General features: G+C 36.8%; 21 protein-coding genes (2 of these 21 running past the window's edge). 7 read left to right on the top strand and 14 right to left on the bottom strand.

Annotation, left to right across the window (positions count from 1 at the left end; genetic code table 11):
- A protein-coding gene (ald, locus tag AC23L6_RS03150; RefSeq protein ID WP_487560845.1) for an alanine dehydrogenase crosses the window boundary here: on the top strand, positions 1–94 show its final stretch. The gene continues 1,019 nt to the left of window position 1, outside the view; the window shows 94 of its 1,113 coding nt (coding positions 1,020–1,113); the start codon falls outside the window, past its left edge; its stop codon occupies positions 92–94.
- A 74-nt stretch (positions 95–168) separates the two neighbouring features.
- On the opposite strand, the gene AC23L6_RS03145 is transcribed toward ald, so the two are convergent.
- Positions 169–1,581 (bottom strand): APC family permease, encoded by a 1,413-nt coding sequence (locus tag AC23L6_RS03145; protein WP_487560844.1) that lies wholly within the window; start codon positions 1,579–1,581, stop codon positions 169–171.
- A gap of 464 nt (positions 1,582–2,045) precedes the next feature.
- Between AC23L6_RS03145 and AC23L6_RS03140 the strand changes: the two genes are divergently transcribed.
- Positions 2,046–11,138 carry a YDG domain-containing protein gene (locus AC23L6_RS03140; protein ID WP_487560843.1) on the top strand — a complete coding sequence of 3,031 codons (9,093 nt, stop codon included), beginning with the start codon at positions 2,046–2,048 and terminating at the stop codon, positions 11,136–11,138.
- Between the two features lie 267 nt (positions 11,139–11,405).
- Positions 11,406–11,789: a hypothetical protein gene (locus AC23L6_RS03135; RefSeq protein ID WP_487560842.1), complete on the top strand. Its 384-nt coding sequence runs from the start codon at positions 11,406–11,408 to the stop codon at positions 11,787–11,789.
- Positions 11,790–11,865: 76 nt separating this feature from the next.
- On the opposite strand, the gene AC23L6_RS03130 is transcribed toward AC23L6_RS03135, so the two are convergent.
- The 4 genes from AC23L6_RS03130 to AC23L6_RS03115 form a co-directional block, all read right to left on the bottom strand.
- Positions 11,866–13,470 carry a DUF4832 domain-containing protein gene (locus AC23L6_RS03130; protein WP_487560841.1) on the bottom strand — a complete coding sequence of 535 codons (1,605 nt, stop codon included), beginning with the start codon at positions 13,468–13,470 and terminating at the stop codon, positions 11,866–11,868.
- A gap of 282 nt (positions 13,471–13,752) precedes the next feature.
- Positions 13,753–16,017 carry an aconitate hydratase gene (locus AC23L6_RS03125; RefSeq protein ID WP_487560840.1) on the bottom strand — a complete coding sequence of 755 codons (2,265 nt, stop codon included), beginning with the start codon at positions 16,015–16,017 and terminating at the stop codon, positions 13,753–13,755.
- Positions 16,018–16,199: 182 nt separating this feature from the next.
- Positions 16,200–17,300: an acyltransferase family protein gene (locus tag AC23L6_RS03120; RefSeq protein WP_487560839.1), complete on the bottom strand. Its 1,101-nt coding sequence runs from the start codon at positions 17,298–17,300 to the stop codon at positions 16,200–16,202.
- A 4-nt stretch (positions 17,301–17,304) separates the two neighbouring features.
- Positions 17,305–18,429, bottom strand: a complete 1,125-nt coding sequence (locus AC23L6_RS03115; RefSeq protein WP_487560838.1) for an acyltransferase family protein — start codon at positions 18,427–18,429, stop codon at positions 17,305–17,307.
- 37 nt (positions 18,430–18,466) lie between these two features.
- On the opposite strand from AC23L6_RS03115, the gene AC23L6_RS03110 reads away from it, so the two are divergent.
- Positions 18,467–19,612: a hypothetical protein gene (locus AC23L6_RS03110; RefSeq protein ID WP_487560837.1), complete on the top strand. Its 1,146-nt coding sequence runs from the start codon at positions 18,467–18,469 to the stop codon at positions 19,610–19,612.
- On the opposite strand, the gene AC23L6_RS03105 is transcribed toward AC23L6_RS03110, so the two are convergent.
- Genes AC23L6_RS03105 through AC23L6_RS03090 form a run of 4 tightly spaced genes read right to left on the bottom strand, consistent with a single transcriptional unit; the run spans position 19,599 to position 24,818 of the window.
- The gene (locus tag AC23L6_RS03105; RefSeq protein ID WP_487560836.1) at positions 19,599–20,552 is read right to left on the bottom strand and encodes an AAA family ATPase; all 954 of its coding nucleotides are present in this window, start codon (positions 20,550–20,552) and stop codon (positions 19,599–19,601) included. The genes AC23L6_RS03110 and AC23L6_RS03105 overlap by 14 nt on opposite strands.
- Positions 20,553–20,612: 60 nt before the next feature.
- Positions 20,613–22,040: a peptidylprolyl isomerase gene (locus AC23L6_RS03100; RefSeq protein WP_487560891.1), complete on the bottom strand. Its 1,428-nt coding sequence runs from the start codon at positions 22,038–22,040 to the stop codon at positions 20,613–20,615.
- On the bottom strand, positions 22,003–22,854 hold the full coding sequence (locus AC23L6_RS03095; RefSeq protein ID WP_487560835.1) for a hypothetical protein: 852 nt from the start codon (positions 22,852–22,854) through the stop codon (positions 22,003–22,005). The genes AC23L6_RS03100 and AC23L6_RS03095 overlap by 38 nt, the downstream gene beginning before the upstream one ends.
- On the bottom strand, positions 22,854–24,818 hold the full coding sequence (locus AC23L6_RS03090) for a peptidylprolyl isomerase (protein ID WP_487560834.1): 1,965 nt from the start codon (positions 24,816–24,818) through the stop codon (positions 22,854–22,856). The genes AC23L6_RS03095 and AC23L6_RS03090 overlap by 1 nt, the downstream gene beginning before the upstream one ends.
- Before the next feature lie 253 nt (positions 24,819–25,071).
- Here AC23L6_RS03090 and AC23L6_RS03085 point away from each other — a divergent pair, with 253 nt between their 5' ends.
- Positions 25,072–26,661: a peptide chain release factor 3 gene (locus AC23L6_RS03085; RefSeq protein WP_487560833.1), complete on the top strand. Its 1,590-nt coding sequence runs from the start codon at positions 25,072–25,074 to the stop codon at positions 26,659–26,661.
- 95 nt (positions 26,662–26,756) lie between these two features.
- Positions 26,757–26,972, top strand: coding sequence for a hypothetical protein (locus tag AC23L6_RS03080; protein ID WP_487560832.1), 216 nt, complete (start codon positions 26,757–26,759; stop codon positions 26,970–26,972).
- Positions 26,973–27,038: 66 nt separating this feature from the next.
- On the opposite strand, the gene AC23L6_RS03075 is transcribed toward AC23L6_RS03080, so the two are convergent.
- The 4 genes from AC23L6_RS03075 to AC23L6_RS03060 all read right to left on the bottom strand — a co-directional run bounded on the left by AC23L6_RS03075 (position 27,039) and on the right by AC23L6_RS03060 (position 48,812).
- On the bottom strand, positions 27,039–31,001 hold the full coding sequence (locus AC23L6_RS03075) for a T9SS type A sorting domain-containing protein (RefSeq protein WP_487560831.1): 3,963 nt from the start codon (positions 30,999–31,001) through the stop codon (positions 27,039–27,041).
- A gap of 248 nt (positions 31,002–31,249) precedes the next feature.
- Positions 31,250–31,630 (bottom strand): hypothetical protein, encoded by a 381-nt coding sequence (locus AC23L6_RS03070; protein WP_487560830.1) that lies wholly within the window; start codon positions 31,628–31,630, stop codon positions 31,250–31,252.
- Positions 31,631–31,922: 292 nt separating this feature from the next.
- Positions 31,923–37,235: a glycine-rich domain-containing protein gene (locus AC23L6_RS03065; RefSeq protein WP_487560829.1), complete on the bottom strand. Its 5,313-nt coding sequence runs from the start codon at positions 37,233–37,235 to the stop codon at positions 31,923–31,925.
- Positions 37,236–37,559: 324 nt separating this feature from the next.
- Positions 37,560–48,812 (bottom strand): T9SS sorting signal type C domain-containing protein, encoded by an 11,253-nt coding sequence (locus tag AC23L6_RS03060; protein ID WP_487560828.1) that lies wholly within the window; start codon positions 48,810–48,812, stop codon positions 37,560–37,562.
- Positions 48,813–49,529: 717 nt separating this feature from the next.
- Between AC23L6_RS03060 and AC23L6_RS03055 the strand changes: the two genes are divergently transcribed.
- A complete protein-coding gene (locus AC23L6_RS03055) occupies positions 49,530–49,955 on the top strand; it encodes a CBS domain-containing protein (RefSeq protein WP_487560827.1) in 426 nt (141 codons plus the stop codon).
- Positions 49,956–50,969: 1,014 nt separating this feature from the next.
- Here AC23L6_RS03055 and AC23L6_RS03050 read toward each other — a convergent pair.
- Positions 50,970–57,671: the 3' portion of a cadherin-like beta sandwich domain-containing protein gene (locus AC23L6_RS03050; RefSeq protein WP_487560826.1), read on the bottom strand. 1,455 nt of this gene lie beyond the right edge of the window; 6,702 of the gene's 8,157 nt are visible here — the last part of the coding sequence; the start codon falls outside the window, past its right edge; it ends in the stop codon at positions 50,970–50,972.

Raw genomic sequence — 57,671 nt, 5'->3', positions numbered from 1 at the left:
AAAAGGACTCAATATTGCCAAGGGAAAAATTGTATATCAAGGCGTAGCAGATGCCTGGGGATTACCTTACAATAAGGTAGAAAGCCTTCTGTAGTTAAAATATTACTGAATAATTTAAATCTCCATCAAATTATACAAATTGTTGGAGCTTTCTGCTATAAAAAATTGCTATTCCTGCTTAGGTTTTGACAAATAATAAATAGGAATTCCTATTACCATTATTAAAACTCCCCAACCGCAAGTACTCGTTTTTGTAAATAATAATGCCAAAGAAATCGCACTTGCTATAACTATATACAATGAAGGTAAATAGGGATAACCAAATGCTTTGTATGGTCTTTCTATTGTTGGCATTGTTTTACGAAGGATAAAAATGCCGTAGATAGTTAATATGTAAAATATCAATACGATAATGATAACAAAGTCTAATAAATCCCCATATTTTCCTGTCAAACACAAAGCAGAAGCCCAAATACATTGCGCCCATAATGCCCAAGCAGGCACACTGAATGAGTTGAGTGTTGCGGCTTTTTTGAAAAACAATCCGTCTTTTGCCATCGTATAATACACCCTAGCGCCAGCCATTATTAATCCATTGTTGCATGCAAAAGTAGATATCATAATCATAATGGCAATTATTAAAGTTCCTATGTTGCCAAATATGTATTCTGAGGCTACTACTGCTACCCTATCAGATTTAGCCGTTGCAATTTCATCAAACGGAATTACTGCTAAATACATCAAATTGGTTAACACATATATAATCGTCACTATAAAAGTGCCTAAAAAAAGACTCAACCCAACATTACGTTTTGGATTTTTAATTTCTCCAGCTATAAAAGTCACTCCAACCCAGGCATCGCTAGAAAATAATGATCCTACAATAGCGGCGGAAATTCCCGAGATTAAAGCAACCCCACTGATGGGCAACCAAGTTCCCGAATCTTTTACATAGGATTTGGTTGACCACATATCTGCCCAATTAGTATTCCAAATTTCAGCCTTTGCAGCCAAAAGAAATCCAAAAATGATTAGCCCAAAAAGGGACAAGATTTTTATAATTGTCAAAACGGTCTGCATCATTTTACTATTCTTAACTCCTCGACTATTTAAGTACGAGAGAAAAACAATAGTAACGATTGAAACAATCTGGGCAGCATTGAGTGTAAAGGCATTGATTTGTAATACAATATGTTCGTCACTCACTACTGGAAATAAATAGGCGGCAAATTTTGAGAATCCCACACCTACTGCTGCTATTGTACCTGTTTGAATAACTGCAAAAAAGCTCCAACCATATAAAAAAGCAACCAATTTCCCATAGGCCTCTCTTAGATACACATATTGTCCTCCCGCCTTTGGAAACATGGCACTCAATTCTCCATAACTAACTGCTGCTATCATGGTTATCAAACCTGATACAACCCAAATCAGTGTGAGCCAACCAGCAGAACCTATCTGTCGTGCAATATCTGAGCTTACAATAAATATTCCCGAGCCAATCATAGAGCCTACCACAAGCATTGTTCCATCCAACAATCCGAGTTCTCTTTTGAAATTTTCTTGCGTATTTTCTTCCATGATTTCTATTTTTTATTTGGTTAAAGATATAAAAAAGTTTATTGACCAACTCTTATTCTATTTTTTTAAAAAAATAATTGACACAAAATAACTTATGAAATTAAAACGATTTCGTAACAAAAAGCTATGCATTTAAGACATTTAATTTCTACTCTTATTCACATCTGATTGAATTTCCTAAAAAATTTACCCGTAATTTTTAGTGTCTTTTTTTTGAAATATAATAATTAAAAAACCAAAAATGCTGATAATTCTCAAAAGTTTTTTGCTTTTTGGTTAAAAATTTTAAATAAAATATATTTTATTTAATTTTGATAAGTCTCTGAAATATTAAGATAATGTTAAGTTTTATCTTGTTTACAAAACCATAACATGCTTTTCAGGAACAAGATTATTAACCAATTTAACTTTGTCTAAATTTATAAAATACTTCATAACACAAATTAAAGAAACGATATATGAAAATGAAAACTATTCTAAAATCAGCACTAAATTATGGTACCAAAACAATTAATGGAATATTGATTTCTTTAAATCTCCCCATCTATAAAAACCCTAAATACAACAGAAAGAAATACAAACATGCTTCAACATTTATTTTATTGCTGTTTTTTTTTGCTGGAGGAAACAGTTGGGGACAGACACTTCTTTTAACAGATGATTTTACGGGATATTCTGGTAATTTAGCTACAAATACTGGAGGAAGCCCAAGTGGAACTTGGACCAAAGGAGGATCTGGCCCTGATCCAATAATAACAAATACTACACCTTTGACCTATTCAGGCTACAATGGCGGTGGAGGAAATTATGTAGTTATGCCAACAGCCTCTTCAACAACAAGTAGAGTATACAAGGGGTTCACGGCTACAACTGCAGTTGGAAATACATTCTATGTTTCTTTTCTTTTAAGAATATCCACTACTCAATCTGCTGGAGATTATTTTATAAGTTTAGGCGATGCTGGTACTGGTAGTGCCTATGGCCCTAGACTTTTTGCTAGAACAAGTGGTGCAGGATTTAATATTGGAATAAGTAAATCTTTAACTAGTGCGAATTGGGGAAGCACTGTCTTTACCTTAAATACAACTTATCTTGTTGTGATGAGATTTTCTGGAGTCTCTGGTACAACAAATGATTTGGCTTATGTATGGGTTAATCCAAGTTTAGCTTCTGAACCTACAACAGGAAGTGCTGAATGTTTTGATACCTCTGGGACTGATACTGGTTACGCTAGTGGTAATGTAGGAAATTTTCATTGGCACAATCGTACAGGTAGTAATCCTACTGGAGCAATTGATGGCGTTCGTGTTGCCTCAGCTTCAACAAGTTCAAGCGCATGGACAACCTTGGCAGCTGCTGCCACAACTCCAACTATAACCCCAAGTCTTACTACTTTAACCACTAACGTCAATACTACCTATGGTAATGGTACTCCGAGTACCAGTTTTACAGTTTCTGGAACCAATATGACTGCAGGAATAGTAGTAAATCCTCCCGCTGGATATCAAGTTTCAACTTTTTCCGATTTTTCGAGTAATACTGGAACAAATGGGTCTGGAATTACAATTGGATCTTCAGGGACTATATCCACAACAACAGTTTATGTTCGCTTACTTCCTACCGCAACAGTATCGGGTTCACCATATTCAGGGAATATTGCTTTGACTAGTTCTGGTGCTACTACAGTAAATATAGCTACTGTTTCGAGCTCTGTATCTGCAAAAACACTTACCATAACAGGGGTTTCGGGAGTAGATAAAGTATACGATCGTACTACGACTGCTACACTATCTGGAACACCATCTTACAATGGTCTAGCTAATAGTGAATCATTTTCTGTGACTGGAACTCCTATCGCCAACTTTGCTACTGCTTTAGTTGGAGCTGCAAAAACAATAACAATTACAGGATATACAGCCCCTTCAACCAATTATTCCGTAACACAACCAAGCACATCTGCTGATATTACTCAAAAAGAATTAACCATTACAGGGATAACAGCAAATAATAAAATTTTCGATGGAAACACGACAGCAACGCTTTCAGGCACAGCTGCATTGTCTGGAGTTGTGTCACCAGATGATGTTACTCTAAGTGGCACTCCTACAGCAACATTTGCTTCAAGTGGCATAGCAACTGGAATTGCTGTAACTGTTTCTGGGTATACTATTAGCGGAACAGATTCTGGAAATTATTCACTAACACAGCCTGCTGGTCTTACAGCAGATATTACCTCTGCCTCTGCTCCAACTATTTCAACAACAGGAACTTTATCAGCTGTAAATACAACTTATGGTTCTCCATCAGCAACTCCTTCAACTTTTTCAGTTTCAGGAACTAATATGACCGCAGGAATTTTAATTACTCCACCCTCTACAAATTTTGAAGTATCACTAACTTCTGGTTCAGGGTATGCTGACAACCTTACTGTTGGAGCAGCTGGAACAATTGCGGCAACGGATGTATACATTCGGCTAAAACCTACAGCCTCTGTTGCAGCTTCGCCATACAGTGGAAATATTGTTTTATCGAGTTCAGGTGCATCTAATGTAAATGTGGCTACGGTATCTAGTTCGGTTACTGCAAAAGTATTAACTATAACAGGTATTTCTGGAACCAACAAAGTCTATGACAAAACAACTACGGCATCTTTAACAGGAACACCATCTTACAATGGTCTAGCTAATAGTGAATCGTTTTCTGTGACAGGAACTCTTTTAGCCAATTTTACAGATTCAAATGTAGGAACAAATATAAGTATCTCAGTTACTGGCTATACAGCACCTTCCACAAATTATACCGTAACTCAGCCAAGTGTGATAGCTGACATAACTCCAAAAATAATTACAGTTTCAGGAGCTTCAGTAACAACTAAAACCTACACTGGAACCAATCCAGCTACTATTACGGGTGCTACATTAGTAGGAGTTATTTCTGGTGATACAGTAACTGTAAGTGGTGGTGGAACTTTTACCACGGTAAGTGTTGGAACAGGAATCAGTGTGACAGCTACATTAACATTAGGTGGTGCCAATGCAGGAAATTATACTTTAACACAACCTACATTAACAGGAAATATTACAACTGCTCCATTGACAATCACAGGGTTAACGGGTTCTAACAAAGTATATGATGGAAATACTCCGGCTTCATTTACTGGAACTCCAACATATTCAGGATTACAAAATTCTGAATCGTTTAGTGTGTCTGGAACTCCAAGTGCTTCATTTGCTACAGCAACAGTAGGCACTGGAAAAAGCATAACTGTAACTGGTTACACTACTCCTTCAGCAAATTATACTGTAACTCAACCTACATTATCAGGAAATATTACTGCTAAAAATTTGACGGTAACTGGCGCTATAGCTAGTGATAAAGTGTATGATAGATTAAATACTGCTACAATTACAGGTTCAACATTGGTAGGTGTAATAGGTGGAGATATTGTAACGATTACAACTTCGGGTACTTTTGCAAGCATTGATGTGGGCTCTGGAATCTCCGTTACTTCTACCCAGACTTTAAGTGGGGCTCAAGCTTCTAATTATACCGTAACATTACCAACAGGATTAACTGCAAATATTAACCAAAAAGCGTTGACAATAACTTCCGCAATTGCCTCAAATAAAGTCTTTGATGGTAATACAACCGCAACAATTACAGGAACATTAACTGGAATCATTTCACCTGATGTTGTTACATTAAATGGTACAGGGACTTTTGCTTCATCTGCTATTGCAAATGGTATAACCGTAACCTCAACTTCGACCCTCGCTGGTCTTCAAGCTGGAAATTACTCTTTAACTCAACCAACTGGGTTAACAGCAAATATTACCCCTAATAATTTGAGTGATGTATCATTTAACAGCGGGTCATCTGCAAGTACCAATTCAAATATAGATTACACACTTTATCAAGGAACCACACTAACAAGCACTGGAACTGGAACAAATGGTAGCGTAGGAGTAATGGGATTTTATGTACGTGATGGCGGTGCTTCTTTATCAGATTTAGATAATGTTGGAACAGAACTAACAGCTATAAGTTTCGCTGTTACGAATGTATCCAACATCCGTTCAGCAAGATTATTTGACGGGACTTCTCCATTAGGCACTCCCGTTACGGTTACTAGCTCACCAATAACATTTACAGGACTAACAGGAGTTATTGCAGCCGACAATTCTCAATTAGCATTAAATTTACGTATTACTTTTAAATCTTCTGTGACAGATAATCAGCAACTACAATTTACTGTTTCATCGGTAACTGCAAATGCTACTGGATCTACTTTTGCTGCAACTAACGGTGGTGCTCCTGCTTCATCTACAACAAGTGATATAAATAGAATTGAAGTAACTGCAACAAAAATTTCAGTAGACACCCCGCCAGTGAACACATCAGTAAATACAAATATGACTGCCTTTACATTTAAGTTTGAAGATGCTAATAATAACTTGGATTTCGACACAAATCGAACAGTAAATTTAACAACAACAGGCACCAATATATCTCCAAGTACACCATCAGTTACAATAACTGCTCCACATACTGGCATAGCTACATTCAATACAGTACAGTTCACATCTGGGCCTCAAACAGGTATTACTTTAACAGCAACAACCACTGGTTTAACCACAAATACAATAACAACTTCACCATTTGATGTTATTTCATTTTTAAATAATGATTTTAGAACCATACTAGGATCAAGCCTTTTATGGTCTACCGTAGCACATTGGGAACGTTTTGATGGGACAAATTGGGTAGCTGCAACTGGAGTACCAGGATCTACAAGAAGAGTTTGGATTAGAGGTACTATGGGTAGCGTTCCCTCAACTACAGTTCGTGAATTGACTATTGAAAATAATGGAACATTAACATCGTCTAATGCTATGTCTGTTTCTGATAAATTGCTTATTCAGAACGGAGGTAAATTTGTAATGAATGCTTTCTTAACAATGGATAATGACTCTAATGGATCATTATTTGAAATTGAAGATAATGGTACATTTGAATATTCAAGCGCAAGTTCATCACCACAGTTATTTCAGGGAGACGAAAATTTTCATCCTAATTCTAATTTCATCATTAATAATTGGGATAACGGAACAGACTTTGTACATCCAACAGCATCACCTAGTAGAGAAATTACAGCAAGAACTTATTTTAACACCAATACAGGAGCCAATTACACTGCATTATTTGGAAATTTATACTATAAAGATAATTCAGGGAGTGATGCCAGACTTGTAACATCAACAGGAACTCCAAGTCTTAATCTTACTCATGGAAATTTAGAAATAGAAAGTACACTTATTGATACTGATGAAATTAGATTAATGGGAGGAGCTCAAACCATTGGCATTGGTGGAGATGTAATAGTAAAAGATGGATATTTTGTTTTTTGTAGTGGTAGTTCTTCCGCACAGGCTGTAAACATTGAAGGAAACCTCAAAATACAAGGGTCAAATAATGCAGCAGTAGTTATTGGAGGTGTTGCTAACTCTTCAACTTCCAATGTAAATCTAAAAGGCAACCTAGACGTAAGTGGCGCTAATAGACTTCTAAGCGTGGATTTAACAAATTGTTTTTTAAATTTCGCTGGTCCATCAACTGTATTAGACTCGCAAACTGTAGATTTTGATTCATATAATAGCGGAACTGGCCCATATAATCAAGGAGTATCTTTCAATATCAGTAGTGGTGCTTACGCTAAAATTATTAATCAAGATTGGGCACTTGGAGACGAATCAGACATAACCGTGAAAACATTAGGAGTATTAGATTTTGGTTTTAGTTCAACCAATGTTGCATTAAATGTTATTGAAGCCGGATTAACTACTCCCATTAATTCAGATTTTGACTTGGAATCTAGAGGAACGCTAAAAATTACATCACCTCAAGGAATCACAGCAAGTTCTAATGCTGGTAACGTCAGAACCAACCTTGATGCCACATCTAGAGTTTATAGCAATACAGGTATTTATCATTACATTGGAAAGGAAAATCAAGTTACAGGAGATGGCTTGCCAACTTCAAATTTTGGAAAAAGAGTAATTGTAGAAATGGACTTAAACACATTGACGCTCACTCCTCCTTCAATAATACCTATTACTAATAATGATGCTATTGGAAACAGCTATCCCGGAGGATTAGAAATTAAAAACGGAATTGTGCAAGGAACAACAACTGCAGACTTTACAGGCACAGGAGTACTAATTATGTCGGGGGGACTATATCAAATAAATGTACCAACCTCTACGAGTATTGTTCCTAGGTTAGATGGCGCATATAGTTTAACGGGGGGTGTTATTGAATTAAATGCCACAGCTGACCAAACATTACGCGGCAACAGAGATTATTTCAATCTAAAAATATCAGGTGCCAACATCACTGGAATAGATGATAAAACTCTTTCTGATGCTATAACTATATCAAATAACTTAGAGATTACAGGAACTCCAATTTTTGATACTGAAAATAAAGGAATGACTGGATCTGCTGGACTTAAGATGGATGGAGGAAGATTAAGAATGGCTAAATTAAACACTACTCTGCCAGAGCTTGATGCGACTACAATTGGTCAGTCATATGCTATCACAGGAGGCACAATAGAATGGTATGGATCAAACGCTAGTCAAACTCATTCTCTTCGTGGTACTTATGGCCTATCGAATATAAATATCAATTATAATAATATTGAATTGAATAGTACTGCTGCCAATGTTGCTGCCTTAAAAGCTAATGTAGTAGCACAAGCAGGTTTTGGTGTTGCTGGAACTATGAATGTAAATAGTCCAACCTGTTTTCAGTTGGCAAGTGGTTTTACAATTACAGATGCTGGAACAAGTACTTTTGAAATAAAATCTGGAGCTACATTTAAATATGGTGGCTCTATTGCTACAACTGGTGCCTCAGGAAATATTAGAACAGATACTAGAACTTTCTCATCTACAGCATCCTATGGCTTTGTAGGCTCTACAACACAAACAACTGGAACTGGATTGCCTTCGTCTATGATTAATCTTTACATGGATAAAGATACTTCGACCAATTTTGTAACTTTAAGTAGTTCAACAACGGTAACAGGAGCATTAACTTTTTATAAAGGCAAACTAGACACAACTACAAACAATCTTACTGTTGACACTACTGGAAGTATCTCTGGTGCTAGTAGTACAGATTATATTGTTACTAGTAGTTCAGGTACATTAACAAGAAATATAGGAGGTTCAGGAACTTTTGATTGCCCAATTGGATCTGCTACAGATTTTAACCCTTCATCGTTCGTATGGTCTGCTGCACCCGGAATATCAGCATTTTCCATACGCTACATTGCCTCCACAGCAACTAATGGCTCTGGGCTGCCAGCACAAGCAGGCTGTGTATCGGCGTCGACTTTATTGAATAATGGATATTGGTTAACAACAAGTACAGGCACAGCAATAAATACTCCTAATATTAGCTTTTCACGAAATGGTCATACCAATGCAGGAGCTAATCTAAATCTTCATGCTATTGTTAGAAGAAATAATTCAGCCTCAGCATGGGGAGTTGCAGGAACGTGGACAGACCCTGGTTCAACTATAATTAGCCCTGCTGGAATAGGACAAATTTCACTAACTCAAACCAACTTAGCGACGACAAATAATTTTGCAGGAGAATTTGCTATTGCAACTGGAGCTAACGATACTTCCTCGTCCGCAGTTCTAACAGCGGCAGCTTCTAAAATTTGCTCTGGGACAAGTCCAAATTTGAGTGTAGCCATTACAGGTAGTGGTTCTTTATACAATCTGGTTTATACCGATGGCACATCTAATTTTTCAGTTACTAATTACAGCTCAGGAACTCCTATTATTGCGTCCGTGACCAGTTCAAACACAACCTATTCATTGGTATCTGTAACTAGCTCAGGAGGTTGTATAGGCACTGGAAATAGTGGTTCGCCAACGGTTAATGTCGGCGGAACAGCTACTTGGAGCGGAAGTTGGATTCCTAGCGCACCTAGTATAACAGATGATGTTATTTTTAATTCTGGAACAGTCTATAATGTACCTGCACACATCACGGCATGTGCTATGACAGTAAAAGGAACTGCTCAAGTTACCATACCCACCAACTATAATGTTACATTGAGCGGTGCATTAATAGTTGAAAACGGAGGTAGTTTTACCCTTGAAAACAATGCTAACTTAATTCAAAGTGGTTCGGGTAATCCTAATACTGGCAACATAAAATCAAGAAGAGACAGTTCTCCATTATATCTTTTAGATTATACCTTATGGTCATCACCCGTTGAAAACCAAAATTTATATAATTTCTCACCTGATACAGCTGCGAATCGTTTTTATATTTATGATGAGCCTACAGACCAATACAATACTATATCCTCAGGAAATAATTTTACAATTGGACGAGGTTATTTGATTCGAGTGCCAAGAACATTCTCTTCTACTACTCAAACAGTATACAATAGCGCTTTCACTGGCAAACCCAACAGTGGCGATATCACTTACAGTATGAGTAAATCCTTGAATGGATTTAATGCTGTAGGAAATCCGTATCCTTCACAAATCAATGTACATAATTTCATTGATGCTAATATTGCTAACATTCAAGGAACACTTTACTTCTGGAGAAAAAGAAACAATCCATTGGCTACCAGTTATGCTACTTTAACTAAATTAGCTTATGCTTCGAATGCTGCTGCAGGAGGTGATACAGGAAGTACTTATTTTAATACCTCCACCACACCTGCTGCCAACTGGGTTATCAATGTAGGACAAGGCTTTTTTGTTCAAGCCAAAAGCGCATCGAATTTAGTCTTTACCAATGCTATGAGAAGAGGAACCAATAATGGCAATCAGTTCTTTAGAACCAGCACCAATTTAGTAGACGAACCAAATACTTTTAAACTGAATTTGACCAGTACCAATGGTGTGTTTAGTCAAATGGTTTTGGGCTATTCATCAGAATATACCCTTGGGGTTGATGATGGAATCGACGGATTCAATATCAACAACACAAATTATTTGTGTAGTAGTATTGAAGGCGCTGCTTATGTAATTCAAGGCCGTCCAGAGTTTTCCTCTACCGATGTGGTTCCATTACAATACAAAATTGACAATGCAGACCAATACAGTATTGCTATTGAGCAATTAAGTGGCGTTTTTGTAACCCAAGATGTGTTCTTGAAAGACAAGTTGACCAATACCATTCACGATTTGAAATCGGGACCGTATGACTTTGGTTCTGAATCGGGTAATTTCAAGGAACGTTTTGAAGTGGTTTATGAAAATCCATTAGCGGTAAATCAAAACACCTTCAATGAAAACAATGTGGTAGTGTACAAGCAGAATCAAGAATTAGTCATCAATACGGGTAAAATACCAATGTCAAATGTCAAAGTATATGATATTAGAGGAAGACTTCTCATTGCTAAAGACCATATTGATGCAAACCAAGTGCGATTGTTTACAGGAAGTACTCAGGAAGTACTTTTGGTTAAAATCACTTCAGATACTTATGGTACGATAACTAAAAAAGTAGTCAACTAAAATATCCTATTTTTATACCTAAAAAGCCCTTTCAGCAGCGAAAGGGCTTTTTTTATGCAAAACAGCTAAAGAACAGCATGTGTTTTATCGAGGAAGTGCCTAAATACGGTCGTTAAACTGCATCTTTTTTAGCCCAAATGCTTCAAATTTGTCTTTTTTGTAGCTTCAACGAGTTTTGTAGTACTTCAACGAAAATAATTGTTACGGCTATACTGCTACCCTATCTTTGACATGTATTAGAAACACAACCACTAACACATACTAAAGATGAAAACAACAACTCAAAATAAAACAACTCAAAATTCTTTCTCAAGAACGGGATTAGTTGTTGTATTTGTTTTGTTTTTATTATCAAGTGTTGGAATGGTAGGGCAAAATGTTCAATCTACTGTTGCAACTTCTACTACTACTTTTACAGTTGCTTCTTCAGATGAGATTGTTGCTACTGCTCAAACAACTACTACAACAAACACTACAATGAATTTTGTTTCTTGGTTTATGGGAACGAAACAAACTCCTTCTAACAATCAATCAGGTGAGTTTTCAACTAACAGCAAAAAACAAATGATTCAATCAGGAATTGCTCCAAACCGTTTGTTAATCAAAGCTTTCTTGAAAAAAGCTACTAACTACAACAGTACTATAGCATAATTTTATACTATTAGTTTTAATAAAAAAAGAAGCCGTCCAAATTGGACGGCTTTCTATTTATTAAATTCTATCTGAACTATTTCTTGTAAATTTTTTGTGTGTATACAACTCCATTTGCATAAATCTTAACGATATAATATCCTTTTCGCAAATCTGAAATATCAAGTGATTTAGACCTTAATCTACCTGTTAAATTATAGACTTCTACTGTAAAACTTCTTGTAGGCAAATTATAAACGGTAATAATGGAATTATTAACCAAAACAATTTGTACCGCTGGAGCTGTAGTTGTAGGTGTAGTTGTTGTTGGAGTAGTGGTAGTTGTTGGAGTTGTTGTGGTAGTAGTTGTTGTTGTTGGCTCTGTTGGAGTTACTGCCACAACTGATGAAACAGTATACGTTTGATTTAATTTATTGTATCCTTTTACAGAATCCCAAGTTCCTACATTGGCCAATTGAATTGAAAATAATGAACTTTTTACTTTTGGATCAGGTAGATTTAGAAATAATTCATAGGTTCCTACAGGTACATCAACATTTAAATTTTGTTTGATTTGAACTGGTGAACCACTGTGCCATAATCTAACATCTGTATTCAATTGAAAAGAATATTCAGAACCTGTTGAAGTATTTTTCATTACTAAGTAAGCTTTTCTATCATTGAACACATTACCAAAACCTATATTTTGTAAATTAATAGTTAGAGCTCCATTAGAAATCGTTGAGTTTAACATTTCAAATCGATACCCTAATCTTCTTTGAATTTCATCATAACAACCGCTAGTTTTCCATAAATCTAATGTTGCTCCATAGTATCCAATGTTTAGATAGTTATAATGAAATTTATTTAACATACTTACAGCATTCGTACAATTTTGATAAGTAGTGTTTAGTTGATTGGATTCTCCTCCGCAAAAAGTATATTTAGATTGACTTTCTAAATAAGGATATTCTTTTGTAGTATTGCTAAAGGTTCCAACATCGGAAGAACTCGATAAAAATGCATCATTGTGTAAAGCTACCCTTGAATTTACTGTTCCTTTGTAGGCCTCAGTAGATGAAATTGGAGTCGCTCCGCCAACAAGAGTCTGAAAAGTTGGTGTTCTAAAAGCTACCATTCTATCTGGTGCTAACTCTAATATTTTCAATCCAATCTCTTTTCTGTCAGCTATATTTTGAGACGTCAAAGAGCTAGTTCCATAATTTTTTGAATAATACCATTCTCCATACTGACCTATGAATCCCGCCTCGACACAAGATATAACATCTTGATTAGGAATAGTAATTGCTTTTAACTGGTCAATGTGAGAAAGCAATAACGCTTTTGGAGCTTCAATATCATCTGTTTCACTGTATCTGAATCTAAGTACACATTTAACCCCAGAAGCTCGTAAAGTGTTAAAATCCGTTTGGATATTATCTAAAAATGTTTGAGATATTGGTGTCGTTTTAAAAGCACCTAAATCATAAATTCTTAGCATCAGAGTTATTTTTTCATTTACTCTCATACTTGTTAATGAAGATTGAGATAGAAATGAAAATGTTCCAGTGCTTGACGGTGATTTTGAATATTTATACCAACCACGTTCTGGATTGGAAAAAATTTCAGAGCTAGAAGTATAGCTTTGAGTTTGTGATTGCGAGGCTACGCTGAAAAGTAGCATTAGTAATAATTTTTTCATAATAGCTAGGTTAAGAATTATACATTTTTTTGGTAGCTTGGGAGCTGATACATTCAAATTGCTTGGGGTCAATAAGAATGCATTACAAATTAATATTATAAAAGATATATGAATTTTAAAAAATCGATGAAAATATATTTTTAATCGATTAAATACGTTAAAATATTTTTTTTGTAAGTTTTTACATATAATATACAACTTGCAAAATGACATGAAAAATAGTTGTAAAAACAAAAAAACCTCGAATATAATTCGAGGTTTGAAAGAAAATTTTTATTGATATTAAGCTTTACCAGCAGCAATTAAATTTAGTGCTGAACCAGCTACAAACCATCCAATCTGACTATCGTTATAGGTATGATTTGCTAAAATTATATCCTTAGTTCCATCAGCATGAACAAATTCTAATGATAATGGTTTTCCTGGTGCAAATTCAGTCAAGTCTAAAAAGTTGATAGTATCGTCTTCTTGTATTTTATCATAATCCGCTTCGTTAGCAAAAGTTAATGCTAACATACCTTGCTTTTTCAAGTTAGTCTCGTGTATACGAGCGAACGATTTTACTAAAACCGCTTTCACACCCAAGAAACGTGGTTCCATTGCAGCGTGCTCACGAGAAGAACCTTCGCCGTAATTATGGTCTCCCACAACTATCGAAGGTATTCCAGCAGCTTTATAGGCTCTTTGAACAGCAGGTACAGCATCATAAGTACCTGTCAATTGATTTTTAACAGAATTTGTTTTTTTATTAAAAGCATTCTCGGCACCAATCAACATATTATTTGAAATATTATCCAAATGACCACGAAAACGCAACCAAGGACCTGCCATAGAAATGTGGTCAGTAGTACATTTACCAAAAGCCTTAATTAACAATTTAGCTCCAGTATAATTTTTTCCATCCCATGCTTCAAATGGAGCTAGCAACTGTAAACGATCTGATGTTTTAGAAACAGCTACCTCAACATTAGAACCATCTGCTGCTGGTGCTTGAAAACCAGCATCTTCTACATCAAAACCTCTACTTGGCAATTCATCACCAAATGGAGCATTCAATTTTACGGCTTCTCCTTTATCATTCAATAAAGTATCCGTTAATGGATTAAAATCCAAACGTCCTGAAATTGCCAAAGCAGCAACCATTTCTGGAGAAGTAACGAAAGCGTGTGTATTAGGGTTACCGTCGGCCCTTTTGGAAAAATTACGATTGAATGAATGTACAATGGTATTTTTTTCTCCTTTATCAGCTCCTTCTCTATCCCATTGTCCAATACAAGGACCACAAGCATTGGTAAACACTTTAGTTCCCATTTTTTCAAAATCAGCAATGATTCCGTCTCTTTCAATAGTATAGCGAATTTGCTCTGAACCTGGATTAATTCCAAACTCTGCTTTTGGTGTAATTCCATGTGCTACAGCTTGTCTTACAATTGAAGCCGCTCGAGACATATCTTCGTAAGAAGAGTTGGTACAAGAACCTATCAATCCCCACTCTACTTTTAAAGGCCAACCATTTGCAGCTGCCTCTTCTTTCATTTTAGAAACTGGCGTACCTCTATCTGGTGTAAACGGTCCATTAATATGTGGTTCTAATTCTGATAAATTGATTTCGATTAATTGGTCAAAATAGTTTGCTGGATTAGCATATACTTCAGCATCAGCTGTTAAATAAGAGGCTACTTTGTCTGCTGCATCAACTACATCCTGACGACCTGTTGCTGACAAATATCTTCTCATGGAATCATCATAACCAAAAGTAGAAGTAGTTGCTCCTATTTCAGCGCCCATGTTACAAATGGTTCCCTTACCAGTACATGACATCGCTTCTGCACCTTCTCCAAAATATTCAACTATAGCTCCTGTTCCTCCTTTTACAGTTAAGATATCAGCAACCTTCAAAATAACATCTTTCGGAGCCGTCCATCCGGATAGTTTACCCGTTAATTTTACTCCTATCAATTTTGGAAATTTTAATTCCCATGACATTCCAGACATTACATCCACAGCATCAGCTCCACCTACACCAATGGCTAGCATGCCTAAACCACCCGCATTTACAGTGTGTGAATCCGTTCCAATCATCATTCCTCCTGGGAAAGCATAATTTTCTAAAACGATTTGGTGAATAATTCCTGAACCTGGTTTCCAAAATCCAATTCCATATTTATTTGAAACAGACGAAAGGAAATCAAAAACTTCTTTGGATTGCGAGTTCGCTACTTGTAAATCTGTTTTAGCGCCAACTTTTGCTTGAATCAAGTGATCACAATGAACGGTTGTTGGAACCGCTACTTTACTTTTTCCAGCATGCATAAATTGCAACAATGCCATCTGTGCGGTAGCATCTTGACAAGCTACTCTATCTGGTGCAAAGTCAACATAATCAACACCTCTACCAAATGCTTTTGATGGCTGACCATCCCAAAGGTGACTGTATAAAATTTTCTCAGTTAAAGTAAGTGGACGTCCAACTATTTCGCGTGCTTTATCAACACGAGTCGCCATGTTGTCATACACTTTTTTAATCATTTCAATATCAAAAGCCATAATAATATAGGTGTTTTTTATTTTAGTAGCGCAAATTTATGAATTAAAGATGACAATTAAAAGAAATTTAATGATAGTCCTTATCCCAAATAGTATTATTCAAAAAATTGTATTTTTTAGACTAAATAATTAGTAAAAGTCTAAGATTAATCCTTAAAATTAAACTATCAACACCAGTAAAATCAATTTGTTAGAAAAAATATCTTTTTTAATGTTAGAGACAAAATAAAACCAAGAAAGAAGGTTATGAAAAGATAGAAAAAGAAAAAAAGAAAAATTCCAAAAGTACTCAAAGAACCTATTGGATAAAAATTGCACATCGCGTGTAGCACAATACTAAAATGCAATAGATAAATAGGATAAAATAAAGAGCTTATTGAAGTTACTTGCTTAAAAAAAGCACTTCCTATTTTCAATTCTGAGAAAAAAGGAATGAAAAAAGCGATAGACAATGAGACTACAGGTAGGTAAAAAACATTCCAAAAAAACGAATATGTATCTATAAGTATCCTAAAATAACCAATCCCAAAGAAAATAAAGAAAATACCAAGTACTCCCAGAATCAGTAAAAGCTTTTTGAACTTCAACCATAAAGAATTAAAAGTCCGATTTAAACCATAAAAAAGAGCTCCAATACAAACCGAATCAAGCCTATAAATCACCACGGATTTTAATCCTCTATCCCACTGATTGATAGTGGTCGTATCGACAGAAAAATGGTAGTTCCATTTTAAAAATAAGCCGACAAAAATTCCCAAAATACCAACTGCTAAAAAACTCTTCTTTGTGTCTTTTTTAAAAAGTTTATAATAAAAATATAGCGAAAAAGACAAAAATAGGCTAGCAAAAACAACTATGGGAATTATCCAAGACTCAGAAAAAAAAGCTGGCATTGGACTCTGAAAATTTTGAGCAAAAAACAAGTATTTCCAACTGTATTCAGTTGGATAATTAAATGCTCGAGCTAGTAAATAATTCAACACTAAAGCAAAAAAGTAAAATGGAATAATCTGTAAAAAACTACTTTTCAAAAACTGTAAAATCGATGAAAAATCAGCCTCTCTCTTTTCAGAAACATTCAGCAAAGTTCTACCAATCGTGAAGCCACTCAAAACTAAAAAAGTTTCAATACTTAAAAAATGAAGCATACTTACTATTTGAGAGAACATAGTATTCCCTTGTGGAAAAATCCAATAAAATTGGGTAAACACGATGGTAACAATAGCTGCAGCCATCATCAAATCAACACCTGTACCCCCTTTTGATAAAACCTTTGTATTCATCGTTTTATATTCTTTTATCTCTTAGTTTAGTCATTGGTCTCTCAAAGTACTGATACAAAAGATAACTTAGAAATAATGTTATGCTTATATACATCAAGGTAAACAGATGCAATTGTGTAAGACTAAATGCAGAAGTATCTATAAAATGTTTCATCAAATAAAGTACGATACTATAATGCAGTAAATATATCGAATAGGAGATTTCACTAATCAATTCTACTGGCTTTCTCCATAACTTTGGACCTAATTCCCATTCTGAAAAAAAAGGTAAAAAACAAACCAAAGCTACTGAATTTAAGGGCAAGCATACAACATTCCAAAAAAAGGGATACTCCCCAATTTTCAACTTTAGATAGCCCAAACAAAATAGTAATACAGCCAATAACACAAAACCAATTCCTAAAAATTTAAATCTAAATCTACACCAAAAATCGGGAAACCTACAATGTACATAACCAAACAAAACACCCATCAAAACAGTATCAATTCTGTAAACAACCACTGAACGAAGGGACAAATCCCACTGAGCCATAGTCGTATTAGGAGTATAGAAATAGTAATGAATTTTTAAAACGAAAAAAAAGAAAATCATCCCTAAAATCACTCCCAAAAAGAGCTTCTCTCTGGGAACTTTTCTAAAAAGTTGCGATGCCAATAACAACAAAAAAACGGTTATCAAATAGCCATACTCTTTTATAGGCATACTCCAAGATTCAGGAAAAAAAGGAAGCAATGGAGAAGCAAAATTCTGGAAAAAGAAGAAATACTTCCACGATTCTGTTATTGGATAACCAATGAAATAGCCAATACCTACATTAACCAAAATGATTAAATAATAATTAGGCAATATCCGAATCATCCTTCGATTCAAAAAATTCATCATGGTTTTAAAACCATAATCGTCTCTCAAAAACTGCTTGTAAATAATGCTCCCAATCAGGAAACCACTCAAAACAAAAAACAATTCCACTCCAAAAAAACCACACATATCAACAGCTTTAGCAAGCCAACTCGAACTCGGTGGATAAATCCAAGACGTATGAGAACACAAAACCAAAGCAATCGAAATGACCCTTAACAAATCTAAGCCAAAAATACGTTTAGTCGTTTTTCGTTCTGATTCAATCATTTAAAATTGTATTTTTGGTTTTAGTTATCTGCTATACATGACAAAATCAAAGATATATAAATTTTTAAGAGTTTTTATCCTCATTTGCATCATTGGAGCTGGAATTGGGTATTGGCAACTGCCGAATCGTCACAAAGCCATTATAAAAACCGTTTTCCTTCAAAAAACTGGAATCGTTGATAATGATTGGATTATCGATAATTCCAATTTGGAATACAAAATGATATCGCCAACCTTTTATATTGATGGTATTTATAAATCCATGGAAGGCCCAAAATCATCCAGCTATATTCAACTCTCTAAAGATTCTACTCTACTTTGGCTTACAGGTTTTCACGTAAAAGCATTGGATTCAAAAACTAAAAATAGGATTTCAAACGACTTCATTTGCCATACCAATATTGATTTTAATGACACTAAATATTTCTCCAATTTCCATTTGGAAAAACGAATCGGTATCTATTATCCTCGATTAACCTCACTTTCTCATGGCTTAGAAAATTTTTCATTCCCAAAAGGATATGGAATTCCCATGAAAGGAAACGATTTATTGTATGTAACTACCGAGTCGTTAAATCACAATATCACCAATGCGAACTTCTGTATCAAACACGAGGTTACTGTCGATTATTCAAAAAATAAGGCGAGTATCAAACCCTTACTAAACCGGACTGTTTTTATCATGTTGCCCTATGATAAATCTGACCCTTATAAAAGCCCTACCGACCCTGGAAAAGACTATTGTATCCCTGTCGAAACCAAAAATCACAGTTATGATTATGGTGATGGTAATGTATTATCTGGACATTGGGTAATTCCAACTGGAAAGAAAACGTACCGAAGCAGCATTGATGGTCAATTGCAAATTAAAGACAGTATGCGTTTGCATGCCGCAGCGACACATGTACATCCGTTTGCCACCTCGCTGACTTTATGGGATAAAACGACTCAAAAAGCTATTTTTACCAGTAAAATAACCAATCATAAAGACAAAATAGGGCTTTCAAATATAACTTCATTCAGCTCTGAATCTGGAATTTGGATGTATCAAAACCATGAATACGAATTGGTATTAGAAGTAAACAATACCACTAAGATAAATCAAGATATGATGGGAAGCATGTTTCTATTCTTCTATGATGCAGAATTAGATTCGATTTTGAAAACTACTAATATAAGGTAGCTATTATCTTTTCTATAGTTATTCCTTCGGCATCAGCTTTATAGTTCTTTACCACACGGTGTCTCAAAATTCCAACTGCAACCGTTTTGACATCTTCTATATCTGGAGAAAATTTACCATTGAAAGCAGCATGGGCTTTGGCAGCTAATATTAAATTTTGTGAAGCTCTTGGTCCTGCACCCCAATCGATATAATTTTTTATATAATCGTTAGACAAAGAATTGTCTGGGCGTGTTTTACTCACCAAGGTTACTGCATATTCTATAACATTATCAGCCACAGGAATACGTCGAATTAAGTGTTGAAAATTGATAATCTCTTCTGCAGTGAACAAGGAATTAATAGTAACTTTAGCATCCGAAGTAGTGCTTTTTACAACCTGAACTTCTTCAGAAAATGAAGGATAATCCAGTTTGATAGAAAACATAAAACGATCCAATTGTGCTTCAGGAAGCGGATAAGTACCCTCTTGCTCTATTGGGTTTTGTGTAGCCAAAACAAAATAAGGCAACGAGAGTTTATAATTGTGTCCCGCAATAGTAACCGCCCGTTCTTGCATGGCTTCTAATAAAGCCGCTTGGGTCTTTGGCGGTGTTCTGTTGATTTCGTCTGCCAGAATAATATTAGAAAAAATGGGTCCTTTTATAAATTTAAAATGACGATTTTCATCTAGAATTTCACTTCCTAAAATATCTGATGGCATCAAATCGGGGGTGAACTGAATTCGTTTGAAATCTAATCCCAATGCTTGAGATATAGTGTTGACTATCAACGTCTTTGCAAGACCAGGGACACCAACTAGCAAGGCATGGCCTCCAGAAAAAATACTTAATAAAATCTGGTCAACAACCTCATCTTGACCCACAATAATCTTAGCTATCTCTTTTTTTAATTCGGCTCTTTTTTCTACTAAACTCTGTATTGCTGCTACGTCAGACATATATTTTAGATTTATGATTTTAGATTTACGATTTTAGACAAAACGAAAAATCTGAAATCTCTATTTTTTTAACCAATTATTTGTAAACTCACAATCTCTGTATTCACCATTAATTTTGATGTAGGTATCTTTAATTTTTTCATCAAACCACTTAGCAATAGCATTGATTTGTTTTTCCTTCAAAGCCAATTCCTTAATTTTGATATAATCCTTTGCATAATCGGCGGTGTGTTCGTCAATTCTGTTAGTAACTGTAACTAGTTTGTATTTTTTCTTTCCGTTTTGATCGGTATCAATTACCGGAAGCGATACTTCACCTTCTTTTAAATTCGAAACCTGACTGTAGAGAGTTGGATCCATTTTTGTCAATTCAAAATGGGTATCTTGTGTTTTAGGATTTACTAATTGTCCGCCATTGGCTTTGGTTTCTTTTTCATCAGATTCCGTTCGTGCTGCCTCCGCAAAAGTAATTTCCTTATCGATAATCTTTTTTCTTATGATATTAATTTTTTCTTTGGCCTCCTTCATCGATTCATTCGAAATGGATGGAACTAATAGTATGTGTCGTAATTCAATTTCTTGACCCTTTATTTTTTCAACATAAATAATGTGGTATCCAAAATCGGTTTCGAAGGGTTCTGAAATTTCACCTTGAGCAAGACTAAAAGCAACATCTTTAAATTCCTTTACAAAAGGTGTTTTCCTATTCATTTTGTAATACCCTCCATTGGAACTAGAACCTGGATCTTGTGAATACAATACCGCTTTGGTAGAAAAACTGGAACCCTCTAGTACATCGGCTCTAATGGATTTTAGTCTGTCGATAACTTTTTGTTTTTCCGCCTCTGTAACTTTAGGTTTGATGACAATTTGCGCAACTTCCATTTCTGCCCCAAAAACGGGTAACTCATTCTGTGGAATTTTTTTAAAAAAGCTTCTCACCTCCTCTGGAGTTATCTCTACCTTGTCAATAATTTTCTTCATCATTTCAGAAGACAACTTATTGGTCTTGATTATTTCAAACAAGTCTGCTCTAAAGTCAGCTTCACTTGGTTTTTTGAAATACTTTACCACCTTATCCATCGAACCCAATTGCTCCACCATGTAGCCTAATTGCTCCTCTAGTTTAGATTTTATCTCATCATCAGTAACTTTTATACTATCCTGAATCGCTTGATGAGCATAGAGTTTGTCCTCCAACAGTTTGCCTAACATTTGACATCTTGAAATATCTTTAACAGAACCACCTTGGCTGGTAATTTCTAAAAAAGACTTGTCAATATCTGAATCTAAAATGAGATAATCCCCAACAGTGGCGATAATACCATCAATTTTTTGGCGTTGACTTATAGATTGAGGTTTTGCTGTTTTAACACTGTCCTTGATAATTTCTTGAGCAAACAAGGTGGAACTTAGTAAAGAAAAACAACAAATGGCGAATAGCAACTTTCTATTTATAAATCTCATATTTTTTATCTTTAATGGCATCATTTGTGATTTCACTTTCAAATTTTTTAATTAATTCTAACTTTCTCTTGTTTAAAATCACCTCTTTTAATGTGGGTTTCAAATAGTCAAATGGTCCTATCTGATTTTTATCCATTACATCCCTAATCTTAACTAGATACATATCTAATGAATCGGCATGTTGAATAGTTTTACCCGGTGAAATATATTGATCCCTATTGTCGGGGTTTATGAATGGCAATTTAGTATATATTTGGCTCATTTCTACCCAAACTGAATCATTGAATGCAAAACTTTTTAATTGTAGCGCATAGGTGCTCCAAAACTTCTTATCTGATTTTCTGTAATCAAAAAATTTACTCTTGATGGTTTCGTATTTTGGATTGTCTTTTTCAAGATGAATGTATCGCAATCGCACCAATGTGCCGTTGGTTCTAAAATTTTCTTTATTTTGGTCGTAGTACGATTTTAATTCCGAATCCGTAACGACGGTATCTACAGTTCTTTTTACAATTTCTTCAATATATGCCTTGGTGTACAAATCAATTTTATATTGTTTTATCAATTCATCAAATGCCAATTTGGTATCCTTACTCAAATTAACCTCAGCTGCATTTATCAATAATTTTTGGGAAGCCCATCTATTGATATAATTGCGAACAATAACAATACTATCTTCTTTTGAGGTGCCTACGGGAACTAAATCTTTAATTTCGTCTCTGTACAAATAACTGCTCTCTACTCTAGCAATAGCCTGAGGTTTACCCTCTGGTTTAAAATAAGTACAGGAAGAAAATAAGAATAATCCTAGAAGTATGACATACCCTCTATACATTATTTTTGAAGCTGTTTTTTAATTTTTTCAAAAACATCTTGATGTACAGAAACTGAAAATTCCTTTTTCAAGTCATCCACCCAATTCTGTTCTAAATATTGTTGATAGTCGTTAATCAATTTTCCTTTACATTCCTCAAGTGTCTTCTCGGCCACCGGTAGTACTTTATTTACCTGAGCGACAAAATAGTATTCTTTTTCGTTTAAAATATCCGAAACACCCGTTACAAACTTCAAATTCTTTGGCAAAGCTTCGCTACCTTCCTCAAAAACACCTGTATTGGTCATAATTTGGACCTTATCATTGGTATTTAATTTTTCTTTTATTTGCTCTGGAGTATTTTTTTGTTTGAATAATTTCTGTGCTTTCTTTATAACTTCACTATTTGTAGATGATGCAATAGTAGCATCCAATCTATTTTTCCACATATAATCTGTTTTTCTGGAATTATAAAAAGATTGCAAACCTAGAGTATCAGTTTTTGATTTCTCCCAAATTTCTTTTTCCATTAAATCAAAAAGCAATAATCCATCACGATATTCCTCAATGATATTTGCAAAATCAGGAAACTCAGATTCCAAATGATCACTATAATAAGTATTCAATTTTTCGTCAACAAATTTCTCATATAGATTATCAACTAATTTGTTAATGGGTTTCAACTTATAACCCTTGGTTTGTTGGTCTTCTATATAATTCAATAAATCTGTTCCAGAAACATTTTTTTCTTGAATGGTAAATAATTTTCCATCATAGGGTTTAGTGTCTGTGGGCAGTTCCCATTTAGAATCATAAAACGCATCTGTAACTGCCTTAACCGTTGTTTTATAGACCTTATTATCTCTTTTAATCTGGTATTTATTTCTCAATTTTTCGTTGAGAGAATTAGTAATCAAACGGGAACGATCGTCTCTTCCTACCTTATTTTCAAATTCTGCTTTTACTTCTTCAAAAGGTTTTAGAGGATGTTTTTCTATCAACTTAACGATATGCCAACCAAATTTACTTTGAAAAGGTGCTGAAATAGGATTTTCTTTTGTCAATGAAAAAGCGGCATTTTCAAACTCTTCTGAGCTAAGTTGACCAGAACCAAAACGATTCAGCAAGCCTCCCTTCGAAGACGATGAAGTATCTTCTGAAAATTGCTTCGCTAAATCTTCAAAACTTTCACCTTGAAGAATTTTTTTATGTATGTCTTTAATTTTACTTTCTTTTGCTGCAATTTCCTCTGGTTTATCGGTGTCGCCATTTAATAGCATAATATGCTCCACAGTAACTTCTCCTCTGTTGTCTCTTACATCTTCTACCTTAACAATATGATAGCCAAAACGAGTGCGGAATGGATTGGATATTTTGCCTTTTGGAGTAGTAAAAGCTGCCGACTCAAATGGATAAACCATTCTAAAAACAGAGAAATAACCTAACTCTCCTTTATTTTCTTTTGCTGATGGGTCTTGAGAATATTCTGCAGCCAAAGTTCCAAAATCTTGACCACTAATGGCTTTCTGACGAATCTCGGAAATCTTTTTATATGCAATTAAAGTATCAGCTGGAGACGCATTTTCATCTACCGTAATCAAAATGTGAGCAGCTTTGACTTCTTTCAAAGAACGGTCATAGGCTTCTTGAACTAATTCTGTGGTGACCTTAGAATCGGTAAGATAATTTTTTGATAATTGTGCTCTGTAGGAACTGAGCTCGTTTTTATAGGATTCTCCGTTTTGTAATCCTAGTTTATTTGCCTTATTGATTTTTAACTTATAGCCAATGAACAACTGTAAATATTGGGTCAAGTCTTTCTGTGATTCGTCTTTAACTAAATCTAAATTCTTGTTATAAACCCTTATAAATTCATCTGTGTAATAGGGTTTATCATCAATTGTAAATAAAACTTCCTTCTTACTATCTTGTGCATAACCAATTACATGTAAAGAAAGTAGTACTCCAAAAAACAATTGTTTCATTTTCATTATTTTAAATTTTCTATTTAGTAAAAATTAGTATTGAATCAGGAACTCCATATTCCGAGCAAAATCTAGTGAACAAAAATAACAATTCAATTGCATTATACAACTATAGCCAATACTATTAACAAAAAATTATAAACGCCTTGAACTTCATTTATTTGAATTAAAATCATCGAAAAAAAGTCGTTTGCTACAAAGCATGATTTATTTGTATAATAAATACTATTTTTGCAATCCATTAATAACAAATATGAGCTTTTTAAAAGAAATTGAACGTCGAAGAACCTTTGGAATTATCTCGCATCCCGATGCTGGAAAAACCACTCTAACAGAAAAATTACTACTTTTTGGAGGTGCAATTCAAGAGGCGGGTGCCGTAAAAAACAACAAAATAAAAAAAGGAGCTACTTCCGATTTTATGGAAATTGAACGCCAAAGAGGAATTTCAGTATCCACCTCGGTATTGGCTTTCAATTATAAAGATAAAAAAATAAATATTCTAGATACGCCTGGTCACAAGGATTTTGCTGAAGATACCTTTAGAACATTAACCGCAGTCGATAGTGTAATTGTAGTCATTGACGTGGCAAAAGGAGTCGAAGAACAAACTGAGAAGTTGGTAGCAGTGTGTAGAATGCGAAACATCCCAATTATTGTTTTTATCAATAAATTAGACCGAGAAGGTAATGATGCTTTCGATTTAATGGACGAGGTTGAACAAAAATTAGGTTTAACAGTTACGCCTTTGAGCTTCCCTATTGGTATGGGCTACGATTTTCAAGGAATTTACAATCTCTGGGAACAAAACATCAACCTATTTAGTGGAGATAGCAGAAAGAACATTGAAGAAACGATTGCTTTTTCAGATGTTAAAAGTCCTGAATTAGATAAAATCATAGGGTCAAAACCTGCCGAAAAATTAAGAGATGAATTGGAATTAATTGATGAAGTGTATCCAAAATTTGACCGCCAAGCCTATTTAGAAGGTAAAATGCAACCTGTATTTTTTGGCTCTGCCCTAAACAACTTTGGAGTTAGAGAATTGTTGGATTGTTTTGTAACTATTGCTCCTTCACCAAGGCCTAAAGAATCTGAAACGCGTTTAGTGAATCCAGAGGAAGAGAAAATGTCTGGTTTTGTATTCAAAATACATGCAAACATGGATCCAAAACACAGAGACCGATTGGCTTTTATAAAAATTGTATCGGGAACTTTTGAACGCAATAAACCTTATTATCATGTGCGCCAAAAAAAGCAATTAAAATTCTCTAGTCCTAATGCCTTTTTTGCAGAAAAAAAAGAAATTGTAGACATATCCTATCCAGGAGACATTGTCGGATTGCACGATACTGGAAACTTCAAAATTGGAGATACGCTTACCGAGGGGGAAATAATGAGTTTTAAAGGAATTCCAAGTTTTTCACCTGAACATTTTCGTTATATTAACAATGCCGACCCTATGAAGGCAAAGCAACTTGACAAAGGTGTGGACCAGTTAATGGACGAGGGTGTCGCCCAATTATTTACTTTGGAAATGAACAATAGAAAAATTATTGGAACCGTTGGAGCACTTCAATATGAGGTAATACAGTACCGATTGGAACATGAATACGGGGCCAAGTGCACGTATGAAAACTTCCCTGTTCATAAAGCCTGTTGGGTAAAACCAAACGACCCCAAGAGTGAAGAGTTTAAAGAATTTAGAAGAATCAAGCAAAAATTCCTCGCTTACGACAAGTACAAGCAACTGGTATTTCTTGCTGACTCTGATTTTACCATTCAAATGACTCAAAGTAAATTTCCAAACGTAAAATTATTTTTCACTTCAGAATTTGATTAAACCCTGCATTTAGAATTAAAAAAATGATATATTTATGTTTCATTAATTAGTTTTTGAAGATTTGATTTGTAACTTTGTGCAAAATTAAAAACAGTATGAAAAATAACATATTTAAACTTTACATACTTGCTTTCTTCCTATTGGCTGATTTCATATCATTTGCTCAACCTGGTCAAGACCAACCGGGAGGTGGACTTGAAGGTGATGACCCACCTCCAGCACCAATAAACGGGAAATTAATACTATTAGCTATAGCAGCAATTCTATTTGCCTTTTACACTATAAAAAATAGACACAAAGAAGCAGTATAATAGATACCAAAATAAAAAAAACCAGTTTCAAATGAAACTGGTTTTTTTTATTAATAAAGCTGAGATTTAATCCTCATCAGCTAAAACACTTTTCTCTTTTGGAAGTTCTTTGTCTATTTTTTTAGGTGTAAGGGTCAACTTTGTATTTTTTACAAGTATCTTTTTAGTAGCGTCTCCTTTAGTGGTTTTTACTTTAACTAAGTAAGTACCAATTGACAAATCTCTGACTTGTACTTGCATTTTTTGTTGATTTTCATTTTGTACATCCCAAGTATTAATTACCTGACCTACTAAATTGTATAAGCTTACAGTTAATACTCTTGAATCCAAATCATCATTCTGAATAGTTATCATATTGTCATTATTGGTGAAAACAATTCCTATGTTAGAATTAGAAGCAAAGTTGTCAACCGCCAAACTCTGGTTTTTAAACACTAATGTAAAACGACTATTAAAACTACCTGCATCAGAACTAAAAGTGTAAGACCCTACTTTTAGATTATGTAGAGTATTGGTCAAATTATCTTTCAAGAAAATATCTTGATTCCCACTAAACAAACCTATTACATGATCAATAGCTATGGTGTAGTCCCCAGCAGTTTTTGCCCTGAAACCTAAAGGCACTTCGTCAGAATCATCAAATGGCAAGGCTCGACCTTGAATTACATAATTAGTATCCTCCAAAATGGAACTTAAGGCTATTGGTCCTCCTCCAAAAGATTTTCCGTCAAATAAATCGACTCCTTGTGTAGCTCCACTTATATAACCCACAGCCATTTGAGAAAAAGCCCCTGAAGCACTTTTCGCATTCAACCAAATGGTATTTCTCTCTTCAGTATTCCCAGCCATTCTGAAAAACTGATTGGAAGTATTTGCCTCTCGCTGTGAATTTTTAAATACTAATGGTGCTGCTGATTTTGCCTCAACAAAAAAGCCTTGACCAGTCTGAATAATACCATTTGGATCAACAACCTGTGATTCATAATTCGAAATAAAAGTTCCGCCAGACCATGCACAATAAGAGTTATTATTGGTGTTGCCATTAGTTTCCCTCCAAAAATACAAGGTTCCCGTAATTACGTTGCTATTATCTGCCACGAATCGAGACATATTAATTGGCGATGGATAAGGATTCCCAACCAAGTTATAAATAAGACTTTGTGAGGGTTTTGAAACTACATCATAGTGTAGATTATAGGTGTACTCACCGTTATTAGGCACTCCGGTAAACTTACCAGTCCAAACTGTTGGTGTGGTAGGATGCGTATTGGGAACTCTAATCAACAATCCTTTCCCAGGGGTAAAGACAGTTGTTGAAGGCACTATTGGCGTATAAAAATTTGTTGTGGAATCATACCCATAAAATCGATTTGTGAGTGTATTGGGAGAAAAAGCCAAAACATTCTGATTAGCCACTGGAGAAGACCATAACGTATAATCCTGACGCATCAATTGAGAGCTATTTCGCTTAACAATAATCGCTCCCGAATTGGTGTTTGTTGTTCCTCCTTGAATTAAATTAGCATTATTCTCTAATGTAAAACTACATCCATTTTCAACAGTCAAAGCGTTATTCAGAGTAATGGTATAACCCGATGGGATAATCACAATCGCATTATTGTTTACCGTTAATGAGCAAGCACTGATATTAGTTGCCTCACTGTAATTGCCCGAAATAGTGGCTATACTTAAACTTGTTGGTACACCATTACTCCATGAAGTTCCGTTCCAAATAGTATTACTACCAACAGTTATTGTTACTGTTCCTGCTGTTCCTGTATTACTCTGCCCTCTAGTTACAATACATTTAAAATAAGTGGTTCTTGTAAGTGCACCAATTGTTGCTCCAGTTAAGATTGCTGAATTGGCTCCAACGATATTCGTAAATGTGTTATTATCTATGGAAGACTGCCATTGAATAGAACCTACGCTCCCCACAACGCTAATATCACTAGGTTGTGTTCCATAACAAATAGATTGATTGGTCGATACTGTTCCCACTTGAAAGTCAGACTGAACCGTTACTGTAACAGTTCCTGATGTAACAGTTGTACAAACTCCACTGGAAACTAAAGCTCTGAAATAAGTAGTTGCCGATAATGGACCAATACTTGTACCTAATAATGTTGCCGAGGTCGCTCCATTGATATTTGTGAAATTCACATTATTAGTTGATGACTGCCATTGAATTGCTCCTACACTTCCTGTCAAAACGATAGAAGAAGGTGTTGAACCCGATGTAATAGTTTGGTTTGAAGAAACAGTACCTGCAACAGAAATTGGACTAACCGTTGTTACAATTGTATTAGAAGTAGCAGGAGAGCTTAGAACACAAACTGCGGTTGAAGTCATAACAACTGCTATTTGAGCATTATTACCCAAACCAGTAGTGGTATAAGTAGCACTATTGGTTCCTACATTGGTTCCATTCCATTTCCATTGATAACTCGGTGTTCCTCCGTTTGTTGGTGTAGCTGTAAAAGTGACACTAGTTCCTGAGCAAATAGTATTATCTGCATCATTAGAAACAATACTTACACTAGCAGTTACGTTTGGATTCACCACAATGGTTCCTGTAGCATTTAGGCTACCACAGCCTCCAGTTAATGGAATTGTATAATTAAAAGTTCCAGATACTGTTGGAGTCCCATTAATGGTTATTCTATCAGCTGACCATGATGCTGATACTCCTGTAGGCAGACCTATTGGAGTTCCTATTCCGGTTGCCCCTGTTGTTGAATGGGTAATTGCTGTTAATAGAGCATTAATACACAATGTTGGAGTTGTTGATGCTGCTCCTACTGTGTTTGTGGCCGCAATAGTAACGGTAGTCGCTGATGATGTAGCGGTGGAGCAAACTCCATTTTGAACAACTGCTCGAAATTGTGTTGTTTGATTCAAAGCTCCTGAAGTATAAGTAGTAGAAGTATTGGCAATTGTGGTCCATGAGCTAAACGGACTTACTGAACTTTCCCAACGCAATACTGTTCCTGTAGAACCAGACAATGTCAGCAGAGCACTAGTAGAGCCCGAACAAATTGTAGAACCTCCTGTTACTGAACCCGTCGTGGAAGTTGTTGTTGCAGAAACTGTTAACACTCCATAGTTGCTATACTTCGAACAACCTCCAGATGTTACCGTTACCCTATATTTATAATTATTCATGGCTACACTTACATTGGTCACTGTAAGATTTACTGCAGTTACTCCAGAATAGGTTGTATTGTTGGTTAAATTGTTCCATCCCGCTCCATCATTCTTATTAACCTGCCATTGATAAGAAGGTGAACTTGCAGTAGTAGTAACTGAAAATACAGAATTTGTTCCTGAACAAGCAGAGACATTATTAGCACTACATGAAAAAGAACAAGAAGTGCCATAAATAACAGAGTTAACTAAATCTATTAAGGTTTGAGTCTCAGGACTGGTTACTTGAACTCCTGGGACAACATTTGCATCTATAGAACTAGGTGTAATGGTAACTGTTGCATTAGGGTTAACCGCATAAATCTGACCCGTTCCATTACCACCAGTGGTATCAAAAACTCCAATAATATTTCCACCTACAACAACATTACCTTGTTTCTGTAAAGTTGAAGTAGCAGGGCTTAATAAATTTCCTGCAATTACGACATTACTTTTCCAAAAATCAGTTGATCCGTTGTTGATATAATCACCATATACAACTAATGTTGCTAATGATGAGCCTCCAGGCATAATAAAACTTCCTCCTGAGTTTACAGTAAAATTAGTGTATACCGTAAGCTGTATTGCGTTATTGATAGTTAAAGTTCCTGAAACACTTATACTCTTTGCAAAAGAATCAGACGAAATAGTAACCGTCTTGCCAGAAGGTATGATGATATCATTCGTTGAAGTTGGGATTCCACTTGGACTCCAATTTGCAGAAGTATTCCAATTGCCTGAGTTTGAACCAACATAAGTTTTAGTTTGTCCGAATACGATATTTAAGGAAAAGATAAATAATATAACACATCCCGTATTAAAGCTTAGCAGTACTTTTTTCATGTCGATTGGGGTTAATTCTTCTTGATGTAAACAGTTCTCTTTTTAGTCTTTATCTTACAATAAAGGTGATTTTAAAACAAAACTATCAAACTTTTTTAAAAAATCAGATTAAATACCATTTTTATCGATTAAATACATATTATTTTATTTTTTATTTCTTTTTTCTTACAAATTAAGCACAAAACATAAAAAAAGCCTCTCATAAAATGAAAGGCCTCTCGTCTTAACCTAAACTAATATTAAAATAATTATGCTATAGTACTGTTGTAGTTAGTAGCTTTTTTCAAAAAAGCTTTGATTAACAAACGGTTTGGAGCAATACCAGATTGAATCATTTGTTTTTTGCTGTTAGTTGAAAACTCACCTGATTGGTTGTTAGAAGGAGTTTGTTTCGTTCCCATAAACCAAGAAACAAAATTCATTGTAGTGTTTGTTGTAGTAGTTGTTTGAGCAGTAGCAACAACTTCATCTGAAGAAGCAACTGTAAAAGTAGTAGTTGAAGTTGCAACAGTTGGTTGAACATTTTGCCCTACCATTCCAACACTTGATAATAAAAACAAAACCAATACAACAAATCCAATTCTTGAGAAAGAATTTTGAGTTGTTTTATTTTGAGTATTTGTTTTCATCTTTAGTATGTGTTAGTGATTGTGTTTCTAATACATGTCAAAGATAGGGTAGCAGTATAGCCGTAACAATTATTTTCGTTGAAGTACTACAAAACTCGTTGAAGCTACAAAAAAGACAAATTTGAAGCATTTGGGCTAAAAAAGATGCAGTTTAACGACCGTATTTAGGCACTTCCTCGATAAAATACATACTGTTCTTTAGCCGTTTTGCATAAAAAAAGCCCTTTCACTTCTGAAAGGGCTTTTTTGGGGAAGATTTGGGGAAGATTTGGGGAGAGATTTGGGGAAGTTTTTAGTTAATGATTTTTTTAATTACACTTCCATGTGCTTCAGAAGTGATTTTAACCAAGAGTACTTCTTTTGTAGTACCCGTATATATTTTTATTTGTGAATCATTAATAGCATGTTTAGATAGTAAGATTCGACCCGTTACATCAAATATTTGAACATTAGACATCTTAATTGTGCCAGTGTTAATCACTAATTCTTCATTCTGCTTGTAAACTACAATTGTATTTTCTGAAAAAGTAGTTTGATGGGTAGCTAATGAATTTTGATAAACAACTTCAAAACGTTCATTAAAAGTACCTGCTTCTGAAGCAAATACATAAGGTGCTAATTTCAAGTCTTGAATCGTGTTAGTCAGTTTATCTTTCAAATATACAGCTTGTCCGTTAGTAAACAGTCCATCAAAATTGCTCAATGTAATGGTATAAGTATCTGCTGCTTTAGCTTTAAAACCAAGACGAACAACATCACTCTGATCAAATGGTAATGCTCTACCTTGTATTGCAAATTCTTCATTATCAATTAGCGAGGTCAAAGCAGTTTGAGTATCTTTTAGAAAACGTCCGTCAATGGTTGCATCAATAGCTGCGGTTGCATTTGGCATATAGGCAACCATGGTTTGATAGAAAGCACCTGAAGCACTTGATAGATTCAACCAAATTCGATTCCTATTCTCAGCTACTCTCAAGAAAGGCGCGTTGGAATTAGCGACACGCATTGCATTGGTAAAAGATAGATTGGTAGATGTTGATTTTACAATAAAACCTTGTCCAACTGCAATGACACCACTAGGAGTCAAACCTAAAGTATCTCCTCCTGAATTAGAAACACCTCCTGCAGTAGTATACGTTGCATAGGATGAGTTATTAGAATTATTGGTCTTTCTCCAAAAATATAACGCTTCTGTTATACCATTTGCCGCAATAAATGCATCTGCATCAATCGTAGAAGGATAGGGATTACCTATTGCATTATAGGTAGCATTGGCAACCGTAAGATTAACTGTACCGTTACTAGGCACACCTGTAAACTTTCCTCCCCAAATTGTTGGAGTGGTAGGATGTGTATTAGGTACACGTATCAAATAGCCCGTGCCCAATGCAAAATTAGTTGTAGATGGAAATGATACGTTTATATATTTGTCTGTTGCTGCATCATAAGTATAAAAACGATTGGTCAAAGTTGCAGGTGAAAATGCCAACAATTGTTGTGCAGCTACTGGTGAAGACCACAACACATAATCTTGACGAATCAATGGTGAAGTGTTTCTTTTTACAATAATATTCCCAGAATTTACAACATCATTTGATTGAATTAAATTAGCATTGTTTTCAAGAGTAAAACTACTACCATCTTCTACAATCAATACATTATTCAAAATAACATTAAAACCTGATTGAATAGTAACAATAGCATTATTCTTTACAGTCAATGTACACGCATTGATTGTTGCGGCTTCACTGTAATTACCTGAAATAACAGCCGAACTAGTCGATGTCGGAACACCATTGCTCCATGAACTTCCATTCCAAGTTGTTGTTCCTCCAAGACTAACGGTTGTTGGTGCTGAATTTACTATTGCACATGAGCCACTTTGAATCACAGCTCTAAATTGAGTAGTTTGAGTCAACACTCCTGATGTATAAGTAGTACTAGTATTGGCTATTGGTGTCCAAGTGCTAAACGGACTTACTGAACTCTCCCAACGAATTACCGAACCTGTATGACCTGACAAAGTCAATAAACCACTTGAAGTACCAGAACAAATACTTGATCCACCACTTACGGTTCCTCCTACTGTCCCTGTTCCTACAGTTATAGTAGCATTAGCCGTTGAAGCAGTACATGGTGAATTGCTTACTGTCCATCTCACTACATAACTTCCTGCTCCTCCTGCTGGTGTGAATACCGCAGTTGGGCTGGTTAAACTACTGAACTGACTTGATATGGTACTTGGACCACTCACCACACTCCAAGATCCTGTGCCTACTGTTGGCACATTTCCTGATAAAGTAGCTGTTCCTGTTGAGCATATCGTTTGTGTGGAACTATTGGTCGCTGTTGTTGGAGCGCCTGTTACGGTAATCGTAGCATTGGCTGTTGATGCTGTACAAGGTGAATTGCTAATTGTCCATCGCACTACATAACTTCCTGCGCCTCCTGCTGGTGTGAATACCGCAGTTGGGCTTGTCAAACTACTGAATTGACTTGATAAGGTACTTGGACCACTCACCACACTCCAAGAACCCGTACCTACTGTTGGCACATTTCCTGATAAGGTAGCTGTTCCTGTTGAGCATATCGTTTGTGTAGAAGTATTGGTCGCTGTTGTTGGAGCTCCTGTTACGGTAATTGTCGCATTAGCCGTTGATGCTGTACAAGGTGAATTGCTAATCGTCCATCGCACTACATAACTTCCTGAGCCTCCTGCTGGTGTGAATACCGCAGTTGGGCTTGTCAAACTACTGAATTGACTTGATAAGGTACTTGGACCACTCACCACACTCCAAGAACCCGTACCTACTGTAGGTGCATTTCCTGATAAAGTAGCTGTTGAAGTAGAACATATCGTTTGTGTAGAAGTATTGGTTGCTGTTGTTGGAGCGCCTGTTACGGTAATTGTCGCATTAGCCGTTGATGCTGTACAAGGTGAATTGCTAATTGTCCATCGCACTACATAACTTCCTGCGCCTCCTGCTGGTGTGAATACCGCAGTTGGGCTTGTCAAACTACTGAATTGACTTGATAAGGTACTTGGACCACTCACCACACTCCAAGAACCCGTACCTACTGTTGGCACATTTCCTGATAAGGTAGCTGTTCCTGTTGAGCATATCGTTTGTGTAGAAGTATTGGTCGCTGTTGTTGGAGCTCCTGTTACGGTAATTGTCGCATTAGCCGTTGATGCTGTACAAGGTGAATTGCTAATCGTCCATCGCACTACATAACTTCCTGAGCCTCCTGCTGGTGTGAATACCGCAGTTGGGCTGGTTAAACTACTGAATTGACTTGCTAGCGTACTTGGGCCACTCACTACACTCCATGAACCTGTTCCTACTGTTGGCGCATTTCCTGATAAGGTTGCTGTTCCTGTGGAACATATCGTTTGTGTAGAAGTATTGGTTGCTGTTGTTGGAGCTCCTGTTACGGTAATTGTCGCATTAGCCGTTGATGCTGTACAAGGTGAATTGCTAATCGTCCATCGCACTACATAACTTCCTGCGCCTCCTGCTGGTGTGAATACCGCAGTTGGGCTGGTTAAACTACTGAATTGACTTGCTAGCGTACTTGGGCCACTCACTACACTCCATGAACCTGTTCCTACTGTTGGCGCATTTCCTGATAAGGTTGCTGTTCCTGTGGAACATATCGTTTGTGTAGAAGTATTGGTCGCTGTTGTTGGAGCAGTTGATACTGCTATCGGAGTTGATGATACACTAACCGTTTTACAAGAGGGAGCGGTTGCTGTTGCTGTAATTAGGTCACCCGAGTCTAATGCCAATAAACCTGTTTTATTCCATGTTCCAGAGGTTACTGTCGTTGTACCAAGAGAAACTCCTGATTTAAACAATTCTATAATTGTTCCATTGGCTTCCGAACTAGTTCCACTTATTGAGGTAGAACCAGAACAAATAGGCGAAGTTACTACGGGAACTGCAGTTGGAATTAGATTGGTATATGTGATGATAATTTGACCTATTGCTCCATCTCCTCCCTTATTATTTTTTTTATCATTACCGCCACCTCCACCTCCACCGGGTGTAGTTCCGTTGGAACCATCAGTAGAAGTAGATCCTGCTCCTCCTGCTCCTCCTCCAGGACTTGCACCTGCTCCTCCATTACGACCACCCGCTGTGGTACCTCCAAGACCTGCATTTCCTGAAGCTGTAGTTACATTTCCTATAGAAGATGAAGCCAATCCTGCATTTGAAGGGGTTGTAATACTATTATTCACACCCGGTCCTCCACCTACAGCTAATGTTCCATTTGCATTTGATGTTGGTGCAGAATTAGTAGAAGCAATAGCATTAAACCATGAACTGCCTCCAGCTGTTGGCGCTGTAGTACTGTTAGCAGGTCCTCCTGAACCTTTTGTTCCTGCCATGTAATAATATGAATTTCCGGGAACTACTGTATGGCTTCCTTTAGCATAGGCACCTCCACCTCCACCGCTACCACCATTGGTATTGGTATTATTACTACTTCCTCCTCCTCCTCCTGCACCCCAGGTTTCTATTGTCACCGAGCTTACACAGGCAGGTGCTGTCCATGTACTATTACCAGATGTAATCACTACTTGAACAGCTGTAGTTTGTGAACCAGTAACAGGAGGAGAACTCAAAGCTCCCTCTGAGACAGCATAAACTTTAAAATAGTAGGTAGTGTTCATTGTAAGCCCAGTTATATCTGCATTGGTAGCATTTGCCGCTACCTGTTGATTAAAAACATAAGTAACAGCATCTGTTGATGTATAAATCACATAACCTTGCTCGTTAGAGGCATTGTCTGTCCAATTTAAGCTCATTGAAGTTGAACCAACATTGAAAAATGATAAATTACTGGGTGCATTACTAAGTTGTGGTGTAAAAACATAAGATTCTCCAGCTACTATAGAAGTTGTTTGATTGGTATTAGGATCACTACCATAAGTAGGAGAATCAGAGGCACTAGAAACACTTACCATATTCGTTGATGATGTGCTAAAGCCTATGGAATAACCTCCAGTATTTGTAGCAATAGTTCCTCCGTAAATAAATTGTATTACCCCTGTTGACTCCGAAAGTATCGCTTGAAAAATCATAGGGGCTGCCGCAGTAACCGTAGCATTATTCACATAAACATTAGTTTTCCATTCTACAACTAACTTTCTGTTAGGAGCAGAACCTAAAAGCCCATACTTTACGTATCCGTCAGAACCTGTTGTTAAATCATCCCAATAAGGTGCTATTTTTGGATTTTCTGTTCCTCCTGATAAATTATTAATGTAATTAATACTTGTAAGTACCGAGCCTAATTTTAAATGCCCATTACTATTTACCCCAAACTGAGTATAGCGTGCCCCATTAAACCAAAAATCAAAACCAATATTGGTTAGTGCTGAATTGGCATCGTCATTACCTGATGAAATAAGTGTTCCTGAACTAGTGTAAGAAGTTAAACTTACACCGCTCGATGAAGCTAATGGATAAGTGGTAGAACTTATGGTCTGACTCATCGCCTTCCCGCTGAGTAAGAGAAAAAGAATCAAAATATAAAATAGGAGTATAAAATCCTTCTCTAAATACTTACTTCTTAAATAGTCTAAAAACTGTTTCATGGGTATTCTTTTTTATTTATAAAATCTCTTTTATAACTTTTTAACAGTCCAAACGTAGAAATATATTTTGAAATAAAAAAATAAAATATCGATTAAATGCGTTATTTTAACGATTAAATGCATTATTTAAGAATTTTTGTAAGTTTTTACTTTATTATAAGATATTATATTGTTATTCTATATTAACAAATGAGAAAATTTCTAGAGGATAAATACAAACCAAACGATTCGTCGATAATTCACTTTTCATCAAAAAATCTAAAAACAATAAAAAAAGCCCTTTCAGCAGTGAAAGGGCTTTTTTAGGTATAAAAATGGGATATTTTAATTGACTACTTTTTTAGTTACTGTTCCGTAAGAATCGGAAGTGATTTTAACTAAGAGTACTTCTTGAGTAGTTCCTGTAAAGAGTCTGAGTTGAGTAGCATCAATGCGGTCTTTGCTAATGAGAAGTCTTCCTCTGATGTCATATACTTTGACATTTGACATTGGTATTTTACCCGTATTGATGACTAATTCTTGATTCTGCTTGTACACCACCACATTGTTTTCATTGAAGGTGTTTTGATTTACCGCTAATGGATTTTCATAAACCACTTCAAAACGTTCCTTGAAATTACCCGATTCAGAACCAAAGTCATATGGCCCCGATTTCAAGTCGTGAATCGTATTGGTCAACTTGTCTTTCAAGAATACATCTTGGGTTGCAAATACACCGCTCAATTGTTCAATAGCAATACTGTATTGATCTGCATTCTCAATTTTGTATTGTAATGGAACCACATCGGTAGATGAAAACTCTGGACGTCCTTGAATTACATAAGCAGCGCCTTCAATACTACTGCATAAATAATTTGTGCTGTTGATATTGAATCCGTCGATTCCATCATCTACCCCAAGGGTGTACTCTGGTGAATAGCCCAAAACCATTTGACTAAACACTCCATTGGTACTGGTCAAATTCAGTTTAAAAGTATTGGGTTCGTCTACTAACTTGGTACTGGTTCTAAAGAACTGATTGCCATTATTGGTTCCTCGTCTCATAGCATTGGTAAAAACTAAATTCGAAGCGCTTTTGGCTTGAACAAAAAAGCCTTGTCCTACATTGATAACCCAATTGGCAGCAGGTGTGGTAGAAGTATTAAAATAGGTACTTCCGGTATCGCCTCCTGCAGCACTGTTAGCGGCATAGGCCAACTTGGTTAACGTAGCATAGCTGGTCGCCAATGGATTGTTTCTTTTTCTCCAGAAATAAAGCGTGCCTTGAATGTTAGCAATATTAGCATCAATGAAATTATGTACATTGATTTGTGAAGGATACGGATTTCCTACAGCATTAAATCCATTTAAGGATTTACTCATACCATAAGTGATATCGCCACTGTTGGGTTTGCCAGTGAAAATCCCTGTAAAAATAGATGGTGTTGTTGAAGAAAATGTTTTAGGCACTCGAATTAAATAACCTCGTCCAATTGTAAAATTATTTCCTGAGGATATAGTGTTGTATTGGTCTGTAGGCTCATCATAAATGTAAAAACGATTTCCCAAAGTATTAGGAGAAAAATCGTATAAATTTTGATTGGCAACTGAAGATGACCACAAGGTATAATCTAAAAGATACAAGGACGAACTGTTGCGTTTCACTCGGATACTTCCCGTATTAGGATTTGTTGTTCCTCCTGTTTGTACCAAATTAGTATCGTTTTCTAAAGTAAAGCTACTACCCGTCTCAACAGTCAGAGCACCACTCAAAGTTACCTTGTAAGTAGACGGAATGGTAACAACAGCATTATTTTTTACCTCTAAACTACATGCGTTTATGTCTGCTGCTACATTATAAGTTCCTCCATCAATAATTGCTGTGGAAGTACTTAAAGGCGCACTTGGCGTCCATGAACCTGAGGCATAGGTAGAAGTACCTCCTATAGTTACGGTTTTGGTATCACTAGCAGTAGAATAACACGCTTTAGAACTTGTAACAGATTGTAATGTATAGGTGGTAGAAGCAGTTGGCGAAACTGGAATATTAGCACCATTAGTATAGTTATTAACAGTAACATTTGTTGCCAATACACTGTCATAATAAACTACAGTAAATGGACCAACAGTATAAGGACTATCTCCTCCTCCTATTGCTACTTGCAAATTAGTACTTGTATTAGCACAAATAGTTGCAGCTGAAGAAGTAAGCGTTGAAGTCATAACTGGTGGATTATAAACCGTAAAATCACCAAAAGCACTTAAACCAGTTTTTGAAATAATTCTACTCGTATCGTCTACATCATCCATACAATACCAATCTGGTGATAAGTAACGTCCTCCAAAATAATTCGATGGAGTTCCATTCTCATCAGCGGCAAGATAGGTAAACGATGCTGAACAGTTAGGACTACTTATTGTAGTGGTAACAGGCCAGTAACGAGTAATGTAATCAGCGATTCCAACATTGATGTTAGGATGTTTAGCATTTTGTACACGTACACCTGCGTAACCTGAGGGAGTTCCCGAGAAAGTCAAAGTAGCTGGACTGTACTCAGCAGTGCCAACATTATCCCCAATAGGATAGGTAAATGATCCTGCTGCCGTAAACGTTTTTCTCAACTCTCCTGTTCCACTTGCTATAATCATCTTAGTCGCATCTGGTGAACTAACCGCTATAGAAGCAGAGGCTCCAATAGTCATATTCGCTGAACCTAGATTAATAGTTCCTGCCGTTAAAGTTGCGATGTTCGAAATAGTAACATCACTACCTAGAGTAAATCCAGCTGTTGGATAAGTTGGAGATGATATAGTTCTATTGAGTGTTAGGTTTTTTAAATTATTGGTTACTCCCGGAGTGGTAGTGTCAAAATTTAAAGTTCCTATTTCTCCAATACCCAAAATGGATAATTCAGAATCGTTGTTTCCTCCTTTAAACTTACCATCACCTGTAACAGTAGAGTAAACTCCTGAAGTACCTACGGTCAGTTTAAAACCATTTAGATCAATAATATCTGTTGCGGCATAAAAAACAACAGCACTTCCTCCTTGTGGTCCTCCTATTAAAAGTTCTTTATTCAAAAGAACAGGATTGGTACTGCCACTTTTAGCAACCACTACATAATCGATATTAAGTACCCCAGCAGCAGACCCACGAACATCTTGTATCCCTGAACCTGTAAAGAAAACAGCTCTTTGGTTACTTGTAAAAACAGCATCATCTTGGAAATCAGCGGTAACCTCTAAATCACCTCCATAATTTCCATAAAAAGGTGGAGTCGCATTTAAATCTCCTGATAATACAGTAATTGATTTTTTACCCTCTGTTGAAGTATCTCCATTATAGAAATTAGTACATTTCAATCGGGCGTTAGTATCACCTTTTAATTCTATTCTTCCTTTGTTAAAAATATCTCCACCAACTTCAACACCCACACCAGTCGTTCCAGAAACTGCTGCTGGACTTGCAGTATACAAATCAGTAATACGCAATTTACTACAGTTAGTACAGCCTATTGTAGCAGAACTTGCCGCACCCAAAATAGTTAAATCACCTGCTATTTTTCTGTAGGTATCACTTCCGTTAGCTACCTCAAGTGTAGTCTGATTCTGTATAATAACATCGTTTGGATAACCTGCTCCACTAGTAGCATTCCACTCTAAATCCCTGTTACGAGTTCCTCCACTATTGTATATCAATGTTGAAGTAGTACTGTATATCGGTGGATTTGTATTTACAAAACAACTGGTATTACTATTTATAGATAAAATACCATTTACTGTTGTGATAGCACTTCCGCCTGAGAAACCAAAATCAAGATTTCCGTTTGCATTCAAATTGACTGTTACTGTAGGACCCAAATTCAAAGTCCCTGTACCACTATTGTTCTCAATAAACTTATATTGATTGATTTCAATAGTTCCGTTAGGTGATGAAGGAGTAGAAATAATACTTCTGGCTCCATTCACATAAATAGAACCTCCAGAATTATTTAGAGTCAACGACCTTCCATTCAAATCTAATCCTCCAACATTTTTCAATTGCAATACACGTCCAGTAGCAGTGTTTATGGTAATATTTGTTGTGCTTTCAATCACAACATTACCACTTGTAGCTTTATCAATTATTAGATAATCAAAGAGCACCGTTCCTCCTCCTGTTTTAGTTACGGTTTGGTCACCTGTTGCAGCAGTAAAGAATACGGCTTTGCTATTGTTAGTTTGAGTTCCACTAGCACCAACAATCCAATTGCCTCTGGTATACACATCGCCTGCCAAACTCATAGTTCCGTTAATTGTTACATTACCCAATACCGTCAAAGTACTAGAAGTCGTGTTCAATGTATTTCCAGAATCAACGGTCAAATTACCTGAACATTGAGCGCTAGTAGTCAACATATTCAAAGTAGTATTGGTACTATTGGTTGATATTTGAACATTCACTGGATAACCTGCTCCGCTAGTAGCAGTAGTCCATTCTAAACTTCTATTATAAGAGGCGCCAACAAAATACTGTAATAAACTACCACTTCCATACGTTGGCGAATTAGTAGTTACTGCACCTCCTGTAGCAATTCTCAATCTGTTATTTACCGTAACTGCATTACTAAAAGCAACTAAGCCACTCAAATTAACATTATAAAAAGCGATGGTTCCTGTTATAGTTCCACTTCCTAAGAAATTAACTGTTCCGTCACCAGCAGTAAATGTTCCTGAACTATTTGTTGTAATAGAACCTCCCGAGGTTATAGATAACGAATAACCATTAGACATGGATAGAGTTGCTCCATTATTAATATTTACGCTATTTGCCACTGCATTAGCGGTTTGATAGATACTTGGGCTAAATGTTGTACCAGATGGTATAACAACATTAGAAGCTGATGTTGGTACACCACCACACCAGTTAGCTGGAGTATTCCAATCCGTACTAGTACCTCCAATCCAAGTATTGGTAGATGAATTAGTTACTATAATATCGTCTTGAGTAGGACTACATGGCGAATTTGTAATGGTCCATCTCAAAGTAGCAGAGGTTCCAAGAGGTACACCAGTGATAGTACTTGTAGCAGAATTTGCACTTGTGATAGAAGCCGTTCCTGAAACAACTGTCCATGTCCCTGTTCCAGGACTAGCTGCATTGGCAGCCATAGTAAAGGTTCCATTGTTACACTGACTGATATCCGGTCCTGCTGCTGCATTTGGTGCGGTAGCTGACACATTTGCTGAACCGTTAACATAGGTAGTTCCATTCCAAGCACCCAGCGATCCGTCTGATTTATATCCTCCATACTGCCAAGCACATCCATTTAATCGATATCTAAAAGTAAAATAATACGTTCCCGTACTTGGTGGGGTAAAATTGTATTGATACTCATCATTGGATGGTTTATCACTTCCAAAAGTAGCAGCAGCCCAAGTTGACCATCCACTTGGATTAGTATCTGATGTATTATAACCAAATTGAGCTTCAATTCCTGTTCCGCTTCCAGAGGTCGTATTAGTTAACCCTGCTTTATAAACCTGACCATAAACAGTAAAAGAACTTCCGCTGCACACCTGTTGTGCCCCTGGTGCAGCAGGCCAATATTGTAAATTAAAGCCATCCAAGGAACCAGAGGTTACCGTTATTGTAGCATTTGCAGTAGAACTACAACTTCCATTAGTTATGGTCCATCGCACCACATACGAACCACTTCCTCCTGCTGGTGTAAAAATAGCTCCTGGAGTCGCGGTATTACTAAACTGCCCCGATGAAGTACTTGGTCCACTCACCACACTCCAAGCTCCTGTTCCCACCGAAGGTGTATTTCCAGACAAAGTAGCTGTGCCTGTAGAGCAAATCGTTTGCGTTGATCCATTGGTTGCTGTTGTTGGCTGAGCACTAACCGTTGTTGCTGTCGAAGAGGTAGCACTTGCTGCAGTACAGCCACTAGTAGTATAATTTATCGTAACGGTTTTGCTCCCTGTGGTCAACCATTTCAAGGTTACCGTATTACTTCCTGTTCCTATGCCACCTGAGGTGATGGAATAATCCGTATTCAACACTCCTGGAACCGTCCAAATATAATTGGATTGTCCTGATTGTGTCGTATAAGTAACATCCGTATTAGCACAAGCGGTTGCTCCTGGTTGAGCAGTGAAAGTTGGTGTAGGTAAAGCTGTTACTGTTGTTGCTGTCGATGATGTAGCGCTACCTGCGGTACAACCACCACTAGTATAATTAATCGTAACGGTTTTGCTTCCTGTGGTCAACCATTTCAAGGTTACCGTATTACTTCCTGTTCCAGTACCTCCTGAGGTGATGGAATAATCCGTATTCAATACGCCCGGAACAGTCCAAATATAATTAGATTGCCCCGATTGTGTTGTATAAGTAACATCCGTATTTGCACAAGCTGATGCTCCTGGTTGAGACGTAAACGTTGGTGTTGGAGCGGCCGACACTGTTGTTGCCGTAGAAGATGTAGCACTTGCAGCTGTACAGCCACTGGTAGTATAATTAATAGTAACTGTTTTGCTTCCTGTGGTTAACCATTTTAAGGTTACTGTATTGCTTCCTGTTCCTATACCACCTGAAGTGATGGAATAATCCGTATTCAAAACTCCTGGAACAGTCCAAATATAATTAGATTGTCCTGATTGTGTCGTGTAAGTAACATCATTAGTAGCACAAGCTGTTGCTCCCGGTTGTGCAGTAAATGTAGGAGTGGGTAGCGGATTCACCGTAATTGCACCCGAAACATTGCTGGTAACAGCCGTAGAACTACATCCACCAGTAACAACACAATAATAATAACGCGTATTGGCTGTAGAATTCTGCGGAGTATATGTATTTGTTTGTGCACCGTTTCCACTACCTAGATTAGTCCCTCCTGTATTCGATGCAGTAGTGTTGCTAAACCATTGGTAAGAAAGACCTGATCCACTTGCTGCAACAGTAAGATTAGTTGGAGTAGCTCCAATACAAAACGATTGCGTTCCAGCCGAAGGCTGAGTTGTAATCACTGGGTTATTAATAGAAAGGCTATTGAAAAATAAATCATAAGAACTTCCTGAACCAGCCCCTACATTAAAAAAGCGTATCTGAGCAGGTAGCTGTCCGCCTCCTTGAGTCGAAAAAGTTCTACCAGTATAAGTTACCGTACTTGCTCCTTTACCTGTAATAGTAACTGAGTAAGTATTAGCTGCAGTATAACTAACGGTAATATCTAAACCACCAGTTGTATATCCTACTGATGTAGCAGTTGTTCCTGCATTATCGCTTAGAGTATAATTAGTATCTCCACCTGTAAAGTACAACTCCATCAAATTTTGACCTGATGCATTTTGCAATCCAAACCCGATGGTTTTTCCTGAAGTAACATTCCCATTATCCATAGAAAAAGCAATCTTATTGCCAATACCCATCGAAACGGTTCGTGTGGCACTAGCTGTATTGCCTGTACCATTAGAATACATACCCCATGAACGAGTATTTGCATTGTTAACATCTGAACTTCCTACAAAGAATCCTGCTCCTCCAGCGGCACTTAAAGTCCATGCTCCAAATCCTGTAGTAGAATCATTTTGTGCATTGCTCCAACCAGAATTATAGGTAGCATTTCCTGCGTTACTCTGATTGGCTTCTGAAATGCTCACTGTTGCAGTTGATGAATTGGCAGAAGCACATGATCCATTTGTTACTACAGCTCTATAAGAAGTAGCCACATTCAAACTTGGTGTGGTATACGTACTAGAAGTAGCTCCTGATATCGATGTCCAACTACTACCTCCATTCTCAGAGCGCTGCCATTGTATTGTACCTGAATTTCCAGTTAATGTTATAGTAGTACTGTCACCCAAACATACTGAAGAAGAAGTTGCTGTTGCCGTTCCTCCTACTGAAGTATTTACTGTAATAGTAGCATCAGCTGTTGATGGGGAACATGGGGAATTACTAATAGTCCAACGAACTACATAACTACCTGCTCCTCCTGCTGGTGTGAATACTGTATTGAATACCGTTGTATTTGCAAATTGTGCACTTGAAGTACTTGGACCTGAAACTACTGTCCACGCCCCTGTGCCAACACTTGGACTGTTTCCAGATAAGGTAGCAGTGCCTGTTGTACATATCGTTTGTGTAGAAGTATTAGTTGCTGTTGTTGGAGGTGCATTTACGGTTATGGTAGCATCAGCTGTTGATGGGGAACATGGGGAATTGCTAATAGTCCAACGAACTACATAACTTCCTGCTCCTCCTGCTGGTGTGAATACCGTATTGAATACCGTTGTATTTGCAAATTGTGCACTTGAAGTACTTGGACCTGAAACTACCGTCCACGCCCCTGTGCCAACACTTGGACTGTTTCCAGATAAGGTAGCAGTACCTGTTGTACATATCGTTTGTGTAGAAGTATTAGTTGCTGTTGTTGGAGGTGCATTTACGGTTATGGTAGCGTCAGCTGTTGATGGGGAACATGGGGAATTGCTAATAGTCCAACGAACTACATAACTTCCTGCTCCTCCTGCTGGTGTGAATACTGTATTGAATACCGTTGTATTTGCAAATTGTGCACTTGAAGTACTTGGACCTGAAACTACTGTCCACGCCCCTGTGCCAACACTTGGACTGTTTCCAGATAAGGTAGCAGTGCCTGTTGTACATATAGTTTGTGTAGAAGTATTAGTTGCTGTTGTTGGTGTAGCACTAATAGTCAAATTCGCTCCATTATCAGTTCCGTCAACTGCTGGTGAATTACTCACTACTCTAATTCTATATCCAGAACCTGTTGAAGTTCCTGAAGGTATTGTAACCGAAATACTTTGACTACCGCTAGCATCTGAAACTACGGTTTGTAAATCCGTTGGCGAAGCAAAAGACCCTGAAGCATCTGAAAGTTGTGTCTTAAACACACAACTTCCTCCACTTGGAAAATTTGCTGCTACAGAATACGTAAAAGGAACCGAAACGCTTGTAGCTCCTGCACAAAAAGGAGATCCAGAAACAGTACCAGTTGTAATCGTAGAAGACGAACCTCTAGGCACTATCTCACCCGAAGCAAGTTGAGTAGCACCAGCAGCAAATCCTGTAAATTGTATTTTATTCAATTGAGCGGCAGTTAGTGTAGCACCTGACCCAATAAAAATTCTACGTGCTCCAACACCAGTGCCTGCTGTAGCTCCTGCTGTTCCCACCCAGTTCCCTATAGTAATTGTGGTAGCGCTCCATGTCTGAGCACTACTATCTTTAAAGTAATAAGAATAAGCACTTCCATTGGCAGCACCTAAATTAACTGTAGTATTGACATCAAAATCCAAAAGACCAGCTGAATTAGCAGTAGCTGTTGATGTACCTAGGTTAAACTGTCCTAAATTTAAAGTTGGTGAACCACCAGTAAAACGGATGTCTCCCGCAGAAGCTGTAATAGGCAATGCGTTAGTAGCCCCTAAAGTTAAAGTACCAGCATTGACAATAGTTGTTCCTGTGTAGGTATTAGCACCGCTTAGAGTTGCAACTCCAGAACTAGCGCTATTCACAGTCACTCCAGACGTTCCAGACAAAATACCACTTAGAGTAAGTGCCGTAGTATTACTACAATTCAACGTCAATGTTCCTGCCAAACTAGCGTTACTTGAAAAAATCAAAGCAGCTGATGTAGAAGCATTTGTTATAGAACCACCTCCTGCAGCAGTACTATATACGTTAGCTAAAGTAGCTCCAGCTCCAGTATAAGTATAGTTTCCTGAAGTACTAGCTGCACCCAATACAATCGCATTTGAAGTACTCCCTAAGCTACCCCCACCAGAACTCACAGTTCCATTTTCAATAGTCAAAGTTTTACCAACACCTCCAAAAGTATTAGTACCAGACATAAACAAAGTTCCAGAACCTACCTTATTCAAATTGAAAGCCCCGGATACAACACAAGGCAAAGTCAAATTACCACTACCACCAATACTCGAATCAGAGGCTAAAGCCACTGAACCACTCGTACTCCAAGAGGAAGCAGTACCTGAATTATTCACCAAAGCACCTCCACTTGAAATTCCTGTACCGTTTAAAGTCAATGCCTCTGTAGCAGTAGCTGATAATGAAAATCCATTCATATCTAAAACACCTCCTGAATTCACTGTGGTTCCAGCCGTAGGTGTTCCTAATGGTCCTGAAGCACTAGTATTTGAAGATGCCCCTAATCGTAATGTGGTACCGCTATTTACTGTTGTGGTTCCTGTATACGTGTTAGCTGCACTCAAAACTACTGTTCCCGTGTTGGCTATTACACCACCTGTATTAATCATGGCTCCACTAATGGTTGTTGTTCCTGACCCTCCTGTAATCGTTAGATTACCATCCAAATAAATCTCTTTGTCAAAAGTAGCCGAACCTGAACCATTCAAACCTATTGTACGAGTTGCACTGCTGGTATTGGGTGCTACATAAATTGAATTCCCTACTGTAAATCCATTGTTAGCTAATAGGGACACATTGTTTGCTTGAGGAACATCACCTACATTCAACCCTAAATCCACACCTCTATTGGCAGTGGTAGTATTGGTACTAATAGCCGTGTTGTTGTCAGCAATTACAGTTCCATCACCTATTTGCAGCTGACCATTATATGTTGCAGTTCCTGAAAGTGTCAAAGTACCTGAGCCAGATTTACCAATCTTAGTAGTATTAGTAGCACCTCCAGAAAGCACCCCACTCATGGTGAAAGTCTTACCTGAGGCAACATCAATAACTGCTGCAGAAGAAGTGTTATTGATAACTATACCCTGAGTTCGAGTAGTAGTATCTGTAACAGCTAAGGTGTTGGTAACTGAACCATTACCCATGGTAAGCGAGCCTGAACCCAAAGCTGAGTTGGCAGGAATACTCAAAGTCCCAGCATATAGTGTTGTTACACCCGAATAGGAACTGTTATTACCGTTAAAAAACACTCTAGTATTGGTTTGATCAGTGCCTGAATCATCTTTACCAATATCGATAGGTCGTGAACCAGAAATAGTTCCATTGAAAGTGATTGCCGGTAAAGCAGCATTGGTTCCAGCTATTCGTAACGCTATAATATTGGAACCAGTAATCCCAACATTAAAACCGCTTCCAAATGTCAAAGTCCCTGTACTTCTGTTGGTTATAAACGAATAACGACTCCCTGAATCATTAAAATCTATGGGCAAATTTAAAATTTGATTGGCAGTAGCATCACTAAGAATCCAACTAAACGCCCCACCATTATCATACAACTCTACCCTGTTTCCCGTAAGCGTGTAAGCCTTAGAACCGCTGAAATAAAACCTCCAACTACTGTAGGGATTACTCACGTTATTATTACTGGTAGCATTACCATTTCCTTTCCACTCTAACTGTCCATAGGTAATCCCTGAAGGATTCCAGTTACTGGATGTATTCCAATCTGTACCTGTGCTAGTCCATTCTCTATAACTCTGAGCATAGGAATTAGAAACCGCCATAACCAAAAGGAAAAAGAACAACTTCCAACCAGCAGCAAAAGAAAAATCATTTTTCTTTGGTGCGAGTGTCGCAAATGAATCTAAAGTACAATTCTTTGCTATTATTTTTGTACTATTTTTTAAAGTAAAATTTTCCATATGCGGTACAATTTATGTTGTAAAACGGTATTTATATTTTTAATGTATGTTGTATTATCAATAGGGCTTAAATAGAAAAATACCTCATGAGAATGACCCACAAGGACACTATTTCCAGATCGCTCTTTTTTCTTCACAAAGCCCTTTTAATGATTTTTATGAACCTAAAGCGCTTTTTTGTTATTAATTCTTTATCAAAATCAAGCAAAAACCACTAAATCGTTATAGTCGTTAGCTGAAATTAATAATCGCTAACTATCTAAACTTCACAATTATACGAATAAATCACCACAAATAAACCGCTTTAATATACTACAACGTTTTCTTGTTGATAAATTAATGATTTAAAGACGTATAATTGCGATATAAATAATTATCAAAGTTAGCGCTTTTTTTAAAAAATGTTGGGAATTCTATTAAAAATTATACCTCTTTTTAATCGCTAGTGGAAACTATCACTTCAAATAAGATAAGACATAATTTGACCCAAAAAATCAGAGTCAATTGTAGTTATCCCTATTCAAGAAATAAATGTATTATATACCCTATAAAACCTCTTTTACTATGATAAGTAAATACATAAAAACGACGGCTTACAGCATACAAATCCTCATAATTTACTGATTGTGACGCAGATACCTTCCCATTGTTAATAAATTATTTACTGTAGTATAAAAATTTTGAGTAACTTTAGCTTTCACCAAAACAACTAAAACGATGACAGTAAACCAAATTCTAAACCAAAAAGAGAAGCACATCTTCTCTGTGCCTTCAACACTGACCGTGTATGAAGCTATCAAAGTAATGGGCGAAAAAAATATCGGTGCCCTACTTATCATTGAAAATGAAACCCTAAAAGGGATTTTATCTGAAAGAGACTATGCTCGAAAAGTAGTACTAAAAGGACGTTCCTCATTAGACACCTTTGTCCATGAAATTATGGAAGACGAGTTAATCACAGTCAAACCATCAGACAACATCGATTACTGTATGGAGCTCATGAGTAGCAAAAGAATAAGACACTTACCTGTGGTCGAAAACAACACCGTTTTGGGTATCATTTCTATTGGAGACGTTGTAAAAGGCATCATCGAAATGCAAAAAGAAACCATCGATTATTTACACACTTACATTTCGCAGTAGCATCAAATTTGCTTTCTGCCAACCTAACTAATTAAAATAAACTAAAAAAAGGAGGAATAGCAATACTGCTATTCCTCCTTTTTTTGCTTCAATCTGACAGAAAGAGTGCTCAGGATAAAGTTAGAGGTACGAGGTTAGAAGTGGGATGTGAGCATTGGCACACAGATAAAACGAATGCAACAGATAAAACGGATTTTTTAACGGTAAGATAGTTAAGGTTAATGAAGAATTATAAACTTAATTTCCTTACTGCCTTAATGGTTTAAATAAAATAACAAAATCCTTTTCCCACAAACTTGTCATGCTGACGAAGGAAGCATCTCATAAAGTTAGAGGTACGAGGTTAGAAGTTAGAAGTACATAACAATAAACCATAAACAACTTTAAACCTTAAACCCTCTCTCTCCCCGTCTCTTCGAGTTGAACCTTTATATGCGATTAGCTTATAAAGGGGAAGTATCGAGAAGCATCTCATAAAGTTAGAGGTACGAGGTTAGAAATTAGAAGTAAGCAGTGGTCAGTTCATTACAACAAACCTTAAACTACCTTAAACTTTAAACCTTAAACAACTTTAAACCCTCTCTCTCCCCGTCTCTTCGAGTTGAACCTTTATATGCGATTAGCTTATAAAGGGGAAGTATCGAGAAGCATCTCATAAAGTTAGAGGTACGAGATTAGAAATTAGAAGTTAGAAGTGTTCAGCACATAACTATAAACCCTAAACTTTAAACCTTAAACAACTCTAAACCACATAGAAAAAAATAAACACATAGCACAAAAAGAACAGAATAGAAAAACTAGTTTTTATCTCATAGCTATGTGCCCTATGGCTAAGCGGAGCGTCTTATTATACACCAATAAAATCTATGTCTCTATGTGGTTAAGAAAATATAGAAGTGGGAAGTTAGAAGTGTTCAGTACATAACTATAAACTACAAACTCTAATCCCTAAACTCTAATCCAAAAAAAAGCCTCTTCGTTTCCGAAGAGGCTTTTTACTATAGATAATTACAATTATCGTTTAATCATACGAACAGATCTCACTTTATCTCCTTGGCTTACAACAACGTTGTACACTCCAGAAGGATAGTTCGTTCCAATCTCTTTAGTACTCAATTCAGATACAGTAGCTTTTTGAACCTCAAGCTCTCTTCCTATCATATCATAAACACGTACTTGAACCAAATCATCACTTGAACTTTGAATATCTAAACTAAAGTGTCTTGCAAATGGATTTGGGAACGCTTTTACCTCGAATACATCGGTGTTAATGTCTTGAGCAGCCATTCTTGTAATTGGTGCCGGTGTACTCACATTACAAGCAGGACCATAAGCTTGCCAAATACCATTGTTGATTGCTACTCTTATTGAGTAAGTAGTGCTAGCTTGTCCTCCTCCTGGTGACAATTGTGACAAGGTGAAATATCGATTTGGAGTATCAAAAGTTCGCAATCCAAATGAACCACCAGTAACCTCAAAACGATATTGAGTAGCACCTACTACTGCAGTAGCATATATAGTACTATTTAAGGTCGACAAAGTTGTACCACATTGATTTAACATGATCTGAGTTGTATTAACAGTAACGTTAGCTGGAGTTGTAATATTACAAACCCTACCAAATGCCTGCCAAGACCCCCCAATAAATGCACTAACGCTAACCCCATATGTAGTACTATAAGAAGCTACTCCTGGTATTTGACTTAAAACAAAAGCTCTTATATTTTTCAAATCGTTATCGAAAATATAATCAGTACCTGCTTTAGTTACTTTGAAACGATAATCAGTAGCTCCAGCAATACCGTAACAGTAAATAGTTGTATTGATATCTGGCAAAGTGCTTCCGCATTGAGCTGGCATAATGAAAGAACATACTGTGCATTCCCCAAAAGAAACATCATTTGAAACATCAGTAGTTGTATAAGAAGTCAAATTCGTATAATTAGGGGTAGTCACTTCATTGGAAGTAGATGCTCCAGTACCTTCTCTTCTAATCATTACAACTGTACCTGATGTTGTAACAGTACCTGCATCTAAAGTAACTTTATAAGATGCTCCAGTACTTGACTGTATGATGTTCCAGTAGCGAGCACCTAACTGTGACGCTGTACTAGGCAAGGCCCCTGGGAAACCAGTTTCAAATTGTTCAAGTAATACAGTTCTTGAACCTGGATTACTATCATAAGTAAAAGTAACTGGTCGGTATACTGCTCCTTTTCCTATTGGGAATGTTCTAGCTACATTAGTACCTGTAGCAGGATAAGTGATTCTCAATTTTCCGCTAACATACGCAGTAGCACTACCTCCGCTAATAGGGGTGGTATCATTTGTTACTGCTATAGTATTAACTCCCGTGGTTACAATACCTTTTGTTAAAGTTAACGTACCACTAACTGTAACATCTCCGGTCGTAGTTAGAGCTCCACTAGTGTTATTAATTATTAAGTTACCATAATCTAATCTTCCTGTTAAGCTCTGAGCAACACCATTGTATATTATTGTTGACAAACTTGGTGTATTTTCTATAGTAACTGTTGGACTATTAGTATTGCTAACAGCTGAATTTACAAAACCGTTTAAACCACCTGGTTGTCTAAAAGTAAATGTAGCACCTTGCTTAACAGTAAAACTACCTCCTGACTTAAACAAAATACCCGTAGTGGTAGAAGTACTTGAAACATTAGTTCCTGTTACTTCAATCTTACCATAACTAATTGGTGATAATCCTAGACGAATAATTCCAGCTCCACTAGAGTTTGCAAACTCAACAGTTGAAGTTGCAGCAAGGTCATACGTACCCTCGGCGTCAGGTTTAACTCCTCCACCATCGGTAATATATCTACTAGTACCAAGTAGAGTCAAGTTAGTTCCTACTCCACCAAAAGTATCATTGCTTACATTCAGAATAACACCACTTTGAACTGTTGCAGTACCCGTAACTGAATCAGGCGCTGAACTAAGAGTTTTAGTGCCACTTGTAGAGAATGTCAAATTTCTGTAGGCTCTAGCTCCTTTTAAGGTCTGATTTCCTGCTGCATTCAAATCGATAGTACCTCCAGTAAGGTTAAATGTTCCTGATAATTGAGGTACAAAATTTGGACTTACTCCTGCAACTGCAGTTCTGTAGGTTCCACCACTCATTCTTAATTCTCCTGAACCAGAAATATTGGCAGCAGCAGTTTCTACAAACGTTCCTTCAATAATTTCTAAACGATCGGTTGTACCAGTACTCTGTGTAAGATTAACCACATCGGTAGCATTGGTTTTTTCAATAATGATTCGTTTCCCTGAAGAACCGCCTGTAATTGCAGTACCCGTAGCCTGTGGCGTTACGTTTCCTATATAATGGAAAATACCACTTTGGCTTACTGTACGTGATCCTGTATTTTGTAAGTTACCCGTATTATTACCCGTAGCATTAATACCTGAAGCAGAGGTAATTTTAAGAGTTCCTCCTGCATTTAAATCAAAAATACCAGCACCCGTAACATCTCTTAAATTAAAATCTAGAGTTGATTTATCTCTAACAGTTAAATTGTTTGTTGCATTAGCTAAACTAAGATTTTGATTAATCAATTGAACCACAGAAGCTGGAGTAGTTGATACATCACCAACTTCAAAATCAACTCTTGCACCCAAAGTTCCTGCAATACTTATTGTTTGAGGACCTGTTGTTCCCGTGAATAATATATTACCAACATCAGAAGTACAATTTAAACTAGTTAATGAAGGAATACTCAAATTCCCTTTTAAAAATACATTTGAAGTGAAATTTCCTGATTGAGTAGATAAATTAATAACACCAGCCGTAGCACTTAAATTACCATTTACTGTAACAGTTGCACTTGCTCCTGATGGTGTTGTTACACTACTAAAAGCAAAAGATGTACCTGTAGAGCTCGCTATAAGGTTTCCTCCAATAATAGCACTAGCCCCATTGGCATTTACTAATGATACTACCTGAGCAGTATTGCTAGCGGTGAAATTGTTTTGACATATTTTCACATTGGTTTGAGCACCTTCAACAACACTAAACAAAGCACTTGGAGCTCCACTAATGGTTAAGTTTCCAAAGTAATACCCATCTGTATTTGGTGAAATAATACTTGGATTTTGAATCAATCTATTATCACCACTACCTGCACCATAGTTCCAGTTTTGGATATTTACAGTAGAACCATCTTGAAAATCTTCAGTACCATTCCATAAAGAACTTACTCCACTAGTTGTAGCATTATTAATGTTAACCGTACCTCCAGATTCAACTGTAAAAGTACCATTTACAGTTAAAGCAGCATTAATTTGTAAAGTTGCGCCACTTTGTACCAACATCGAAACAGCATTGGTTGTGGATGCAGTATATGTTAAAGTTCCTGCCTCAACCACTATTCTTTGTGGGGTAAAAGCACCTATACTAACATTGTGACGAATATAGACAGTGTTAGATTCATTATTTCCTGGTGCTCCACTAGAACCCCAAGCATTTGCGACAAATTGTTCCCAAGTTATTCCACCAGTTGATGGATAAGTACCTCCTGTAACTGTACGATAACTATTAGCTGGCCAAGTAACCAAAAGAATATCAAAAGGATCCGATACGCCTTGAGTTAATCCGGGAGCATCCGCTGTTAAGTTGATATCTGTTTGACCATCAGCAAAAGCAACATTGCTTATAGTAATAGAACCTCCTGTTAAAGCATAGGTAGGCTGTGTTCTTGTGAAATTTGCGCTAGGGAAAGCTGATGTTGACCCAAGGGTTACAGCAGCACTTCTGTCTAAATCCACATTTCCTAAACCATCTGTTGTAGATATCGTAAATGAAGGTAAAGGCACACCAAAAGAAGAACCTACAACCGTACCAAAACTCAAACGATTAGCTGTTACCACAATTCTATTATCATTTCCTATAATAGAGGTAGAACCACCTACACTAGTAAATCCTGAACCGGCAGCACCCGCAGTCGCTCCAGTAACCGTAAATTGATATTGTTGGTTGTCTGTAACCGATGCATTAAATGTTACTCTGATGCTAAACGTTTTGCTTCCTCCATCAGTAGTAAACAAGTTGGTAGCCAATGCTGGAGCATTAAAAGTATTAGTAGCTCCCGCAGCAATTTCTTGTAATTCAGTACCGCCATCATAAATAGCCACACGTTTAATGTTAGCTGGGTTAGTCAAACTTAACGTCACTGTATTCAAAATAGTACCAAAATTATCATTGTCAGACGCACTATCTTGAATGGTAAAACGACCTACTTCTAATGAATTCACATTGGTGATATCATTAGCCTGATAACTTGCATAAGGGATATTCGTTGGTGCAGTAAAAGTTGCAGCAGCAATAGTCGACAATTGACTGGTTGTACTCGTTCCTGTTAAATTAATAATATAAGGATTTTCACCACCCGTTGAATCATCATTAGCAATGCTCAACTGCGCTGTTTTTGCACCTGCAGATCCTGGCGTAAAAGTTACCGTAAAGGTTGTTGTACCCGAAGTAGCTGCTACAGTAGCAGTAGTACTGGTTTCATTTATAGTAAACTCAGCAGCATCAGTTCCTGATTTAACAATTTTACTAGGAGATCCCGTTAAATTCAACACAGCATTCCCTAAGTTTTCAATAGTAAAAGTAATTGGACCACTATTGGTGCCATTTTCCTGATTACCAAATGCATAAGTACCACCTGTAGCAATAGAAGTAGCTTGTTTTACATTGATTTCTGGTGATGGAGTTGCTACACTCACTGAACCGTTAAATTCGAAATCATTGATACTAAAGGCATTTCCTGTTGCCGCTACATTATAAAGATACACTCTAAATGTGATAGGTACTTGAACGTTTTGGAAAGATGCTCCACTTAAATCAACTGTTACAGTTGTTGGAATTCCATTAACACCTATGGTTGGAGTCGCAATATTTGCAGCATAACTATCTACATTAGAACGAACTGCTAAAACAGCTGATCCAAGTGTTGCTGGTGAATATTGGTTGGTAAATTTAAAATTAGTAAAATCTATTTTGTATGTAACCGCTGGAGTCAATGTAAACTCAAAATATTTATTTGTATCAATACCTGCCGGATTTACTGACCAGTTACTTGAATTAGCTCTACTGTTAGCAGTAGCAGCAGTAGCGCCAACGACACCAATACCTGAAACCGTTAGATTAGAATCTACTGTTTGACCTGTTGTAAATGGATTACCAAAGCCCCAAACATTAGAAGCTGTTGTAATATCGTTTATCCAAATAGGCGGAGCAGCACGCGTTACATTTATAGTATAAGTGTCAGTTGTTGTACCATCCTGTGCAGTTACTAAAACCTCAATAGGGTTTACACCTACATTTAAAGATAATGCAGCAGATGCAGCAGCACTGGCTACTGTAGCATAACTACCACCGTTTACTCTAACTTGTATGGTTGCATTAGCTTGAGTTACCGTAGAGGTTACGGTTACCGATGAAGTGGTTCCTATTACTGAAGCAGCATAGGTTTTAGTTCCTGTTGCAAAGCTTGGTGTCAACGCACCCGCTGTAGTGGTCAATGCCGATAGAGTGGCTACTGATGACGGAGCCGATCTTGTTACTGTAATAGAATAAGTAGAAGTACTACCATCTTGAGCCGTTACCAATACATCGATAGTATTAGCACCTACACTTAATGAAACAGCTGTTGGTGTAGCATGAGGCAATGTAGAATACGACCCTCCGTTTACTCGAATTTGCATAGTGGCATTTGCCTGATTACGTGAAGCACTTACTGTTACTGCAGTAGCAAAAGGAACTGCAGCAGCTATACTATAACTGAAAGTTCCCCCAGCAAAAGATGGAGACAAAGTACCTGCTGTTGTAGAAAGTGCCGACAAGGAAGAATCACTTGACTGAAGACGAGTGATTGTTACAGTATACGTGAGTATTGTAGTGCCATCCTGTGCGGTAACCCGAACATCAAGCGTATTAACCCCTACTACCAACCCTAAGGTTGATGAAGTAGCACCACTTGCCAAAGATACAAACCCAGTCGCATTGGTTCTCACTTCAATAGTTGCAGTAGCATCAGTAACTGTTGGAGTTACATTTACACCCGAAACAGCATTAGCTACTGTTTGTGTGTATGCAGTTGTTCCAGAAGCAAAACTTGGAGATATTGCACCTGTATTTAATGTCAAAGCAGATAGTGTAGCAACTGATGAAGCTGCAGCACGTGTCACTGTTATAGTGTATGTACTAGTAGTGATTCCGTCTTGAGCTGTTACCAATACATCAATGGTATTAGCACCTACGTTCAAAGATTGCGCTCCCGAAGCAGAACCGCTAGTTAGTGCACTATATGAACCACCGTTTACTCTCACCTGTAAGGTAGCATTAGCCTGATTACGAGTAGCGGTTACAGTAGCTGAAGTAGTGGCAAAAGGAACTGATGCTGTATAGGCTGTTGTTCCAGAAGCAAATGCAGGAGCTAATCCTGTTGCTGATGTAGTCAAAGCTGACAAAGTAGCATCAGACGAACCTGCTCTGGTTACCGTTATTGTGTACGTGATTTGAGTTACAGTATCCTCTGCAGTTACTAACACATTAATAGTATTAGAACCCACATTCAATGCTAAAGCTCCCGATGGGCTTCCACTAGTTACAGCAGAATAACTTCCTCCGTTTACACGAACTTGGATTGTAGCACCCGCATCCGTTTTAGTAGGAGTTACCGTAACCGATGTAGT

This window comes from Flavobacterium sp. R1_16, from assembly GCF_057652095.1.
This window is presented reverse-complemented; position numbering and strand designations above follow the sequence as displayed.

Coding starts and splice junctions, on each gene's coding strand:
- AC23L6_RS03070 (WP_487560830.1), bottom strand. CDS start 31,630: ATGAAAACAAATACTCAAAATAAAACAACTCAAAATTCTTTCTCAAGA.
- AC23L6_RS03120 (WP_487560839.1), bottom strand. CDS start 17,300: ATGAATACAAAGGTTTTATCAAAAGGGGGTACAGGTGTTGATTTGATG.
- AC23L6_RS03110 (WP_487560837.1), top strand. CDS start 18,467: ATGACAAAATCAAAGATATATAAATTTTTAAGAGTTTTTATCCTCATT.
- AC23L6_RS03080 (WP_487560832.1), top strand. CDS start 26,757: ATGAAAAATAACATATTTAAACTTTACATACTTGCTTTCTTCCTATTG.
- AC23L6_RS03140 (WP_487560843.1), top strand. CDS start 2,046: ATGAAAACTATTCTAAAATCAGCACTAAATTATGGTACCAAAACAATT.
- AC23L6_RS03065 (WP_487560829.1), bottom strand. CDS start 37,235: ATGAAACAGTTTTTAGACTATTTAAGAAGTAAGTATTTAGAGAAGGAT.
- AC23L6_RS03095 (WP_487560835.1), bottom strand. CDS start 22,854: ATGTATAGAGGGTATGTCATACTTCTAGGATTATTCTTATTTTCTTCC.
- AC23L6_RS03105 (WP_487560836.1), bottom strand. CDS start 20,552: ATGTCTGACGTAGCAGCAATACAGAGTTTAGTAGAAAAAAGAGCCGAA.
- AC23L6_RS03060 (WP_487560828.1), bottom strand. CDS start 48,812: ATGGAAAATTTTACTTTAAAAAATAGTACAAAAATAATAGCAAAGAAT.
- AC23L6_RS03100 (WP_487560891.1), bottom strand. CDS start 22,040: ATGCCATTAAAGATAAAAAATATGAGATTTATAAATAGAAAGTTGCTA.
- AC23L6_RS03075 (WP_487560831.1), bottom strand. CDS start 31,001: ATGAAAAAAGTACTGCTAAGCTTTAATACGGGATGTGTTATATTATTT.
- AC23L6_RS03130 (WP_487560841.1), bottom strand. CDS start 13,470: ATGAAAAAATTATTACTAATGCTACTTTTCAGCGTAGCCTCGCAATCA.
- AC23L6_RS03055 (WP_487560827.1), top strand. CDS start 49,530: ATGACAGTAAACCAAATTCTAAACCAAAAAGAGAAGCACATCTTCTCT.
- AC23L6_RS03085 (WP_487560833.1), top strand. CDS start 25,072: ATGAGCTTTTTAAAAGAAATTGAACGTCGAAGAACCTTTGGAATTATC.
- AC23L6_RS03145 (WP_487560844.1), bottom strand. CDS start 1,581: ATGGAAGAAAATACGCAAGAAAATTTCAAAAGAGAACTCGGATTGTTG.
- AC23L6_RS03090 (WP_487560834.1), bottom strand. CDS start 24,818: ATGAAACAATTGTTTTTTGGAGTACTACTTTCTTTACATGTAATTGGT.
- AC23L6_RS03135 (WP_487560842.1), top strand. CDS start 11,406: ATGAAAACAACAACTCAAAATAAAACAACTCAAAATTCTTTCTCAAGA.
- AC23L6_RS03115 (WP_487560838.1), bottom strand. CDS start 18,429: ATGATTGAATCAGAACGAAAAACGACTAAACGTATTTTTGGCTTAGAT.
- AC23L6_RS03125 (WP_487560840.1), bottom strand. CDS start 16,017: ATGGCTTTTGATATTGAAATGATTAAAAAAGTGTATGACAACATGGCG.